The sequence below is a fragment of the Ruegeria sp. HKCCD6119 genome (genome assembly GCF_013110585.1).
Classification (GTDB): Bacteria; Pseudomonadota; Alphaproteobacteria; order Rhodobacterales; family Rhodobacteraceae; genus Ruegeria.
In genome coordinates, this window is record NZ_WVQV01000006.1 from 172,345 (window position 1) to 213,178 (window position 40,834).

General features: G+C 59.1%; 36 protein-coding genes (1 of these 36 cut by a window edge). 20 read left to right on the top strand and 16 right to left on the bottom strand.

The genetic code is table 11. The features are described 5' to 3' along the window. Window positions 1-675 carry the 3' portion of an MBL fold metallo-hydrolase gene (locus tag GS611_RS14805; RefSeq protein WP_171636890.1) on the top strand. It extends 144 nt beyond the left edge of the window, so the window shows 675 of its 819 coding nt (coding positions 145-819); its start codon lies off the left edge, out of view; the stop codon is at window positions 673-675. 38 nt (window positions 676-713) lie between these two features. Next, window positions 714-2,129: an FAD-binding oxidoreductase gene (locus tag GS611_RS14810; protein ID WP_171636892.1), complete on the top strand. Its 1,416-nt coding sequence runs from the start codon at window positions 714-716 to the stop codon at window positions 2,127-2,129. A 36-nt stretch (window positions 2,130-2,165) separates the two neighbouring features. Here the strand turns inward: GS611_RS14810 and GS611_RS14815 are convergent, their stop codons facing one another. Together GS611_RS14815 and GS611_RS14820 are read right to left on the bottom strand one after the other, a co-directional pair. Further along, complete coding sequence (locus GS611_RS14815; protein WP_117869700.1) at window positions 2,166-2,648, bottom strand: fasciclin domain-containing protein; 483 nt, start codon at window positions 2,646-2,648, stop codon at window positions 2,166-2,168. 170 nt (window positions 2,649-2,818) lie between these two features. Beyond that, complete coding sequence (locus GS611_RS14820; RefSeq protein ID WP_171636894.1) at window positions 2,819-3,358, bottom strand: adenine phosphoribosyltransferase; 540 nt, start codon at window positions 3,356-3,358, stop codon at window positions 2,819-2,821. Window positions 3,359-3,796: 438 nt separating this feature from the next. Here GS611_RS14820 and GS611_RS14825 point away from each other — a divergent pair, with 438 nt between their 5' ends. Then, window positions 3,797-3,970, top strand: a complete 174-nt coding sequence (locus GS611_RS14825) for a hypothetical protein (RefSeq protein WP_171636896.1) — start codon at window positions 3,797-3,799, stop codon at window positions 3,968-3,970. Between the two features lie 7 nt (window positions 3,971-3,977). On the opposite strand, the gene GS611_RS14830 is transcribed toward GS611_RS14825, so the two are convergent. From GS611_RS14830 to GS611_RS14840, 3 genes are all read right to left on the bottom strand, one after another. Next, complete coding sequence (locus tag GS611_RS14830) at window positions 3,978-4,607, bottom strand: LysE family translocator (RefSeq protein WP_171636898.1); 630 nt, start codon at window positions 4,605-4,607, stop codon at window positions 3,978-3,980. Window positions 4,608-4,893: 286 nt separating this feature from the next. Then, the gene (locus tag GS611_RS14835; protein WP_171636900.1) at window positions 4,894-5,766 is read right to left on the bottom strand and encodes an S-methyl-5'-thioadenosine phosphorylase; all 873 of its coding nucleotides are present in this window, start codon (window positions 5,764-5,766) and stop codon (window positions 4,894-4,896) included. A gap of 66 nt (window positions 5,767-5,832) precedes the next feature. Continuing rightward, window positions 5,833-6,207, bottom strand: a complete 375-nt coding sequence (locus tag GS611_RS14840) for a hypothetical protein (RefSeq protein ID WP_253285066.1) — start codon at window positions 6,205-6,207, stop codon at window positions 5,833-5,835. Between the two features lie 350 nt (window positions 6,208-6,557). Here GS611_RS14840 and GS611_RS14845 point away from each other — a divergent pair, with 350 nt between their 5' ends. Continuing rightward, window positions 6,558-8,192, top strand: a complete 1,635-nt coding sequence (locus GS611_RS14845) for a SulP family inorganic anion transporter (protein WP_171636902.1) — start codon at window positions 6,558-6,560, stop codon at window positions 8,190-8,192. 31 nt (window positions 8,193-8,223) lie between these two features. Here the strand turns inward: GS611_RS14845 and GS611_RS14850 are convergent, their stop codons facing one another. Both GS611_RS14850 and GS611_RS14855 read right to left on the bottom strand, forming a co-directional pair. Further along, window positions 8,224-8,862 carry a CatB-related O-acetyltransferase gene (locus GS611_RS14850; RefSeq protein ID WP_171636904.1) on the bottom strand — a complete coding sequence of 213 codons (639 nt, stop codon included), beginning with the start codon at window positions 8,860-8,862 and terminating at the stop codon, window positions 8,224-8,226. Then, on the bottom strand, window positions 8,862-9,467 hold the full coding sequence (locus GS611_RS14855) for a flavin reductase family protein (protein ID WP_171636908.1): 606 nt from the start codon (window positions 9,465-9,467) through the stop codon (window positions 8,862-8,864). Before GS611_RS14855 ends, GS611_RS14850 begins: the two co-directional genes overlap by 1 nt. Window positions 9,468-9,538: 71 nt before the next feature. Between GS611_RS14855 and GS611_RS14860 the strand changes: the two genes are divergently transcribed. The 5 genes from GS611_RS14860 to GS611_RS14880 all read left to right on the top strand — a co-directional run bounded on the left by GS611_RS14860 (window position 9,539) and on the right by GS611_RS14880 (window position 12,592). Beyond that, entirely contained in the window at window positions 9,539-10,033 is a 495-nt protein-coding gene (locus tag GS611_RS14860) for a GNAT family N-acetyltransferase (RefSeq protein WP_171636909.1), read from the top strand. Window positions 10,034-10,085: 52 nt separating this feature from the next. Then, the gene (locus tag GS611_RS14865; protein WP_171636910.1) at window positions 10,086-10,829 is read left to right on the top strand and encodes an EcsC family protein; all 744 of its coding nucleotides are present in this window, start codon (window positions 10,086-10,088) and stop codon (window positions 10,827-10,829) included. A gap of 132 nt (window positions 10,830-10,961) precedes the next feature. Next, window positions 10,962-11,423 (top strand): NUDIX hydrolase, encoded by a 462-nt coding sequence (locus GS611_RS14870; protein WP_171636911.1) that lies wholly within the window; start codon window positions 10,962-10,964, stop codon window positions 11,421-11,423. Window positions 11,424-11,495: 72 nt separating this feature from the next. Beyond that, the gene (locus GS611_RS14875) at window positions 11,496-11,951 is read left to right on the top strand and encodes a DUF1178 family protein (RefSeq protein WP_171330180.1); all 456 of its coding nucleotides are present in this window, start codon (window positions 11,496-11,498) and stop codon (window positions 11,949-11,951) included. 2 nt (window positions 11,952-11,953) lie between these two features. Then, a complete protein-coding gene (locus GS611_RS14880; protein WP_171636912.1) occupies window positions 11,954-12,592 on the top strand; it encodes an SDR family oxidoreductase in 639 nt (212 codons plus the stop codon). Here GS611_RS14880 and GS611_RS14885 read toward each other — a convergent pair. Continuing rightward, window positions 12,586-12,942 (bottom strand): hypothetical protein, encoded by a 357-nt coding sequence (locus tag GS611_RS14885; protein ID WP_171636913.1) that lies wholly within the window; start codon window positions 12,940-12,942, stop codon window positions 12,586-12,588. The genes GS611_RS14880 and GS611_RS14885 overlap by 7 nt on opposite strands. 165 nt (window positions 12,943-13,107) lie before the next feature. On the opposite strand from GS611_RS14885, the gene GS611_RS14890 reads away from it, so the two are divergent. The 6 genes from GS611_RS14890 to GS611_RS14915 all read left to right on the top strand — a co-directional run bounded on the left by GS611_RS14890 (window position 13,108) and on the right by GS611_RS14915 (window position 21,918). Then, the gene (locus tag GS611_RS14890; protein ID WP_171636914.1) at window positions 13,108-14,346 is read left to right on the top strand and encodes an aspartate kinase; all 1,239 of its coding nucleotides are present in this window, start codon (window positions 13,108-13,110) and stop codon (window positions 14,344-14,346) included. Window positions 14,347-14,392: 46 nt separating this feature from the next. Next, window positions 14,393-16,636, top strand: a complete 2,244-nt coding sequence (gene ptsP / locus GS611_RS14895; RefSeq protein WP_171636916.1) for a phosphoenolpyruvate--protein phosphotransferase — start codon at window positions 14,393-14,395, stop codon at window positions 16,634-16,636. Window positions 16,637-16,785: 149 nt separating this feature from the next. Next, on the top strand, window positions 16,786-18,231 hold the full coding sequence (zwf, locus tag GS611_RS14900) for a glucose-6-phosphate dehydrogenase (RefSeq protein ID WP_171636918.1): 1,446 nt from the start codon (window positions 16,786-16,788) through the stop codon (window positions 18,229-18,231). A 2-nt stretch (window positions 18,232-18,233) separates the two neighbouring features. Then, entirely contained in the window at window positions 18,234-20,039 is a 1,806-nt protein-coding gene (gene edd, locus GS611_RS14905) for a phosphogluconate dehydratase (RefSeq protein WP_216598296.1), read from the top strand. Between the two features lie 4 nt (window positions 20,040-20,043). After that, entirely contained in the window at window positions 20,044-20,676 is a 633-nt protein-coding gene (locus tag GS611_RS14910) for a bifunctional 4-hydroxy-2-oxoglutarate aldolase/2-dehydro-3-deoxy-phosphogluconate aldolase (RefSeq protein ID WP_171636920.1), read from the top strand. 51 nt (window positions 20,677-20,727) lie between these two features. Then, entirely contained in the window at window positions 20,728-21,918 is a 1,191-nt protein-coding gene (locus GS611_RS14915; protein WP_171636922.1) for an alanine--glyoxylate aminotransferase family protein, read from the top strand. Window positions 21,919-22,043: 125 nt separating this feature from the next. Here GS611_RS14915 and GS611_RS14920 read toward each other — a convergent pair whose 3' ends face one another. Then, entirely contained in the window at window positions 22,044-23,159 is a 1,116-nt protein-coding gene (locus tag GS611_RS14920) for a pyridoxal phosphate-dependent aminotransferase (protein WP_171636924.1), read from the bottom strand. Window positions 23,160-23,247: 88 nt separating this feature from the next. Between GS611_RS14920 and GS611_RS14925 the strand changes: the two genes are divergently transcribed. Both GS611_RS14925 and GS611_RS14930 read left to right on the top strand, forming a co-directional pair. Next, a complete protein-coding gene (locus GS611_RS14925) occupies window positions 23,248-24,318 on the top strand; it encodes an SMP-30/gluconolactonase/LRE family protein (protein WP_171636926.1) in 1,071 nt (356 codons plus the stop codon). A gap of 66 nt (window positions 24,319-24,384) precedes the next feature. Next, a complete protein-coding gene (locus GS611_RS14930) occupies window positions 24,385-25,167 on the top strand; it encodes a crotonase/enoyl-CoA hydratase family protein (protein ID WP_171636928.1) in 783 nt (260 codons plus the stop codon). Here the strand turns inward: GS611_RS14930 and GS611_RS14935 are convergent, their stop codons facing one another. The 4 genes from GS611_RS14935 to GS611_RS14950 form a co-directional block, all read right to left on the bottom strand. Further along, on the bottom strand, window positions 25,168-25,500 hold the full coding sequence (locus GS611_RS14935) for a DUF1992 domain-containing protein (RefSeq protein WP_171636930.1): 333 nt from the start codon (window positions 25,498-25,500) through the stop codon (window positions 25,168-25,170). A gap of 40 nt (window positions 25,501-25,540) precedes the next feature. After that, window positions 25,541-26,704 (bottom strand): benzoate/H(+) symporter BenE family transporter, encoded by a 1,164-nt coding sequence (locus GS611_RS14940; protein WP_171636932.1) that lies wholly within the window; start codon window positions 26,702-26,704, stop codon window positions 25,541-25,543. Window positions 26,705-26,842: 138 nt separating this feature from the next. Next, window positions 26,843-30,004: a valine--tRNA ligase gene (locus tag GS611_RS14945; protein ID WP_171636935.1), complete on the bottom strand. Its 3,162-nt coding sequence runs from the start codon at window positions 30,002-30,004 to the stop codon at window positions 26,843-26,845. 79 nt (window positions 30,005-30,083) lie between these two features. Further along, complete coding sequence (locus GS611_RS14950) at window positions 30,084-30,812, bottom strand: dienelactone hydrolase family protein (RefSeq protein ID WP_171636936.1); 729 nt, start codon at window positions 30,810-30,812, stop codon at window positions 30,084-30,086. A gap of 113 nt (window positions 30,813-30,925) precedes the next feature. Between GS611_RS14950 and GS611_RS14955 the strand changes: the two genes are divergently transcribed. Together GS611_RS14955 and GS611_RS14960 are read left to right on the top strand one after the other, a co-directional pair. Then, complete coding sequence (locus GS611_RS14955; RefSeq protein ID WP_171636937.1) at window positions 30,926-33,217, top strand: xanthine dehydrogenase family protein molybdopterin-binding subunit; 2,292 nt, start codon at window positions 30,926-30,928, stop codon at window positions 33,215-33,217. After that, complete coding sequence (locus GS611_RS14960; protein WP_171636938.1) at window positions 33,195-34,271, top strand: DUF2235 domain-containing protein; 1,077 nt, start codon at window positions 33,195-33,197, stop codon at window positions 34,269-34,271. The genes GS611_RS14955 and GS611_RS14960 overlap by 23 nt, the downstream gene beginning before the upstream one ends. A 313-nt stretch (window positions 34,272-34,584) precedes the next feature. Here GS611_RS14960 and GS611_RS14965 read toward each other — a convergent pair whose 3' ends face one another. Next, a complete protein-coding gene (locus GS611_RS14965) occupies window positions 34,585-35,607 on the bottom strand; it encodes an alpha/beta hydrolase (RefSeq protein ID WP_171636939.1) in 1,023 nt (340 codons plus the stop codon). A 240-nt stretch (window positions 35,608-35,847) separates the two neighbouring features. Then, entirely contained in the window at window positions 35,848-36,672 is an 825-nt protein-coding gene (locus GS611_RS14970; RefSeq protein ID WP_171636940.1) for an alpha/beta hydrolase, read from the bottom strand. 494 nt (window positions 36,673-37,166) lie between these two features. Between GS611_RS14970 and GS611_RS14975 the strand changes: the two genes are divergently transcribed. Further along, on the top strand, window positions 37,167-37,799 hold the full coding sequence (locus GS611_RS14975) for a tyrosine-type recombinase/integrase (protein ID WP_171636941.1): 633 nt from the start codon (window positions 37,167-37,169) through the stop codon (window positions 37,797-37,799). A 1,511-nt stretch (window positions 37,800-39,310) separates the two neighbouring features. On the opposite strand, the gene GS611_RS14980 is transcribed toward GS611_RS14975, so the two are convergent. Further along, window positions 39,311-40,437 (bottom strand): IS3 family transposase gene (locus GS611_RS14980; RefSeq protein ID WP_171636943.1). Its coding sequence is split into 2 segments (ribosomal slippage): window positions 39,311-40,173 and window positions 40,173-40,437, totalling 1,128 coding nucleotides; the frame shifts between segments, so codons are not numbered across the junction. Window positions 40,438-40,834: the final 397 nt, after the last annotated feature.

Here is a 40,834-nt window from a genome sequence, read left to right on the forward strand (position 1 = left end):
AAATTCTCGGTGCGGATCAGCTATATCGCGCATGCCTCTTTCATGATCCAGACCCGCGGCGGGCTGAATGCGGTGACGGATTTTACCGGATTTATCGGCAGCGCAAACCTGATCCCCGACGTGGTGACGATGAACCATGCCCACGGCACGCATTGGACGGCGCATCCCGACCCGGCCATTCCGCATGTTCTCCCGGGGTGGGGAGAGTTCGGGAAAGGTATCGAGCATCATCTGGATCTGGGTGAGATGCTGGTGCGCAATGTCTCGACCGATATCCGGTCTGTATATGGTGGGGTCGAAGAACGCGGCAATTCGATTTTTGTGTTCGAGGTTGAGGGGTTGTGCATAGGTCATCTGGGGCATTTGCATCATGTCCCTTCGGATGAACAGTTTGCCGCGCTCGGGCGGCTGGATGTGGTCATGGCCGCCGTGGATGGCGGGACCACGATGCCTTTGCCCGATATGATTGCGGTTCTGAAACGGCTGAAAAGTTCTGTCATCATTCCGATGCACTGGTTCTCGCAGTTTTCGCTGGATCGCTTCCTGGTGGATATCAGGGATACATTTCCGGTTGAGCGCGACGGGGTGTCGGAGATCACCGTGTCGTTGCGGAACCTTCCGGACCGCCCCACGGTTGTGGTGCTTGAGCCGCGCTATCTGATTGATCTTGAATAAGGCTTGCGGCAACCGCATCGCTTGGGCATTGGAGGCGTATGAGTTTGAACCCCGCTGATGACCGTTTTGCCGCGCTGCTCCGTTCGAAACTGGGCGACGGTGTCCTGCGCCCCGTAGAGGAACGGTATTTGGAAGAACCGCGCGGGCGTTTTTCGGGACGGGTCGGTCTGCTGGCCTTGCCGCGAAACACCGATGAGGTGGCGCAGCTGGTAAAATTGGCTGCACAGGCACAGGTTCCGATTGTTCCATATGGCGGCGGCACTGGCCTGGTCGGCGGGCAGGTGATGTCGGCGGGGCCTGCGCCGTTGGTGATCTCGTTGGAACGGATGACCGTCATCCGGTCTGTCTTTCCAACCGAGAACGTTCTGGTCGCCGAAGCCGGGGCTATTCTTCAAGATGTTCAGGCCGCAGCCGAGGCGGTAAACCGGTTGTTTCCTTTGTCATTGGCGGCGCAGGGATCCTGCCGGATCGGGGGCAACCTGTCGACCAACGCAGGGGGCGTCAACGTTTTGCGGTATGGCAACGCGCGCGACCTGTGCCTGGGGCTTGAGGCGGTGCTGCCCAGTGGTGAGATCTGGCATGGCCTCAGCCGGCTGCGAAAGGACAACACCGGCTATGACTTGCGCAACCTGCTGATTGGGGCCGAGGGGACGCTGGGGATCATCACTGCCGCATCGCTGAAGCTGTTCCCGCGACCCACCGGTGTCGGGACCGCGGTGTTTCAGGTGGCTTCTCCCGAAGCGGCGATCGACCTGCTGGCTTTGGCGCGGGACAAGGTGGGTGAGGCCGTCAGCACGTTTGAACTGATCCACCGGCAAGGGCTTGATTTCCTGACCGAGGTTCTGCCGGATGTCCGTCAGCCGTTCGCCTCGCCCCCGGAGTGGAGCGTTTTGATCGAGCTGGGTCTGGCTGATGGGCAATCACCATTTGCCGCGTTGGAGGAACTCTTTGTTCGCGCTGAAGAACTCGGTCAGGTTCAGGACGGAGTAATCGCCCAAAGTGAAGCGCAGAGAGCCGATTTGTGGGCGGTGCGCGAACGCATTCCCGAAGCCAATCGTCTGATCGGGTCAGTGTCGAGCCATGATATCTCGATCCCGATTTCCAGAATCCCCGATTTCATTTGCGAAGGCAGAGAATTGATTGCACGCCTGGGGCCCTTCCGGATCAATTGCTTTGGTCATCTTGGTGACGGCAACCTGCATTACAACGTGTTCCCGCCCAAAGGGCGATACCGATCGGAATTTGATGATCAAAGAGGCGCGATCAAGCAGGCCGTCCATGATCTGGTCGATTCCTTCGACGGTTCGGTCAGTGCCGAACATGGGGTCGGGCGCCTCAAGACCAGCGATTTGGAACGCTACTGCGATCCAGCCAAGCTGGGCGCGATGCGGGCCATCAAGCGGGCATTGGACCCGCAGGGCATCATGAATCCCGGCGCGGTTCTGAAAGGGTGAACACGGCCCGAACGTCGGACCGTGCCCGGTTGTTTCCTACGATGCAGGCAGGATCACCTTGTCGATCACATGGATCACGCCGTTCTTGGTTTCGATGTCGGCCTGAACCACGTTGGCGTCATTCACCATCACACCTGAATCCAAATCGATCGTGATATCGCCGCCTTGTACGGTTGCAGCCGTCATGTCATCGCTCAGATCACCTGACATCACTTTGCCCGGCACGACATGGTAGGTCAGAATGGCAACCAGCTGATCCTTGTTTTCGGGCTTCAGCAAGTTTTCGACGGTGCCTTCTGGCAAAGCCGCGAACGCGTCATCGGTGGGGGCAAACACGGTGAACGGGCCTTCGCCTTTAAGTGTGTCCACCAGTTCGGCGGCCTGAACTGCCGCGACAAGTGTTTCAAAGCTGCCAGCTGCTACGGCTGTGTCGACAATGTCCTTGCCGTGACCATCGGCGAATGCAGCAGTGCTGAAGAGGATCGAGGCGACACCGGCGGCGGCGAATTTGCGGAACATGAGCTAAACTCCCTGGGTTGAAATGCTTCAAGCAGCATCACACAGGGTACGGGACAGCCTGACCACAAGATCACTTATATTGATCCGTTTTGCGGCTTGATCGGCGCGAAAACCAGCCTAAGCCTTTCCGGTTTTTAGTTTCCAGTCACGTTTTTGTGAAAAACTCCTGGTCAGAGTCCTTCGAATTCGCACAGGACATGCACGTCCATGCCCATCTCTTCCAACACTTTACTGCCGCCAAGCTCGGGCAGGTCAATGATGAAGGCGCACGAGACGATTTCGCCCCCAAGCCGCTCGATCAGCTTGATGCCCGCCGCTGCAGTTCCGCCCGTGGCGAGCAGATCGTCAACCACCAGAATTTTTTCGCCGGGTTGGATGGCATCGTCATGGATCTCGACGATCGCCTCTCCGTATTCCAACTTGTAGTCCTGGCTGATTGTCGTGCCGGGCAGTTTGCCTTTCTTGCGGATCGGGACAAAACCGACGCTCAACTGATGTGCAATCGCACCGCCCAGAATGAACCCGCGTGCTTCAAGCCCGACCACTTTGTCAATCTGCTCACCGGCATAGGGGTGCAGCATCTGGTCAATCGCCATCCGAAACCCACGGGGGTCGGCAAACAGAGTTGTCACATCCCGAAACATGATCCCTTCATGCGGGAAATCGACGATGGTTCGGATATAATCTTTGACAGATTTGTTTCTGGACATGGACCAACCTTTTAGCGTCAAACACAGGTATTGTGTTTGGCCCAACAGGGTTGGCCATGCAAGGAACAATTCCACGGCTGGATCAGCACGGGAGTGAGGTTGCAGCGTTGAGCAGGCCAAAAACCGAGGCAACTTGTGCGCCGGCCAAGATAAGTCTCCGACCCATTTTCTTGCTTGCTGCCACCTGTTCCAAACAGTTCCACGCTCGAATTTCCGGTAGCGCAATGAGCAATCTGTTTGGTTTGCAATTCGACATGTCCGTGTCTCAGGCGCGGTCGGCTTCAATTGCGAGGAGCTGGCTCAAGAACGGTCCGAAGGTGGCAAGGTTCATTGTCAATGTCCTGTCCTTGCCGTTAAGTGCCCGATAACGACAAAAACTATGCTATGGATATGCACAGCATCGCCAGATAGAGCTTAACTTCGTTGGGAAAAATACACGTGGCCAGGAATGAAGGCAAAGGATCGACCAAGAAAAACAGTCAGTTGGTCTTACGCCTCGACAGGGATGAACGTGACTCGTTTGTCGAGCTTTGCAAAGAGCTGGACACGTCGGCTGCGCGCGAAATCCGCAAATTTATCCGTGGATTCATGAAAGAGCACGCCGAAGACTGATGCGGTGTCAGGCCGGTCGGCGTAGGACCGCCGTGGCCATACCCATGCCGATCAAGGTCAACCCGCCAAACCGTGTCATCGCAGTGATTACGCTGGCGCGGCCGATCAAACGCCGCAACCTGTCTGCCAACAGGGCGTAGGCCAACGCGTTCAACCAGGCCAGCCCGACGAATGTGGCAATCAGGATGACGAACTGAGGTCCAAGCGGTTCAGCGGGGCGTATGAACTGCGGCACAAAGGCAATGAAGAAGGCAATGGATTTCGGGTTCAGGGCTGTGACGGCGGCTGCGTGGCCAAATACGCTGCGCGCTGTGACATCCCGCCCGGTGTCGACCATGTTCAATCCACCGGCTGGCGCACTGCGCAACAGCTTGATCCCAAGCCAGACCAGATAGGCCGCGCCCACCCATTTGAGAACGGAAAACAACGTGGCCGAAGCCAGAACAAGCGCGCCAAGCCCCAGCAAAGATGCGGTCATGGCCAAAAGATCGCCCACCGCCACCCCCGTGGCCGATGCGACGGCGACACTGCGCCCCTTGGACAGGGCATAGCTGAGAACCAGCAACACCGTTGGGCCGGGGAGCAGCAGCAAAGCCGTAGATGCAGCCACAAAGGCCAGCCAGACTTCAAAAGGCATGATGCGGTTCCTTTACTCAACTCAATTCATACAGATTTTCTGTCATACTACGAATTGGATTCAAGTCGACAATGTCGGATTCAATTTCCCTGTTCGAGGCGCTAAAACAGGCCAAATACGCAAAACGCATTACGCTCGAAACCCAAGAAGTCGCAGGAAACACTTAAAGAAAAATGCCAGGGAACGTTCCGTTCTGACAAACCGGCAGGACAACAAACCTTACCAGTACCCTGTGCCAGGCCGGGTTTCGGCGCGATTTCCAGCCATCAGTAGCAAAACCGGGCGTTTACATCACACGCCCGGCCACCGCATCCAACTTGGCCATAAGCGCCGGGTCGCGCTTTTCCGGTGCGGTCAGGATCGCGTATTCCAGCGCCCGGTCGCAACCGTGCGGGCAGGGTGTTCGTTCGGCCCCCAGAAGGGACGGCAGGCCCTTGACCAGTGCGCGGCCTTTTTCGGCATTGCCGGTCAGGGTGGCGATGATTGTGGTCACGTCCACCTCGCCATGGTCCGGGTGCCAGCTGTCATAATCGGTGACCATCGCGATCGACGCGTAACACAGCTCGGCCTCGCGGGCGAGTTTCGCCTCGGGCATGTTGGTCATGCCGATCACGTCACAGCCCCATTGCTCGCGATACATCCTGGATTCCGCAAGGCTTGAAAACTGGGGGCCCTCCATCGCCAGATAGGTGCCGCCCCGGTGGATTGTGATGCCGGCGGCCTTACCTGCCGTCTCGCATGCGTCCGACAGGCGTGGGCAGGTGGGGTGAGCAACGCTGACATGGGCAACGCAGCCCGTTTCGAAAAAGCTTTTGTCCCGTGCAAAAGTGCGATCGATGAACTGATCGACAATCACGAAGTCACCCGGTGCCATATGTTCGCGGAACGATCCGCAGGCCGACACCGAGATTACGTCCGTCACGCCCAACCGTTTCAGCGCATCGATATTGGCGCGATAAGGTACATCGGTGGGCGAATGCACATGACCGCGCCCATGACGTGGCAGAAAGGCCATTTCGATACCGTCAAGCGACCCTGTCAGGATCTGGTCTGACGGCGTACCCCAAGGGGTCTCAACCTCTACCCATTCCGGGTTTTCCAGCCCATCGATGTCATAGATGCCCGATCCGCCGATGACGGCTATCCTGGTTTGGGTCACTGTCCTGCTCCGCCTGAATAACTGATGTTGAATTTGTGCGGGTTCAGCCCGGATTTGACAAGAGGCCTATTCCCGCATCGTCAACAGGTTGCGCTGCTGTGATTGCACAGTGAAATCGGCCCAGGCTGCGCCGAACGTACCCAGAGACCCGGTCAGATCCTGTGATTGCCCGTGCCGGTCTCGGAAGACAAAGCGGAACGCATCGCCGGTCAGCATGGCGTCCAAAAGCGCCTCGGCACGTTGGTCTTCGAAGGTACAGCCAAGCCCGGTCAGGCATCCGGGGCGCCGCGTGCGCCATATGGCTTCTTCGCCGTTGTCGATGCGAAATCCGGATGGGTTGAAGAAAGTGCCCGGCTCGATCCCGAATTCAACTTTGAAACCTTCAGGTTCGGGCGTAATGAAAACGAACTGTGCCGCAAATTTTGGCCGAAAGGAAAACACCTCGGCCCGTCGGATGTAACACCGCTGCGCAGGGTGTTGTCTTCTTCGCGCTCGTCACAGATCGAATTCCAGATGCCGAAAATCTCGTGATGCGTTACCCGCCAGTTGCCGGCCGTGTCATTGCCATCCAAATCCTGTGCAAGGACGGGAAGGGCCGGGAACAGTAAGAAGAGGATCCAACGCATGGCCTCACATGTTGTGGCTTCATCATGTTCTGCAAATCAACTTGCCGCGAGCGTCACGTATGCGTCACACGCATGGCTGCATCCCGTTTTATGCAGTAGCTCAATGCCGGCGCGCCAGCTACAACGACGCCTTCGCGCGAACATATAATCCTATAGGACTGTCTGATGCCCCGAGCCTTGCTGGCAAGCTTTGCCAATCGCCTCGCCATTCCCGATCTGCGCTGGGTTCCAGATGAAGGGCTGACCGTCTCACGCCTGCGGATCGAGCTGCTGTCCGGCCTGACTGTTGCTCTTGCACTGGTGCCCGAGGCGGTGGCCTTTGCCTTTGTGGCGGGTGTGCACCCGCTGGTCGGTCTTTATGCGGCGTTTTTGGTCGGTTTGATCACCGCACTGATCGGTGGACGGCCGGGCATGATCTCGGGCGCGACCGGCGCGCTTGCGGTTGTCATGGTGGCACTGGTGGCCGAACATGGGGTTGAATACCTGTTCGCGACCGTTGTTCTTATGGGACTCCTTCAGGTCATCGCCGGGGCGATGCATTGGGGGCGCTTCATCCGTTTGGTGCCGCATCCTGTCATGCTGGGCTTTGTGAACGGTCTGGCCATCGTGATCTTTCTTGCCCAGATGGGGCAGTTCAAAGTGCCCGGAACCATGGAAAATACCGGTCATGGCATGGGCGGCGGCGAATGGTTGTCCGGGATGCAGCTTTACACCATGTTGGGTCTTGTCGGGCTGACAATGGCAGTGATCTGGGTCATGCCCCGGATTACACGCATCATTCCTGCGCCGCTGGCCGGTATTCTGGTTGTCGCGGCAATCGTGATCGGTTTTGGCCTTGATGTGCCGCGCGTCGGCGATCTGGCATCGATCGAAGGCGGCCTGCCTTCCTTCCATATTCCAATGGTTCCTCTGAACTGGGAAACCTTTGAGATCATCCTGCCATATGCAGTCATTCTGGCCGCCATCGGCCTGATCGAATCCTTGCTGACCCTGAACCTTGTGGGTGAGATCACAGGCAAGCGTGGTGGGGCGTCTCAGGAATGCATCGCGCAGGGCGCATCGAATATCGTGACCGGATTTTTCGGCGGCATGGGCGGTTGCGCGATGATCGGGCAGTCGATGATCAACGTGAAATCCGGCGGGCGTACTCGTATTGCCGGAATTGCAGCAGCGCTTTTCCTGCTGGTCTTCATCCTGTTCGCATCACCCCTGATCGAACAAATCCCGCTGGCCGCGCTGGTTGGCGTGATGTTCATGGTTGTGATCGGCACCTTTGCGTGGAACTCGTTCAAAATTCTGCGCAAAGTACCAATGACCGATGCGTTCGTCATCGTTCTGGTCACTGTCGTAACGGTGATGGAGGACTTGGCCGTTGCCGTTGTGGTCGGCGTCATCGTCTCGGCGCTGGCCTATGCCTGGAACAATGCCAAGCGCATTCATGCGGTCACGCGTGACTCCGAGACCGAGAAAGGCGCGAAAGTCTATGAAATTCAGGGGCCGTTGTTCTTTGGGTCCTCTGACGGCTTTATCGAACTGTTCGACGTCCCGAACGATCCCGAAACCGTCATCATCGATTTCGCCGAAAGCCGCGTGGTGGATCAGTCCGCGCTGCAAGCCATCGAGAATATCGCAGGAAAATACGAGGCAGCAGGCAAACGAGTCATGCTGCGCCACCTGAGCCGGGATTGTCACAAATTGCTGAACAAAGCCGGACACCTCATGGTCGACAGTGATGATGACCCGGACTACGAACTGGCGGTAGATTACTCTGTCCGCACCGGTATTCTGGGCGGGCACTGACTTCGAAAGGCGGCCAATCAGGCCGCCTTTTTCAAGGGTCCAAGCGCTCCAGCTTATCGATATCTCCCGTCAGCAGAGCGCTTTCGGCTTCGGCGATCAGTTCGGCTGCCCAATCCCACCACTTTAAAGCAAGCAACCGCTCGATTGTGTCGGCGTCAAACCGGTATCGCCGTACTTCGGCAGGATTGCCCGAGACGATCGCATACGGCGGGATGGTTCCACGCACGACTGAACCCGCGCCGATTATCGCTCCGTCACCGATACTGGCTCCTGGCATGATCAGCGCGCCATAGCCGATCCAGACATCATTGCCGATCACGGTGTCACGGACGTCCGGCTGGAATTCCAGCATCTGTTCCGGATCGAAAACCGGAAAGGGAAAGCAGGTTATCCCATCCATCGCATGACTTGCCGAGGCTGTCACAAAGCGGACGCCATGGGCAATTTGGCAAAACTTTCCCAAAACCAGCTTTTCGCGCGAGAACTCGAACAGGTAAGGGGCCAACCGATTGGCCCAATCCTCGGGTTCGTCAAAATCTGATGCGTAGGTGTAATCTCCCACCTGAATTCTGGGGTGGTTGATAACTCGTGACAGAAAGGCCGTTCCTTTATGTTCCGTGCCGTCAGGCAGAGTGACAGGATATCGGCGCGCAGCGTCAGGCAGGGGCATCAGTCATCCGGTCTCGAAAGGCTGAACAACTCGGAAACGACAGAGTAATCGCGATACCCGAGCCGTGCCAAAGGTTGGAACGAGGTCACGTCAAACTTGCCATCCCGAATATGATCGTCGTGCAGGTGTACACCTGTCACTTCGCCAAACACCACCCGATTGGCTTCACCGGGCAGCGTGACGATCTGGGTCAGCTTGCATTCCAGCGCAGCTGGAACCCCTTCGATCCGTGCGCAGGGTATGGTTTCGCATTCTATGGGTGAAAGCCCGGCATGCGAAAACTCATCAACTTCTTTCGGCAACCCGGCCGAACTTGCATTCATTGCGTCCCGATGCGCTTGGGCCACGACATTTACGCAAAACACGCCCGTGGCCTCGATATTGGCGATGCTGTCCTTGCCGGCGTTCTGATCCTGTTTGGTGCCGGTTGAGGCAAACATGACCTGTGGTGGCGTATAGGCGACGCCGTTAAAGAAGGAATAGGGTGCCAGATTGTTGACCCCATCCGCGTCCCGAGTCGAAATCCAGCCAATCGGGCGCGGCGTGATGATGGCGTTGAACGGGTTGTGCGGCAATCCGTGGCCGTCTTCGGGGCGGTAGAACATCTGATCTCCAAGCGTTTGCCCAAGGCGTAGCGAAGTGCTAGGGCGATTGCCAGCAAGTAAATGAGGGCAGGGTGCAGCAATTCGGGATCAGGCCGGAAGAACCGGACGACTGGTGGGAGGTCGAAGCCCTGTATGACCTGTGTTTTGCGCCGGGTCGCGAGGCTTTGTCGTCCTACCGCTTGCGTGATGATGTACCGCCGGTTGCGGGCTTGTCTTTGGTCGTGCGCGACGGTCAGGGGATTCTGGCCGGTGCGATCCGGTTCTGGCCTGTTCATGTTGGTGATCATGATGCTCTGCTGCTGGGGCCGGTTGCTGTGCACCCCACCCACCAAGGTGAAGGCCTGGGTGGATATCTGATACATGCAGGAGTCGAAGCGGGGCGCACCCGCGGTTGGCAGAGGGTCATGCTGGTCGGGGATCAGCCCTATTACAGCCGGTTCGGTTTCACGCGATTGCACGCGGTCGAAATGCCTCCGCCCACCAACCCTGACCGGGTTTTGGGGCTGGAACTGGTGCCCGGCGCCTGGTCCGGGGTTCAGGGCGCGGTGACACGTTGGAGCCGCTGACCTATTGAAACCATGCTGCGCAACGCCGATGTTGAAAGGCAGGAGGGCGTGAATGCAGAACGTTGTTCTTGTTGAAAACGTGGATACCGAGGCCGAACTGGATCGTTTGGCGGATCACTACCGGTCCGCCGGAGGGGGCGGCGTGAAACTTCTCAACAAACTTGGGGGGTCAGCCGAGTCTTTGCTGGAGCAATTGCCAGAACCCGTTCGGAATTGCCTGACAGGCGCAACCGAGCAGGCATTGTGGCTGGCGATGCATGCGGCCGAGGGCTCGCGGCGCGCGGTTCCTGATCAACAGCCCTGGGTCAATACCGCGCTGACGACTGCCATGGGTGCGGCCGGGGGGCTGGGCGGCGTTTCGACAGCCTTGATGGAGCTGCCCGCGACAACCGCGATGCTGCTGCGTGCCATTCAAGGGGCCGCCGCGCGCGAGGGGTTTGATCCCTCTGCCGAAAACGTAAAGTTCGATTGCGTTCGCGTCTTGTCGGCAGCTGGACCATTGTCGCATGATGATGGGGCAGACCTGGGGTTTTTCTCGGTCCGGCTGACCCTGACCGGACCGGCCATGCAACGCCTGATTGCCGCCGTTGCGCCGCGTTTTTCGATAGTACTGGGGCAAAAGCTTGCAGCCCAGTCCGTTCCTGTGCTGGGGGCATTGGCCGGCGGTGGCACGAATTATGTCTACACGCGCTACTACCAACAGATAGCGCGCGTGCATTTCGGTTTGCGCCGGTTGGCAATTGACGCTGACATCCCCCATGAGGATCTGGCACGGCGGCTTTCTGCCCGAATGTAGGCGATATCCTGGGCGACGTGAGTGACTTGGCGTGTGATACATCATGTGGTATGATTGCAGGTGGCAGCCGCTAGATTGGGTGAGCGTACCAATTTGGATGGCTGACGTTCGACCGAAAGGGAGCGTCGCTTGATGAAAGCACGATTGTTGCTTCATGACCTTCCAAAAGCTGCAAGGCAGCCAGTTTTGCGGCAATCCTCGGCTTTGTGTTTCCGGATCAAGCGCGGCCGTCCCAAGATTCTGTTGGTCACGACACGCAAGGCACGGCGATGGATCATTCCCAAAGGATGGCTCATCCCCGGTCTGAGCCCGCAGGAAACCGCATTGCAAGAGGCTTGGGAAGAGGCGGGCGTATCTGGTCGGATCAGCGGGGTGCGACTGGGGCAGTTCCTGCACCACAAACATCATTCGAACCGGCCTCCATCCTTATGTCTGGTGGATGTTTTTCCAGTGCATGTAAGCGCTGTGTCGCAGGAATACCCGGAAAAGACCGAGCGTCGGCGCAAATGGTTTTCGCCAAAAAAAGCGGCGCTAAAGGTCGATTCTCATGAGCTCGCTGAATTGTTGCGCGACTTTAAGCCGTACTCACATTGAAGTAGCATCTGATAGGCTTGATATTGTCACCTTGATCGGTATCTATTCGCCAATCGTTTTTTTGGACTGAACATGATTCAATACGCGTTGAAATGCAGCGAAGGCCACAGTTTCGACAGTTGGTTCCAATCCGCAGAAGCCTATGACAAGTTGGCCTCTGTGGGTATGGTCACCTGCGCGGTTTGCGGGTGCACGCAGGTCGAGAAAGCGGTCATGACGCCTCGCGTCCGCCCGGCGCGGAATGCCCGGAAGAAAAGTGAAATCCGTTCCACTCCGGAAGAAAAGATCGACGTTGCAACGCCATCGCCCGAAATCGAGAAGGTTTTGGCCGAAATGCGCCGCCATGTCGAAGAAAACTCGGATTATGTCGGGAAAGATTTCGCCAGCGAGGCGCGCAAGATTCATCTGGGCGAGGCTCCGGAGCGTGCCATCTACGGAGAAGCCAAGCTGGATGAGGCGAAATCCCTGATCGAAGATGGCGTGCCGGTGGCTCCGCTGCCGTTTGTCCCCAGCAGAAAGACCAATTGATCATGCACATCATGATCACCGGCGCCAATCGCGGCATCGGGCAAGCCCTGGCAAAGCATTACGTGAACCAGGGTGACAAGGTCACTGGGACGGCGCGTGACGGCAGCATGCAGGTGCGTCTGGATGTGTCCGATCCCGTGCAGCAATCAGCCATGGCAGAACAGATGAAAGACCAGCCTGTCGACCTGCTGGTCTGCAATGCCGGCGTGTATCTGGACAAGGGGCATTCGATCGATGGCTACCCGGCCGACATGTGGGCGCAAAGCTTTGCGGTAAATGTCACGGGGGTCTTTCTGACCATACAGACCCTGTTGCCCAACCTGCGCGCCGCGGGCGGTAAAGTTGCGATCCTTTCGTCGAAAATGGCGTCGCACACACTTGCGCCGGGTGGCAGTTATATCTACCGCGCATCCAAGGCGGCGGCTCTGAACCTTGGGCGGAATCTGGCGATGGATCTCAAAGATGACGGGATTGCCGTCGGCATCTATCATCCGGGCTGGGTTCAGACGGATATGGGCGGTGCAGCGGCGGATATCGATGTGGATCAGGCCGTGTCCGGCCTGATTGAACGATTTGATGCCTTGTCGCTAAGCACAACGGGCTGTTTTGAAACCTATGACGGACAACCGCACGCCTACTGAGAGGCCAATGCGGCTTTGGGGATTTCGAAGACCTCACCAGGTTCAATGTAGACCACCATCATATCGCCTCGCGTTTCATGTGAGATTTTCGAGGTCGAATTGCTGGATTCCGGCACACCATCCTTGAAATAGATATTGCGCACTTGTCCGCCTCCCAGGGCCACTGCGACCGTTATGTTTCCGTCATCATGGCGGCGCAGTTCCGCGTGGCAGCTTTGTACGGGATCACCGGCATTTGCAGCGCAGGGAATTGTGCCCAACGCGTTCTTGCCGTCCGTCCCGGCGACACTCGCGACCTGGGCCAGTGCAGGCGATGACAATAGGGCAAAGGCGAGGGCTAGGCGAAACATGAGGAACCTCTTGATCTGGTTGTTATCCTTAGGCTGACATCGCGCCGGTGCAATGTAAAGCGGCCCTGCGCCGCAGGCAGAACTCCTTTGCGCCCTTGCCCTTGCGGTGCCCCTCGCTTATGAGGCACGGAACGTCAAATCCAAGGCGCGGAGACTTTTGCCCCCATGCCCGTACTCGTAATGAAATTCGGCGGCACATCGGTCGCCAATCTGGACCGCATCCGCCGCGCCGCCAAACGTATCGGCGTTGAAGTTGCCAAGGGCTATGACGTGATCGTCATCGTCTCGGCCATGTCGGGCAAGACCAACGAGCTTGTGGGCTGGGTGAACGAAACGTCGCCTCTGTTCGACGCCAGGGAATACGACGCGGTCGTGTCCTCGGGCGAGAATGTTACCGCTGGACTGATGGCGCTGACCTTGCAGGAAATGGACATCCCCGCGCGCAGCTGGCAGGGCTGGCAGGTGCCGCTGCTGACCACCAGCGCGCACAGTCAGGCGCGGATCGAGGAAATCCCGACCGAGAACCTGAATCAGAAATTCGGCGAAGGAATGCGCGTTGCCGTGGTTGCAGGCTTCCAAGGGATCAGCCCCGAAGGCCGCATCACCACGCTGGGTCGGGGTGGGTCGGATACCACGGCGGTTGCCTTTGCGGCAGCCTTCGACGCCGAACGCTGCGACATCTATACGGACGTTGATGGCGTCTATACCACCGATCCGCGCATCTGCGAAAAGGCACGCAAGCTGGACCGCATCTCGTTCGAAGAAATGCTGGAACTGGCGTCGCTTGGTGCCAAGGTGCTGCAAACCCGCTCGGTCGAACTTGCGATGCGATACAAAGTCAAACTGCGCGTTCTCTCAAGTTTTGAAGAACAATCCGATGAGGCCGGCACGCTGGTCTGCGACGAGGAGGATATCATGGAATCCAATGTTGTGGCCGGTGTGGCCTATTCCCGCGACGAGGCGAAAATGACCGTTGTTTCCGTGGCGGACCGCCCCGGCATCGCCACGACAATCTTCTCGGCGCTCAGCGAAGAGGGTGTGAACGTCGACATGATCGTCCAGAACATCTCGGACGAGGGACGCACGGACATGACCTTTTCCTGTCCCACCGATCAGGTGGCACGCGCCGAAAAAGCGCTGCTGGAGATCAAGGAAAAGGGCGAGCTGAACTATGCCGAACTGGTTGCAGACACTGATGTCTGCAAGGTCTCGGTTGTGGGTATCGGGATGCGCTCGCAATCGGGCGTGGCGGCCAAGATGTTCAAGGTGCTCTCGGATGAGGGGATCAACATCAAGGTCATTACAACCTCCGAGATCAAAATTTCCGTCCTTGTCGACAGGAAATACATGGAACTTGCTGTTCAGGCACTGCATGATGCCTTTGAACTGGACAAGGCGGCCTGAGCTTATCGGCCAAAGGTATCGCCTGACACACTAAATCGGTTGGGCCATGGCGGACGGCACGGAAACAGAATCCCGCAAGCTGCTGCGGCGGTTGCGCGAAGAAATGGCGAGCGAAGCCGCCGGTCAGGAACGTCTTGACCGGATCACGCACCTGATTGCCGACAGCATCAGGGCCGAGGTGTGTTCCATCTATCTGTTTCGCGATGAGGACACGCTGGAACTTTGCGCGACCGAGGGGCTGTCTCCGGAAGCGGTTCATAAAACCCGGATGCGCATGGGCGAAGGTCTTGTGGGGCGGGTCGCCAAGTTCGGCAAGGTCGTCAACACCGCCGACGCGCCGTCGGCCAAGGGCTTCCGTTACATGCCGGAAACCGGCGAGGAGCGGTACTCCTCGTTCCTGGGTGTGCCGGTTCAACGCCTTGGGGAAAAGCTGGGCGTTCTGGTCGTCCAGTCCCGCGAGGCGCGCGAGTTTTCCGCAGATGAGGTCTATGCACTGGAAGTGGTCGCCATGGTGCTGGCCGAAATGGCCGAGCTTGGCGCCTTTGTCGGTGAAGGCGCGGCCCTGTCACCCCTGCACCAGCAATCGGTTCTGCTGCGCGGCGGCCCGGCGCAGGAAGGGTCTGCCGAAGGGCATGTCTGGCTGCACGAACCCCGCGTGGTGGTTACCAACCCCATTGCCGAAGACCCTCACCGGGAACGCGAACGTTTGGTCGATGCGGTAGAAGAACTGCGCGTCGGTGTCGACAAGATGCTCGAAATTTCGCAGGGCGGCGACAAGGAACAGCTGAAGGTCCTGGAAGCTTACCGCATGTTTGCCAATTCCAAAGGCTGGATGCGGCGGATGGAGGAAGACATAGCCCTGGGTCTCAGCGCCGAAGCCGCAGTGGAGAAAGAACAATCCCAGGCCCGTGCGCGCATGGGACAGGTCACCGATCCGTACTTGCGTGAACGTCTTGCGGATCTGGACGATCTCAGCAATCGCCTGCTGCGCATCCTGACTGGGCAAGGCAAGACGGACAGTGCTGATCTGCCACCCGATCCGATCCTGATCGCGCGCAATATCGGCCCCGGCGACTTGCTGGAATACGGACGGGCGCTGAAGGGGATCGTGCTTGAAGAAGGCTCTGTCGGCAGTCATGCCACGATTGTTGCGCGGGCGCTTGCGATTCCTTTGGTCGTGCATGTGGGCCGGATCACCACCGAGGCCCTGAACGGAGATCACATTCTGGTGGATGGTGATCAAGGTGTTGTGCATCTGCGCCCGGAAGACAGCGTGGTCAGTGCCTTCCGCGACAAGATCGCGATGCAGGCAAAGGCGCAGGAACGTTATGCGTCGATCCGCGAAACACCCTGCGTGACGCGCGATGGCTCGCGGATTAACCTTGTGATGAATGCAGGTCTGATGGCCGACCTGCCATCGCTTGGCACCTCGGGCGCCGAGGGCGTTGGCCTGTTCCGCACTGAACTGCAATTCCTGATCCGCAACCAGATGCCGAAACGGTCAGAACTGGTCAGCCAGTATCAGCGCGTTCTGGACGCGGCAGGTGGCAAAAGGGTGGTATTCCGCACACTCGATATCGGGTCGGACAAGGTTCTGCCCTATATGAAGCACGTGGCGGAACCAAACCCGGCGCTGGGCTGGCGCGCCATTCGGGTCGGTCTGGACAAGCGCGGCGTCATGAGGATGCAGTTGCAGGCCCTGCTGCGCGCCGCCAATGGTCGACCGCTGACCATCATGTTCCCTTTTGTCGCGCAGGCCGAGGAATATCGCGAAGCCCGTTGGGAAGTGAACAAAACCATCGAGCGGGAAAAACGGTTGGGTCATGTGCTGCCCGAGATGCTTGAAGTTGGCGCGATGCTGGAAACGCCGTCGCTGGCCTTCGCGCCGCAGAAATTCTTTGACGAAGTGGACTTCATTTCGATTGGCGGGAACGATCTAAAGCAGTTCTTCTTTGCTGCTGACCGTGAAAACGAACTGGTCCGGCGTCGCTATGACACGCTGAATGTCAGCTTCCTGAGCCTGATGGAACGCATCGTCGAACGCTGCGATATCTCGGACACGCCACTCAGCTTCTGTGGCGAAGATGCTGGCCGCCCGGTCGAGGCCTTGTGCCTTGCGGCGATGGGGATTCGGACGCTGTCGATGCGGCCTGCCTCGATCGGCCCGGTCAAAAGCCTGCTGTTGCGGTCCAATCTGACGGAGGTTCGCAAAATCATCGCTGACGCGCGCCACCGCGGAGAGCAATCGGTGCGTCCTGCGGTCATGGACTGGCTGCGCCATCAGACCTGATGCGCTAAACGGCACGGTTTCTTCAAACTGTGCTTGATTTTTCATGGGCGGCTTTCTAATAGACAGGCATTGTTAGCGATAACATGTCAGGTTTTGCGGGGTATCACGCCGTGCTAAGCTGATATCGGCAAATTCAGAAGGAGCCTGTGATGGTTTCACGCGTAATTCCGGTAGAGCCATTTGATCTGGTACTCTTCGGTGCGACCGGCGATCTGGCGCAGCGTAAAATCCTGCCGGGCCTGTACCATCGCTTCGAGGTCGGCCAAATGCCCGACGGCGCGCGGATCATCGGTACGGCACGCTCTGATATCGACAATGACGGGTTTCGCGATCAGGTCCGAAAATCGATGGAACAGTTCGCGCCCGGTTTTTCCCGGGAAACAATGGATCGGTTCCTTGCCCATGTCGAATATGTGCCCGTGGATGCGCTGGGCGAGGCCGGGTGGTCCGACCTGAAAGAACGGATGCGCGAAGACGTCGTGCGGGCCTTTTATTTGTCCGTTGGTCCAAGCCTTTTTTCGGGTATCGCGCAGCGGCTGCATGACACCGGTCTTGCGACACCGGACAGCCGCATTGTCGTCGAAAAACCATTTGGGCACGACCTTGCCTCGGCGAAGGCGCTGAACGAAGGCTTGCGTGCCTGTTTCGAAGAACATCAGATTTACCGGATCGACCATTATCTGGGCAAAGAGACCGTGCAGAATCTGATGGCGCTGCGCTTTGCCAACTCGCTGTTCGAACCGCTCTGGAATTCGACCCATATCGACCACGTGCAGATCACGGTGGCCGAGACCGTAAGCGTCGAAGGGCGCGGGGCCTATTACGATCAGTCCGGCGCAATGCGGGACATGGTCCAGAACCATCTGGTGCAGTTGCTGTGTCTGACCGCAATGGAACCGCCTTCGAAATTCTCGCCCAACGCGGTGCGCGATGAAAAGGTCAAGGTGATCGAAGCGCTCGAGCCCGTGGCCCAGTCTGACATCGCGCGCGGTCAGTATCGGGCCGATAAGGGCGTGGGCGGTTATGTCGATCATGTCGGCAACCCCGCCAGCCGAAGCGAAAGCTTCATCGCCCTCAAGGTTCATATCGGCAACTGGCGTTGGGCAGGTGTGCCGTTCTATCTGCGTACTGGCAAGCGTCTGCGCGCGCGGGAATCCGAAATTGCGGTGTTCTTCCGCGATCCGCCGCACACGATTTTTCCCAATGTCGGCCCTCTGCACGGAAACGTTCTGGTGATCCGGTTGCAACCTGACGAAGGCATCACCCTGCGCACCACGATCAAGGATCCGGGACCGGGGGGCTTCCGGCTGTCGGATGTTGCGCTGGACATGAGCTTTGCCGATGCGCTTGGGGCCGAAGCGCAAGCCCCCGACGCTTATGAGCGGCTGATCATGGATGTCATCCGTGGCGATCAGACACTGTTCATGCGTGGGGACGAGGCCGAGGCCGCCTGGGCCTGGGTCGATCCCATCATTCAGGGCTGGGAGCAGCGCGGAGACCGCCCGTCCCGGTACGATCAGGGCAGTTCAGGCCCCGAAGAAGCATTGATGCTGATGCATCGCGATGGGCGCCGCTGGCGTCAGATCGGAGGGTAATCATGGTTCACTCAGTCATTTCCGATGTCACCAAACGGATCATCGACCGCAGCGCCGATCTGCGCGGCCCACATCTTGAACGGATGGAGCAAGCCAGATCCAAGGGTCCTGCCCGTGCGCATCTGTCCTGTAGCGGTCAGGCCCATGCCTATGCGGGCGCGGGCGAGGATCAGCAATCGATGGCCACCGGCACTGCGGGCAATCTGGGTATTGTCACCGCCTATAATGACATGCTTTCGGCTCATCAGCCGTTTGAACGCTATCCCGCCCTGATCCGCGATGCGATCCGTGCCGCCGGCGGAACGGCACAGGTGGCAGGCGGTGTGCCAGCCATGTGCGACGGTGTCACCCAGGGCGAAGCGGGGATGGAGCTGTCGCTGTTCTCACGCGACGTCATCGCGTTGGCAACCGGTGTGGCGCTTAGCCACAACACCTATGACGCGGCTGTTTTTCTTGGGGTGTGCGACAAGATTGTGCCCGGCTTGATCATCGGCGCGCAGGCCTTTGGCCATCTGCCTGCCGTATTCCTGCCCGCAGGCCCGATGACCAGCGGCTTGCCGAACGACGAAAAAGCCAAGGTCCGACAGAAATTCGCCGCCGGGGAAGTGGGCCGCGAAGAGCTGATGAAGGCTGAAATGGCGGCCTATCACGGCCCCGGTACCTGTACCTTTTATGGCACCGCCAATACCAACCAGATGCTGATGGAGTTTATGGGGCTGCACCTGCCGGGCTCCAGCTTCGTCAATCCGAATACCCCGTTGCGTGACGCCCTGACCGAGGAAGGCGCGCGCCGTGCCCTGTCGCTCAGCGCGTTGGGCAACAGCTACACTCCGGTCTGTCAGGTTCTGGACGAGCGCGCTTTCGTCAATGGCATCGTCGGTCTGATGGCAACCGGTGGTTCAACCAATCTGCTGATCCACCTGATCGCCATGGCGCGCGCTGGTGGTATCGTGCTGGACTGGCAGGATTTTTCCGATATTTCCGCTGTGGTGCCGCTGGTCGCGCGGGTCTATCCCAACGGCCTGGCGGATGTGAACCATTACCACGCGGCCGGCGGCCTTGGGTACACGATCGGTACTCTGCTTGAACAAGGCTTGCTGCACCCGGACACGCTGACCGTCGCAGGTCAGGGGCTGCACAACTATACCAAGGAACCCAAACTGATCGATGGCGAGTTGATCTGGCAGGATGGTTCGGGACACAGCCTGAACGAAAAGATCCTGCGCCCAGCCAATGACCCGTTCCAACCCACCGGGGGCCTGTCGCGCCTGACCGGCAATCTGGGCACTGGGGTTATGAAAGTATCAGCCGTAGCGCCGGAACATCAGGTCGTCGAAGCACCCGTGCGGGTGTTCCACGATCAGGATGAGGTGAAAGCCGCCTTCAAAGCCGGAGAGTTCACAGATGACGTTATCGTCGTGGTCCGGTTTCAGGGCCCCAAGGCCAACGGGATGCCGGAACTGCACTCGCTGACGCCCATGCTGTCGATCCTGCAGGGCCGGGGCCAGAAAGTGGCTCTGGTCACCGATGGCCGCATGTCTGGCGCTTCCGGCAAAGTACCCGCCGCCATCCATGTTGTCCCCGAGGCGCTCGACCGCGGCCCCATTGCATACCTTCAGGACGGTGACGTCCTGCGCGTCGACGCGGTCAGGGGTGATCTGGAAATCCTCACCGCAGGCGTTCTGGACCGGTCCCCCGCGACCGCCGACCTGTCCGCCAATCAACACGGCGCTGGGCGCGATCTTTTTGGTGCGTTCCGCCAGAATGTCGGCTCGGCCGACACCGGTGCCAGCGTTTTCGGAGTTTAACCTCATGTCCAAATCCCAACGCACCCGCGAAATCTGCGCTATGGCGCCCATTGTTCCGGTTCTGGTTGTCGATGATGTCGCGCAGGCCCGCCCGCTGGCCGAGGCATTGGTCGCCGGCGGCTTGCCCGCGCTTGAGGTCACCTTGCGCACGCCCGCCGCGCTCGACGCGATCCGCGCGATGGCCAAGGTGCCGGGCGGCGTGGTCGGCGCAGGTACGCTGGTCACACCCGAAGACGTCTGCGCCGCCAAAAAGGCGGGCGCGCAGTTCGGCGTTTCCCCCGGTGCCACGGATGCCCTGATCGCGGCCTGCGAAGCCGAAGACCTGCCGCTGTTGCCCGGCGCCGCGACGGCAAGCGAGGCTATGGCGTTGCTGGAAAAAGGCTATGACATGTTGAAATTCTTCCCGGCCGAGGCCTCGGGCGGCGCGCCCGCGCTCAAGGCAATCGGCGCGCCGCTCCCCCAGATCAGCTTTTGCCCGACCGGGGGCGTGTCCCCCGCCAACGCCCGCGACTACCTGTCATTGCCCAACGTGATCTGCGCTGGCGGAAGCTGGGTCGCACCAAAGCAACTGGTCGAAAACGGCGACTGGGCCGGGATCGAGACACTTGCGCGCGAGGCGTCGAAGCTGGCGGATTGACGCCGCGCGGCCTCTCGGTAATGTGGGCGTCAATTTATACAGGTTGACCCCATGACACAGACGGTATCCCTTTCCCAGGGGCGGACATATTTGGCCATTCCGGGCCCTTCGGTCATGCCGGATGCGGTTTTGCAAGCCATGCACCGTCCGTCGCCCAACATCTATGATGGCGCGCTCATCGACATGATGCCCGACCTGACCCGCGATCTGTGCCGTGTTGCCCGCACAAATCACAACGTTGCCATCTATATCGCCAATGGTCACGGCACCTGGGAGGCCGCTCTGTCCAACGTGATCGCCCCCGGCGAAACCGTTCTAGCTCCTGCCTCGGGCCGGTTCACCCATGGCTGGGCCGAGATGGCCGAAGGCATCGGGGCAAAGGTTCAACTGATCGATTTCGGCACCTCGTCAACCTGGGATTTTGACCGGATCGCAGACGCATTGCGCGCGGATCGAAACCACCAGATCAAGGCGGTTCTGGCGGTCCACGTGGATACATCCAGTTCGATCCGGAACGACATCCCGGCGCTGCGCAGGCTTCTGGACGACCTGCAACACCCGGCGCTGCTGATGGCAGACTGCATTGCCTCACTTGGCTGTGACAGGTTCGAGATGGATGGCTGGGGCGTCGATGTCACAGTTGCCGCTTGCCAAAAAGGCCTGATGACCCCGGCGGGCATCGGCTTTGTTTTCTTCAACGAAAAAGCACAAGCCAAACGGGCCACCATGCCGCGCGTTTCGCAATATTGGGATTGGCAGCCGCGCGCCGATCCAGACCTGTTCTATCAGTATTTCAACGGCACCGCGCCCACGCATCACCTCTATGGCCTGCGCGCCGCGCTTGATCTGATCCATGCAGAGGGGATCGAACAGGTCTGGGCCCGCCATGAACGTCTGGCCACTGCCATCTGGGCGGCCTGCGAAACATGGGCCGAAGGCGGCGCGCTGCATCTGAACGTTGCCGATCGCGCCCACCGCAGTCACGCCGTCACGGCCTTGCGATTGACAGAAGGTCGCGGCACGGCCCTGCGCGCGTTCACTGAACATCAGCTGGGCCTGACGCTGGGCATTGGCCTTGGGATGGAGGACTACGACAGCTGTTTTCGCCTCGGGCATATGGGCCATGTCAACGGGCAGATGGTGATGGCGATGCTGGGGGGTATGGAAACGGCCATGGCCGCGCTTGATATCCCCCGTGGCAAAGGCGCGCTCGAGGCCGCAGCCGCCGTTCTGGCCGCCTGACACGCCTCAGACCAACAGCACCGATCCGCCCCTTCATCTGGCCAAAAATATCCTCGGGGGGATCGCGCTTTGCGCGATGGGGGGCAGACAGCCCCCCTTTGACCCGATGGCAAGACAGACCAGCGCTAGCCTGTCTTTGCCCGCACTTCCGCTAGCGCCTTGGGCAATGCGACCGCAAAAGCATCCAGATCTGCTGTTTCACCACAGCTTACCCGGATGCACCTGTTCTGGGGTGCTGCAAACGGCATCCGGACAAACAAGCCCCGCGCAACCAAAGCGTCCAGTACGGCCTTGGCGAAATCGCCATCCCGCCCGCAGTCAATCGCCACGAAATTGGTGGCGGAGGGCAGGGGCTCCAACCCGTTCTCGCAGGCAATCGTTGCTAACCGCTCACGCGCCTCGGCGATTTGCGCCTTAATGTGCTCCAGCCAGGTGACATCCTGCAACGCGGCCAGCGCCCCGGCCTGCGCCGCTCGGTTCATGCCGAAATGGTTGCGCACCTTGTTGAAGGCTGCGATCAGGTCGGGCGCTCCTAGGGCATAGCCAACCCGCGCGCCCGCCATGCCATAGACCTTAGAAAATGTCCGCATCCGGATTACGCGCGGATCATCTATACTGACAGGTGCAGCCGTCCCTTCGGGCGCACATTCCACATAGGCTTCATCCAGAACCAGAAGGCACCCATCAGGCAAGGCATCCATGGTAGCCACGATGTCCGCGCCGGAATGCCAACTGCCCATCGGATTGTCCGGATTGGCCAGATAGACCAGTTTGGCACCAACCTCAGCCGCCTTGGCAAAAAGCGCCGATGGGTCCTCGTGATCACCTGAATACGGCACTTTGTGAAGAATGCCGCCGAACCCGGCCACATGATAGTTGAAGGTCGGATAGGCCCCGTCCGAGGTGACAACCGCATCCCCGGGCCCGACGATCAGCCGCACCAGATAGCCCAGCAGCCCGTCAATACCTTCGCCCACGACGATATACTCCGGCGATACGCCGTGATGGTCGGCCAAAGCATGGCGCAGGTCATGGTTTTCGGGGTCGCCGTACATCCAGATCTCGGACGCGGCTTGCGCCATGGCCTCGATCGCGCGGGGCGAGGGGCCGAAAATGCTCTCATTGGCGCCTAGTCGGGCCACAAATGACGCGCCGCGCTGGCGCTCTTGCGTTTCCGGGCCGACAAAGGGCACGGTGGCGGGCAGGGATTGGGCAAGCGGGGTGTATCGAGGTCCGGTCATGTCCGCAGATAACCCCAAGCCCGATCAATGAGCAAGCGCGCACAGGCGTTGGGCGCGCTGGAAAAGAAGTAAGAATAAAGGAGCGCAGATGCGCATTCTCTCGATCGTTGTTCTCCTGGGCCTCGCCTATCTTCTGGTCTGGCCCGTCCCGGTAAAACCTGTCGCCGTCGAAATGCCGGTAGATGCCGGTTTCACAGGTGATTTCGCAGAGAACAACGCGCTGGGCGTCGCGCAGCTGATTCGCCTGCCGGGTGCAGAGATTGGCCCTGAAGACATCGCTGTCATGCCAGATGGCACGATCTACACAACCAGCCTGTCAGGTACCCTTTACCGCATCGACGGGGCGGAACCGGTCGAGGTTGACCAACTTGGCGGGCGTCCGCTGGGCCTCAAGGACGGACCGGATGGCGCGCTTTACATCGCTGACAGCTATCGGGGGGTGATGCGTTGGACCGGTCCGGGCACATTGGACACGCTGGTGGGCGACATCAACGGCGCGCCGGTGATCTACGCCAACCAGTTGGATGTGGCGCGGGATGGCACGATCTACTTCTCGAATTCATCTGACCGCTTCGATCCTGAAACCATGGGCGGGACCAAACCGACCTCTGTCCTCACCATCTGGGAACAGTCCGATACGGGTTACGTCGCGCGTCGCACACCCGACGGCCGCACCGAGAAAATCGCCGAGGGCTTTGTCTATACCAACGGTGTCGCGCTTTCACCTGACGAGGATTTTCTGCTGATCGCGGAAACAGGTCGCGCGCGCGTGCACAAGCTGTGGCTGACCGGACCAAATGCAGGGCGGCAAGAGATCCTGCTGGAAAACCTGCCCGGCTATCCCGACAACCTCGAGGCTCAGGGCGACGGCACCTATTGGATGGCCTTCGCCAGCCCGCGTGTCCCGTCCGAGGCGCTGATGCCGTACCCGTTCCTGCGCAAGGTGATCTGGCGATTGGGTCCGGCAGTGCGCCCCGCGCCGATCCATCGCGGCACGATGGTGCAGTTTGATGGCGATGGTACGATCCTGCGCACGCTACAGGACCCGCAAGGCCGCTTGGGCATCACGACCGGCGGTAAGATTGCGGGGGATCAGTTCTATGTCATGACGCTCGATTCCCCTTGGTTCGGGCGAATGCCTGTCAGCGACATGCCCTGACGTCGCAGTGGTATTCCGCAGTCTGTCCGGGCATGTTTGTCACGATTGAATTTCCGGAGGTCCTCCATGTCACGCGTATCCGTTGCCTATCAAGACCACGTTGCCCATGTCACTCTGACCCGAGGCGACAAGATGAATGCGCTGGATGATGCAATGATCAAGGCACTTTTGTCCGCCGGGCAAGAGGTCGCCGCCTCGGATGCCCGTGCCGTGGTCCTGTCCGGCGAAGGCAAAAGCTTTTGCGCCGGGCTCGACATGGCAAGCTTTGCCAAGATGGCCCATATGGACCCCACGGAATGGCTGATGACCCGCAGCCATGAAGACGCCAACGAGATGCAGGAGCTGGCGCTGATCTGGCGTCGCGTTCCGGTTCCGGTGATCTGCGCAATTCAGGGCGTGGCTTATGGCGGTGGCCTGCAAATCGCGCTGGGCGCGGATATCCGTATCGCGCATCCCGAAGCGAAACTGGCCGTGATGGAGATGAAATGGGGCATCATTCCCGATATGGGCGGCATGGTTCTGTTGCCTCGGCTGGTCCGGTCGGACGTGCTGCGGCTGCTGACCTATACGGCCCGCCCGATCGGTGCGCCGCAGGCGGCGGAGTGGGGCCTTGTGACGCAATTGTCCGACGATCCGTTGACCGAGGCGTTGGCCCTAGCCGAAAACATCGCGGGCCAAAGCCCTTCGGCCATCCGTGCTGCCAAGCGTCTGATCGAGGTTGCCGAAACTCAGCCCCGCGCAGACGTTCTGATGGCGGAATCCGCTGAGCAGGTGGAACTGATTGGCAAACCCGACCAGATGGAAGTTGTCATGGCTCAGATGCAGGGCCGCAAGCCCGAGTTCAAATGATCACCGCATGAAGGCCCGCCGCGCGTCGCGGGCCATGTTGTAGCGCATTTCCAGATCGGCGATACGGGCCATTGCGGCTTTGCGCTCGGCGGGGGCCGTCAGGGTCGCATAATCCTGCCGCGCTGTGTCGAGCTGTTTTTTGATGTCGAATTCTTCCGGCAACACGCCTGCCTGCGCCATGATCCGATGGCCGGCGGCGGTGGCCGGATCGCTCAATGCCTCGGATGACCGGTCAGGCAGCGGTTGGCCTTCGCCCTCAAGGCCCTGCAACTGACCCTCGGCTTGGGCTTTCTTGATCTGGCGCTCGACCAGTTTTCCCAACGCTCCAAACATGGCCTCTTCATACTTGCTTTGAAGTGCGGTTTGAACCCGTTTACCGAAAGCGTTGTTTCACAAGATAGGCCATCCCGCCTGCCAGCAAGCCCCAGACGGCCGCACCAAGTCCAAACGCGGTAATGCCGGATGCAGTGATGGCAAAGGTCAGGATGGCCGCCTCGCGCTCGGCCGGAACTTCCAGCGCGGCGGATGTGGCATTGGCCATCACCCCGATCAGCGCAACACCGGTCAGCGTGCCCATCAACAGTGGATCGGCATGAATGGCGAACCCGGTAATCGCCACGGCGAACACCCCGAACAGGCAATAGAACAACCCACCCATCACGGCAGACCAATAGCGTTGCGCGGGGTCGGGGTGGCTGTCCTCGTTCGCGCACATCGCAGCGGTGATCGCCGCAAGGCAGGTGGCGGGGGCACCGAACGGAGAAGACAAGATGCTGGAAATACCCACGGACGAGAACAGCTTGCCGGTCTGCGGCGCATAGCCAAAGCTGCGGATCACCGCGATGCCGGGGATGTTCTGGGTCGCCATCGTGACGATGAACAGCGGCACGGCAATCCCGATGACCGAAGCCGCAGAGAAGCTGGGCGTGGTCCAGACCGGAGCCGCGATCCATTGCGTCGGCGTCAGCGACGCGTCCCCGGCGTTCAGAACGACGACGGCTGCCGCTGCTACGACCGCAGCCGGAACGGCAAACAGGCGGTTGATCCGGCCGGCGATGAACCATGTCAGAATTACCGGCAAGGCTTGCCATGGCAGGTCAACCGCTGCCTGAAAGGGCAATATGCAAAGCGGCAGCAACACGCCCCCCAACATGGCCTGCGCCAGGGTCGTCGGTATCGCCGCAGCCATTCGCCCCAATGGTCGCCACAGCCCGGCCAACACGGTCAAAGCCCCTGCACAAAGGAACGCGCCTGTCGCTTCGGCAAACCCCAGTGCAGGTGTGGCGGAAACCGCCAGCAGGGCCGCACCCGGCGTGGACCAGGCCACGCTGATCGGCTGCCGATACCACAGGCTCAGCACGATGGCGGTCAGGCCCATGGCAATGGCCGCCATCATCAATCCGGACGCCGCCTGCGTCGGGGACGCGCCCATCGCCGCCAACCCTTGCAATACAATCGGGAAAGAGCTGAAAAAGCCGACGATTGCCACAACCAGCCCGGTCGAGACTGTCTGGAACGGTGGGGCTTTGAGCGTCATGACGGCCTCGGGGAAATGTGTTCGCTGATTGCTAACAAGCAGAGGCAGGGTCGGGCAAGGTCTGAACGTGCAAAAGAAAACCCCGCCGTTGTGGTCGCGGCGGGGTTCCGGATTTGAGTATTTGGGAAAAGATGAAGATCAGGCGATTTCGGTCAGTCGGGCCAGCGCCTCGTTCAGTTTAGCTTCTTCCTCTTCGCGGGCGGCGAGGTTGGCTTTGGCCTCTTCCACGACCTCTGCAGGGGCCGAGGCCACGAATTTCGGGTTGTTCAGACGCCCGCGCAGACCACCAAGTTCCTTGGCCAGCTTGCCCTTGGCCTTTTCCAGCCGTTCCTTTTCCGCTCCGATGTCGATGATATCCGCCAGCGGCAGGCCAAAGGACGCTCCGGGCGCCGCGATCGAGATCGTGCCCTTGGGCAGCGTGTCGGCTTTGGTCAGGCTGTCGATCCGGGCCAGCCGCTTGATCAGCGCCTCGTTCCGGTCCCAGGCGGCCTGGCCGTGGGTGTCGATCTCGGTCACCAGCATCGGCACGTACAAACCGGCCGGAACGCGCATCTGGGCGCGGGCCGAACGGGTGTTCTCGATCACCGAAATCACCCAGTTCATTTCGCGATCCGCGGCGGCATCAACCAGATCGACGGCGGCATAGGTCGGCCAGTCGGCATGCACCAGCATCTTGGCGCGGGTGCCGGTCAGGCCCCACAGTTCCTCGGTGATGAATGGCATGATCGGGTGCAGCAGGACCAGGCACTGATCCAGAACCCAGCGCATGGTGGCGCGGGTTTCAGCCTGGGCCTCGGCGTCATCGCCTTGCAGCAGAGGTTTGGACAGTTCCACATACCAGTCACAGACCTTGCCCCAGACAAAGGCATAAAGCCCGTTCGCCGCGTCGTTGAAGCGGTAGCTGTCCAGCGCCGCGTCGACCTCTTCGCGCACGCGGGCAGTTTCGCCGATGATCCAGCGGTTCACGGCGGCTTTGGGCTTCAGATCAGCCGCATCCAATTGCGGCACGGCGTCGGTGAAAACCTCGTTCATCTCGGCAAAGCGGACGGCGTTCCACAGCTTGGTGCCAAAGTTGCGATAACCGGTGATGCGTTCGCGGGACAGTTTCAGCACCCCGCCAATCGCCGCCATCGACGCGTTGGTAAAGCGCAGCGCGTCGGCACCGAACTCGTCCACAATCTCCAGCGGGTCGATGACGTTGCCGGTGGTCTTGGACATCTTCTTGCCCTTCTCGTCGCGGACGAGCTGGTGCAGATATACGGTGTGGAACGGGATCTGATCGACCACGGCCAGCTGCATCATCATCATCCGGGCGACCCAGAAGAACAGGATGTCGAAACCGGTGATCAGAACATCGGTCGGGAAGTAGCGCTGCAACTCTTCGGTCTGTTCGGGCCAGCCCAGCGTGCCGATGGGCCACAGGCCAGAGGAGAACCACGTGTCCAGCACGTCAGGGTCGCGCCACACCGGGTAAACCAGCTTGGTCGGATCCTGTTCAACGGCGTACTGCGCCAGGCTTTCGGCGAACCGATGGATCGCCTCCTGCTTGTCGGCGACTTCGATCACGGTCGCGTGGCTCAGAGGGCTGGGAATGTCCGCATTGTCGTCCAGGAACTTTTCGGTAACGGCCTCGAAACTCGCGGCACATTCCATGACATTGCCACGATGCAGCATGCCGCCTTCGTTCAGCAAACGACCCAATTCAACCAGATCAAGGTCGCCATCATTCTCGTCGTCAATGAAGTCTTCTGCGGACAGGTCTAGACCATACCAAACCGGAATCTGATGCCCCCACCACAGTTGGCGGCTGATGCACCAGGGTTCGATATTTTCCAGCCAGTGGTAATAGGTCTTCTCGCCCGACTCGGGGATGATCTTGACCGTGCCGTCCTTGACCGCGTCCAGCGCAGGGCCGACGACCTTGGCGGCATCGACGAACCACTGATCGGTGAACATCGGCTCGATCACCACCTTCGACCGGTCGCCGAAGGGCTGCATGATCGGTTTGCTTTCGACCAGCGGCACCAGTGTGTCGGCGCCTTCCTGATCCGGCTTCAATGCGGTCGATCCCAGGCGCGGATCATCCGCGCGGGTCATCACGGCCAGACCATCAGCCGTGATCTCTTCAACCACCTTGGCCCGCGCTTCGAACCGGTCGAGGCCACGCAGATGATCCGGCACCAGATTGATCGCGTCGATTTCGTTCTCAGTAAACGCGCGCCCACGCGCATAGTCCTGCGCCTTGTCTGCCTCTTCGGCATAAGGGGCCCCATCGGCCCGCATCGCGCCCTTGGTGTCCATCAGGCGGTACATCGGAATGCCGCCGCGCTTGGCGACCATGTTGTCATTGAAGTCATGTGCGCCGGTGATCTTCACCGCGCCCGAGCCGAAATCGGGGTCGGGGTAGTCGTCGGTGATGATCGGGATCTGGCGGCGATGCTCTTTCGGTCCAACCGGGATTTCGCACAGCTTGCCGACGATCGGCGCATAGCGTTCGTCCGAGGGGTGCACCGCAACCGCGCCGTCGCCCAGCATGGTTTCGGGGCGGGTCGTGGCGATGGAAATGTAATCCCGCTCTTCCTCAAGGATGACGTTCCCGTCCTCGTCTTTTTCAACGTAAGTGTACGTCTCACCCCCGGCCAGCGGGTACTTGAAGTGCCACATGTGGCCGGCGACCTCGATATTCTCGACCTCGAGGTCCGAGATCGCGGTTTCGAAATGCGGATCCCAGTTGACCAGCCGCTTGCCGCGGTAGATCAGGCCCTTGTCGTACATGTCGACAAAAACCTTGATGACCGCGTCGTGGAAGTTGGAGCTGTTTTCATGGCCCGTGCGCGGGTCGCCCGCTGCACCGGCCATGGTAAAGGCGTTGCGCGACCAGTCGCAGGAGGAGCCGAGGCGTTTCAGCTGCTCGATGATGGTGCCGCCGTATTCACCCTTCCATTCCCAGACTTTTTCCAGAAACTTTTCGCGGCCCAATTCGTTGCGGCTGGGTTGTTGGGTGGCGGCCAGCATCTTTTCGACCTGCATCTGGGTTGCGATGCCGGCGTGGTCCTGGCCGGGCTGCCACAACGTGTCAAAGCCACGCATGCGGTGCCAACGGATCAGGATGTCCTGTAGGGTGTTGTTGAACGCATGGCCCACATGCAGAGCACCGGTCACGTTGGGCGGCGGGATCATGATGGTAAAGCTTTCCTCGCGCGAACGGTTCGCGCCTGCCTTGAAGGCTCCGGCCTGTTCCCAGGCCTTGTAGATCCGGGCCTCGGCCTCGGCCGCGTTGAATGTCTTTTCCATCGCCATGGGATGCGTCCTGCGTCAACAAATTCGGGTCCGCGCCTGCAATAGCGAATGCGCGCGGCAAGGGGAAGGCCTAGTGCGCCTAAGCCACGCCAAAGCGTGCTTTGAAATAGGCGTCAACGCGTTGATAGGCGGGTTCATGGAAATCCAGCGTCAGCAGCGAATGATCCTTGCCGGGATATTCGACGGTTTCCAGCAGATTGCCGAATGCCTGTTCAAGCGCCTGCATCAGTTTCTTTGGTGCAAGCTTGTCTTCGGAGTACCGCATCGCCAGACCGGGGCCTTTCGCGGTCATACCCGCAGAGGCCGCGCCGATGTCTTCAGCGCTCATGTGCAGATGGCGACCCCCGAGGATCGGCAGCGCAGGTTGGCTGGCTACGCCGCCCAGAACGGCGTCTTCGGCCATGAGGGTCAGGGCGAAACTGCCGGTCAGGCACATGCCGATGACGCCCACACCGGCGCTGTTTTCGCGTTGCTTGATCTCACGGGTCAGGGCGCGCATCCATCCTGCAATGGGGCTCTGCTTGCCACGGGCGAAAATGTTGAACTCGCGCCGCACGCAGAACAACCGGGCCATGTTTTTGGCCATTTCAACCTTGCCATATGTTCCAAACAAATGAGGCAGGTAGACGCGAAAGCCGGATGCGTTGAGCTTGGCGGACAACGCCAGCGTTTCGGGCCCGATCCCGGGCAGTTCCTGAAGGATCAGGATCGGTGGGCCTTCGCCGCCGACATAAACGTCATGTGTGGTCGACTGCCCGCTGGTCATCGGGGCAGAGAAGGGAAAAACGGTATCATGCGTCCAGCTCATGGCCCAAGGCTAGCCGAACATCCTTTGCGCGCAAACGAATTTCAGTGAACTCCGCTGGACATCGCCTGGTCGCGGGCTAGGCTCGCCCCTGAGACCGCGCAGGAGGGCCACCCATGGAAAAGTTCGGCAGAAGCCAGCCGGTGAAACGGACCGAGGATCAACGGTTCCTGACCGGGCAGGGGCGTTACATGGATGATGCGGTGCCCGGGAACGCTTTGTTTGCCGCATTCTTCCGCAGCCCGGTGGCGCATGGTGACATCACGTCTCTGGATGTCGAGGCCGCACGGGCTGCCGACGGCGTTCGGCTGGTCATGACGCTGGACGATCTGGCAGCTTCGGGCATCGACACGGTGCTAAACGCTGCCGTTTTACAAAACCGCGATGGATCGAAGGCCGCTGCGCCCGATCGGCACATGCTGGCCAGGGATCGCGTGCGTTTCGTGGGCGAGCCGGTGGCGGTTGTTATCGCGGATACGCTGGCACAAGCGCAGGACGCGGTCGAGTTGATCTGGATGGATACGCAAGAGCGCCCTGCCAAGCTGGACGTGAAGGCAGGCGGTGAGATCCTGCACGCGGAAGCGCCCGAGAACCGTGCTTTCGATTGGGGGCTGGGCGACGAAACCGCGACCCAGGCTGCCTTTCAGGCGGCCGCGCATACGGTGTCGCTGAACGTCGCCGACAACAGGGTCATCATTAGTTCGCTGGAGCCGCGCGGATGTCAGGCGAACTGGTCCGAGGGGCGCCTGCATTTCTCTTACGGAGGTCAGGGCGTTTGGGCGATGAAGGCCCAACTGGCGCAAAAACTGAAACTGGATGCGGACAACATACGCGTCACGACCCCGGATGTGGGTGGTGGTTTCGGTATGAAAGTGATGCCATACCCCGAATATTTCTGCGTTTCCGTGTCGGCGATGAAGCTGGGTCAGCCGGTGCACTGGATGTCCGACCGGTCCGAGGCGATGCTTTCCGATCACCAGGGCCGCGACCTGACCTCGCTGGCCGAGCTGGCCTTTGACGCCGATCACAAGATCACCGCCTATCGCGTCCACAGCAAGGTGAACCTTGGCGCCTATAACAGCCACTTCGGTCAGGCGATCCAGACCAGCCTGTTCAGCAAAGTGCTGATGGGTGTCTATGACGTCCAGACCACCTATTTGCGGGTCGAAGGCTTTTATACGAACACGACGCAGGTGGATGCGTATCGCGGTGCGGGCCGCCCCGAGGCGATTTACGTGCTTGAACGCGCGATGGACCGCGCCGCGCGCGAACTGGGCATTGACCCGTGGGAACTGCGGCGCAGGAATTTCATCCGCTCCGCCGATTTCCCCTACACCACTTCCACCGGCGAAACTTATGATGTCGGCGATTTCGACATGGTCCTCACCCGTGCGGCCGACCAGACCACCGGGTTCGAGGCCCGAAAAGCTGCGGATGCCGAACGCGGTCTGACCCGGGGGCAGGGTCTCTGTTACTATATCGAAAGCATTTTGGGGGACCCTTCCGAAAACGCGAAGGTCGCGTTTTGCGAGGATGGAACGGTGAATCTTTACGTCGGCACACAATCGAACGGGCAGGGGCATGAGACGGTCTACGCCCAGTTCCTGTCAGATCAGACGGGTATCCCCATGGACAAGATCACCGTCATTCAGGGCGATACCGACCGGCTTGCCCATGGCGGCGGCACTGGCGGGTCCCGCTCGGTCACGGTGCAAAGCACGGCCACCCTGGCCACGATTGACAAGATGATCGCCGCATTCACGCCTTATCTAGCCGATAAGATGGGGGTCGAGGACAGTGATGTGCATTTTGACCACGAGACATTCCGAGCGCCGGGCTCCAACCTGACGCCGACCCTGACCGAAGCTGCCGAGATGGCGCGTGCCGATGGTCGAACGGATCTGCTGCAACATGAGGCCCGCGCAAACCTGGATGCGCGCAGCTATCCGAACGGCGCGCATGTTGCCGAAGTCGTGATCGATTCTTGCTCCGGCGAAACCTGGGTGGACCGGTACACCGTGGTTGACGATTTTGGTAATCTTATCAATCCGATGCTGGCAGAAGGGCAGGTGCATGGCGGGGTGGTGCAGGGTATCGGCCAGGCGCTGACGGAACATGTCGTGCACGATGCACATGGGCAACTGCTCACGGCTTCGTTTATGGATTACGCCTTGCCCCGTGCAACCGACATACCCATGATTAAGTTTACCTCGGCGCCGGTTCCGTCAACCTCGAACCCGATGGGGATGAAAGGGTGTGGCGAGGCTGGCACCGTGGGCGCGCTGGCCGCTGTGGCAAACGCGGTTCAGGATGCGCTCTGGGATCATGGGGTGCGGCAGGCGGACATGCCTTTCACACCTCACAAAGTATGGGAATTGCTGACGCATGAATCTGTCGCGGCTGAGTAGAAAGGTTCTGGGATGGCTCGGGCGCCCTTTGCGGTCCGAGCATTCCGCCGAGACGCGGCACCGCGAACCGATCAGCCATGTCATCATCCTTGATGGCACCATGTCCACTCTGGAACCGGGGTTTGAAACCCACGCCGGTCAGACATTTCGCCTGTGCTGCGAGATGGGCAGCAAGGTTTCGGTGTTCTACGAGGCAGGCGTGCAGTGGGAAAGCTGGAAGTCCTCGCTGGACGTGATGATGGGCAGGGGCATCAACCGCCAGATCCGTCGCGCCTATGGGTATTTGGCGTCCCGCTACAAGCCGGGCGACAAGATCTTTTTCATCGGTTATTCGCGCGGTGCCTATGGCGTGCGCAGTCTGGCCGGCGTGATCGACATGATCGGCCTGCTCAGGGCGGAACACGCCACTGAACGAAACATACTGCAAGCGTATCGCCACTATGAATGCAATCCAGAGGGCATCGCCGCCAGCGAATTCCGCCGACGTTTCTGCCACGAAGGGGTCGAGATCGAGATGGTCGGCGTCTGGGACACGGTCAAGGCGCTGGGTTTGCGTTTGCCGCTGCTGTGGCGTAGGGCCGAAGAGAAGCACGCCTTTCACAACCATCAGCTGGGCCCGGTCACCCGCCACGGGTATCACGCTTTGGCGCTGGATGAGACGCGCGAAGTGTTCGAACCAGTTCTGTGGACCTGCACGCCCGAGTTCAAGGGCCATGTGGAGCAGGTCTGGTTCCGCGGAACCCATGGCGACATAGGTGGCCAATTGAACGGCTACGAAGAGGCGCGGCCGCTGAGCAACATTTCCCTGATCTGGATGCTGGACAAGGCGGAATTGCACGGTCTGCCTTTGCCCGACGGCTGGCGCGATCGGTTTCCCATTGATCCCCATGCTCCGTCGGTTGGCACATGGCGCGGCTGGGGTAAGATTTTCCTGCTGCGAAAGCATCGCAAGGTCGGGCAGGACCCGTCAGAACGCCTGCATGTTTCAGTTTCGCCGGACGAACTGCCCGGATGGGTCGCGATGCCGAACCTGCCGACACATCCCGCGCAGTGAAAGGCTACAATGTGCCGGTGACTCCAAGATCACCGGTACTTCACTGTCAGGTTCGAGCCCAACTTGTAAATTCGAATTTCTTGGTACGTGCGCACGCAGCACCAGAAATGCTGCATGCGCGTGGATTTCGGTGCCGCCGCGCAGCGGAAGGACCAGTCATTCATGTTGACCGCAGCGAGGAACAGACGCCGAATTCACCAGGAGCGGGACTTTGCTGCCGTTCTCGTCATTCACTCGTTTGCGGAAATCCGAAATTGCTGAAGTTCGTCGGAACTCGTGAATGCTTTCGGTTTTTGTAGATGCCGGAGGACCCTTACTTTGAACCCAAGTGCACATCGAGGAATGATATGATCCGGTCTCCCAAAGACATTCGAGTGCCATCGTCACCCAGCGAAACAGCATTGTGCGGATAAAAATGGGCAAATCCCGGAACCCATGACAGCGAGTATTCCACACCGGCTTCTCTCAAAAGCGACACAACTCCCGGCAGGTCACTTAACTGCGTGTGTTCGTCGAATTGAGAGTACGCCAGTAGTGTGGGTGGCAAATCAGGGTGGTCCATCACTGCTTCATGCTCGAAGAGAATGTTCGGCCCGGACAGCGGAAAAATCGCGGCAAGTGGGGCGTCCATACCAATTCCGACGTTGAGTGTAATTCCGCCACCGGCCGAATGCCCGCCCATTGCAATGCGCTCAGGATCGATATTGAAGCGCTCCGCGTTCTCAATGACAAATTCGAGGGCGAGGTTGGCATCTTCCGCACCAGCCAGCCCGGCTTTCCACAGATAAAGCCTGTCTTCGGGGCTGTTCTCTAGCCGTGGCAATCCCATTGCATTCCGAGCCCGAACTGTCGCCTCAAACACCTGCGGCGTGATGTAGGCGTCAACATCGGCAATCAGGTTCCCTTCCCCCGGCGCTAAAGCAGGCTCAGGGTATTCGGTGGCAAGCCGATACTCGATAACAAAAACAACGTAGCCAAGCGGCGCAAGCAACCGCGCATAATCTTCCGGGCGCGAGTGCACAGCGGCCTCTAGCCGAAAGGGTTCTATACGTCTTCCACCGCGGTGATGCGCGCCACCATGCACGTATATTACCGCCGGATGCGGGCCGTCTGAAACTGACGCAGCCTTGGTGTAGTCCGCGTTGGCAGCAGAGGGTGAATAGACGTCCATCCGCAGTTCCCGCTCTGTCTGAATACCATCAGGCGCGATTTTTCCTGTCCCGTAAACAACGTCGAGCTCAGTTTCGTATCCAAACACCTGATCAGCGTTGCCAGATTTGGCGGCTGAAAAAAGCAGCAAAGCGGCTACAGACAGCCAGACGCTTTTACGGATCATTGAATCCTCCAATCGAAAGTAAAGTGTGCTGGTTCGCAACGCTGTCGGCACTTCTGAATGAAGTGGTCGTCGGTACTTTGCCTCTGATTTGTCAAAGCGTCGAAATAGTTATGAAGATTGAAGCAAATAACCGTCGCAAAGTGCTCTACTGCCTGAAGAGCGTTGCAAAGTTCTCTTTGGTATGCGCTGTAAATACAGTCACTAGCAGAAACTGCCGAAGGCGAATGTGCAAGCCGCACTTCAGCGATCATCGGCAAAGGAGCGGTCAAGGAAGGCTGCAATCCGACCTTCTATCGACACACTCACCGCATCGCCGCCCAGACTGGCAGCACCAGCAGGGTAAAAATGGCCAAACCCGGGAACCCATGCGAACTCATAGTCAACGCCGACTTTTTCATAATGCTGGATGAGTTCAGGCACAGAGGATAGCGCGCCAGGAAGATCATATTGCCCCATAAACATCAAAGTCGGTGGCGTTACTGAGGTCGATGTCACGGTCTTTTTCACGTCAAAGCCCGCATCGGTTCCGGAAAGTAAAAAGACACCTGCAACGGGGACGCCCATGCCATAAGCGACGTTCCAGGACGTCACCGCGCCTGCTGAAAAACCTCCCAGAACGATACGGTTTGGATCGATCTGGTATGTCCCGGCTGCCTTGCGAATGTGTAAAACGGCTGTGCGCAGGTCTTCAGCGGCGGCGACTACGCCATCAACCATTGTCTTTTTTTGATCCGGAATCGCGAAATCTATCGGCGGCAGGTTCATCGTCCCCCGAATGTAATTGGCTTGAGGTAAAAGCGGTAACAGACTTTCAGGATCTATCCAGTCTTCTTGGTAGCCCTCGCCGGACAGCACCGGGCGTTCCGTTGTAAGCCGATAATCAATCGCAAAGCAGGTATAACCTCTCGCAGCAAATCGGCGGCAATAGTTGCCCATCGAGGTGTCCTGCGCACCTCCGGATTGAAATGTCAGACGTGGACTGCCGCGATGGAAAGCCCCGCCGAAAGTAAGGATCACAGCTGGCCGTGGCTCGGTAGCATTTTCGGCGGGATAGTAGACGTCCATCCACAGATCTCGCGATACTTGCGTCCCGTCCTTCGTCACGAGGCCCGCGCCGTAGATCACATCAGCCTCCAGAGTGTATGTCTCCGCTGGTGCCTCCTGCGCGAGCAGAGGAGCACCTCCCGGAGCAGGAAAAAGGAGTGTAGCGACCAAAGCCATCAAATTGAAGTTTCGCAATTTGCTCACTTGGCGCCTCGATCGAATGATAAATTGAATTGCCCGAAGCTTTTCACGCAGGTGCGTAAATTCGGACGGCGATCGCAAACACGCTAAATGAGGAGACCCGATCGCACAACTGGCAGGCAGAATAATTCGCTGGCTGCGAATGCAAAGTGTATAGATTAAGCAATTCTGCTTTGGGCTCTCTACTGCCCAATGCGTCTGCGGCGTTCGCCAATGAAACAGCAAGCTTATAACGGCCATTCAAACCACCAGCAAACTGAGGCGCCAGCGCTGTGCATATGTCAGGGTTTGGCGGGAGGAATGGAGGGCGCACAATGCCAAGAGTCCAACTTCCCGCTGTCACCCCGAAACGAAGAGCCTGGCACAAGGGCCGGATCATCGGCCAGAAACGGCCGCTTTGGCCGAAACAGGTCTGGGCGATCCGCGCGCGGCTCGAGCTGGCGGGCAACCTGCGCGATCTTGCGCTGTTCAGTGCGGCCATTGATAGCAAGCTTCGCGGATGCGATTTGGTGAAACTGGCCGTCGCCGACCTGGTAAAGGATGATCGCGTTCGCGAACGCGTGTCCGTGATCCGGAGCAAAACCAAGCGGCCTTTTCAGTTTGAACTTTCTGAAAACACGCGGGATACCATTGCCGCATGGATCAAGTCACCGGAGATGCTCGGCTGCCATTTCATATTTCCCAGCAGGTTTCATGACCGCCCGCATATCTCAACACGCCAATATGGCCGGCTTGTGAGGGATTGGGTGGCCGCGATTGGGCTGGAGCCCAGCGGATACGGCACCCATTCGCTGCGCCGGACCAAAGCAGCGGAAATCTACCGCAAAACCGGAAATCTCAGGGCAGTTCAACTCCTGCTTGGGCACACAAAGGTTGACAGCACTGTCAGATATCTTGGTGTCGAACTTGAAGATGCGTTGAGCATCGCCGAGCAAGTCGACATTTGAACCAGGTTGGCGGGCGGCACTTGCCGTTCGCCAACTCAGACCAGACCTACGGTCGCACCGCGGCAGTGGTTCGGTTCGAGCCCACTTTGACCGATGCTGATCGATGCCCCCATGACAGCAATGCGCAGAAATCTGACTTTGCAAAGATGCCGTTCATGCTTTTGCTCGCCTAACCAGACCGGCCCAGATAGCCGGAGGCCCATCTTGGAAGTGCGGCACTATAGATTGTTGGCCTATTTGAAAAAACTTAGGTACTGAGCAGTGTTGTGCTACGTCAGCCAACGTTAGTGCTAGGGGAATAAGGGCAGTACAAGCTCCAACAAATCAGACGATTTTGGACGAACTATTGGTCGATTAACATCATTGTCCGAGCGATAGCTGCCAGACAAGCTTCAGCGCTGTTTTCGTTTAACCGAAATAATGCACCCAGAGTGTTTTGGATGCCGTGCTGGTACATCCCGCGCCATAGCGTCCACGTTTCCGAGGTGCCGCAACGCTCCGTTGTTCAGCAACACACCACGCCCTGCATCGTAACGGCGCTGTCCAAATCCGCTGGCAACGCATTCCCAGTTTTCCTTTGCCGCTGCGTTGCGGAACCTGGGTAAGTCGTGCGGGTCATGCCGTCCAGGTGTTGCTGCGACATGATCGAGTTTCTTTGAATTGCTTTGGTGGGTCAAATGGTGGGTAACTTGTGTTGTGCCAGTTGGCTGGACAGTACCGGTTGTCGGCCTTGGCTTTGGGCGTATAACTGTCACTACGCCTTGTGGTTTCGGATGTCCTGGGACGGCCATATGAGTTGCGGTAGGTTTTGGAGTCAACTGTGGAACCTGACCAGGAACCGCTGTGGGAACCTGATTGGGAGTCGCGGTTGGGACGAGCGGTGGCACAGCAGTTTGACCGTTAGGTTGAGGCGGAACCTGACCAGGAACAGCGACTGGTATTTGGTTGGGTGTTGCTGTTGGCACCAGGGGCGGCACATTGGGTTGAGGCGGAACCTGGCCTGGGACAGCTATCGGAACTTGATTGGGAGTTGCAGTCGGAACTTGCGGCGGCACAGCAGTCGGTCCGGTAGCCAACGGCGGAACCTGATTGGGAACGGCTGTCGGAACCCGGTTTGGTGTCGGGTTTGGCACTAATGGCGGAGCTAGTGTCGGCGCTACGATCGGCGTTGGCACCTGACCGGGTACCGCTACTGGTGTCGCGATAGGAACCTGACCGGGAATTGCGTTCGGGACCGCGCCCGGTGCAAGGACCGGCACTGTGACGGACGTGGGCGTTTGCGGCGTTCCTCGAGGTGGCAACTGATTTGCCACCGGCTGCGTTGGGCCGGTAATTTGATTGCCTGCCCCTAGCCCACCGGCCTGCCCGCATCCTTGGCTCGACTGGTGTGGGTTCCCTACGCCTCGGCACCATCCGTAGTGATTTCCGCGGGCAAAGACCTGAGTAGCGGCCAGTTCCGCAAACAAACAAGCTCAGGTGATCAGCCCCACTTGTGTGGTCCAAGTTGATTGTTAGTGCATGACCGGCCATTGGTCCAATTGAACGATGGTTTCCGGGGCTGGCGGTTTATATCCCAGAGCACTGTGCGGGCGTTTTGTGTTGTAGTGTTTCCTCCATTCTTCGATCAAAATCTGCGCTTCTCTTAGACAGTAGAAGACTTCTCCATTCAGGAACTCATCTCTGAACCGCGCATTGAAACTTTCACAGTAACCGTTCTCCCATGGGCTGCCTGGCTCGATGTATGCGGTCTTTGCTCCAACTGCATTGATCCAGTCTTGCACCGCCACGGCAATGAACTCAGGGCCATTGTCGGAGCGAATGTAGCTTGGCACACCGCGCATGATGAACAGGTCACTCAGCACGTCGATGACATCGCTGGAGTTCAGCTTGCGGTCCACACGGATCGCCAAGCACTCCCGGCTGTACTCATCGATGACGTTGAGCGTGCGGAATGCCTTTCCCTCATCCGTTCGACAATGCACGAAGTCATAGCTCCAGACATGGTTTCGATGCTCCGGCCGCAGCCGAACACACGATCCATCATTTAACCAGAGCCGTCCCTTCTTCGGTTGTTTCATTGGCACTTTCAGCCCCTCCCGACGCCAAAGCCTTTCGACACGCTTGTCATTCACCTGCCAGCCCGCATCTCTCAGCAAAGCCGCGATCCGGCGATAACCGTAGCGGCCATACTGGCGGGTCAATTCTATCATGTCCGCCACCAGGCGCTTCTCGTCAGCTCGACCTTTCGGCAGCTTTCGCTGTGTGGATCGGTGCTGTTTCAGGACGCGACACGCCCGGCGTTCTGAGACACGCAGTTTGTGGCGCACATGGTTGATGCAGGCACGGCGACGGGCGGGGCTCAGTAGTTTCCCGTGGCCGCCTCCGTCAGGATCAGTTTGTCCAGGGTAAGATCCGAGACGGCCCTTCGAAGACGCTCATTCTCTTTTTGAAGGCGCTTGAGTTCCTTCAATTGATCCGTACCCATTCTGCCGTACTTTTTCTTCCAGCGATAATAGGTCTGTTCAACAACACCAATCTGCCGGATCGCATCCAGACGGGACATGCCTTGCCCCATCAATATCTCAACCCGCCGCAACTTCGAGACAATCTCTTCCGGCTTCGGTCGCTTGTTCACCATGTGGTTCCTCCATTTTCTTAACCATAACGGCGGACCACTTCAGAGGGGGAGGATCAGCTCTTTTAAGGTTTTGCCAGCTGTACGGATCAAAACTCAACAATTTATTGGGTTTAACCCGATCTTCTTCAGCCGTCAGGGCGATCACTGGCGGACGGTCTCTTGTATGGTGCCGATGAAATTTACATTAAATTTAGGAACTTACGCCGCCGGCGACTCTCAGAAAAGTGTGTAACCGTATGTTTTGTTGGAAGAAATGGCCATTTTTACATTTATCCACCATACATAACAAATGTGGTTGACGCTGGGGGTGGGTGCTTTGATGTGGCGTTTCACGTGACATGACCTAGGGTCAGGACTCATAACCAATAAATGACGGTTGCGGCGAGGGCGATGGCGG

What these genes read in the sequence shown, in the direction of transcription:
- GS611_RS14945 (WP_171636935.1), bottom strand. Translation starts at nt 30,004, where the DNA reads ATGGCGATGGAAAAGACATTCAACGCGGCCGAGGCCGAGGCCCGGATC.
- GS611_RS14915 (WP_171636922.1), top strand. Translation starts at nt 20,728, where the DNA reads ATGACACAGACGGTATCCCTTTCCCAGGGGCGGACATATTTGGCCATT.
- GS611_RS14850 (WP_171636904.1), bottom strand. Translation starts at nt 8,862, where the DNA reads ATGCCCCTGCCTGACGCTGCGCGCCGATATCCTGTCACTCTGCCTGAC.
- edd (WP_216598296.1), top strand. Translation starts at nt 18,234, where the DNA reads ATGGTTCACTCAGTCATTTCCGATGTCACCAAACGGATCATCGACCGC.
- GS611_RS14955 (WP_171636937.1), top strand. Translation starts at nt 30,926, where the DNA reads ATGGAAAAGTTCGGCAGAAGCCAGCCGGTGAAACGGACCGAGGATCAA.
- GS611_RS14865 (WP_171636910.1), top strand. Translation starts at nt 10,086, where the DNA reads ATGCAGAACGTTGTTCTTGTTGAAAACGTGGATACCGAGGCCGAACTG.
- GS611_RS14930 (WP_171636928.1), top strand. Translation starts at nt 24,385, where the DNA reads ATGTCACGCGTATCCGTTGCCTATCAAGACCACGTTGCCCATGTCACT.
- GS611_RS14975 (WP_171636941.1), top strand. Translation starts at nt 37,167, where the DNA reads ATGCCAAGAGTCCAACTTCCCGCTGTCACCCCGAAACGAAGAGCCTGG.
- GS611_RS14890 (WP_171636914.1), top strand. Translation starts at nt 13,108, where the DNA reads ATGCCCGTACTCGTAATGAAATTCGGCGGCACATCGGTCGCCAATCTG.
- ptsP (WP_171636916.1), top strand. Translation starts at nt 14,393, where the DNA reads ATGGCGGACGGCACGGAAACAGAATCCCGCAAGCTGCTGCGGCGGTTG.
- GS611_RS14815 (WP_117869700.1), bottom strand. Translation starts at nt 2,648, where the DNA reads ATGTTCCGCAAATTCGCCGCCGCCGGTGTCGCCTCGATCCTCTTCAGC.
- GS611_RS14965 (WP_171636939.1), bottom strand. Translation starts at nt 35,607, where the DNA reads ATGATCCGTAAAAGCGTCTGGCTGTCTGTAGCCGCTTTGCTGCTTTTT.
- GS611_RS14870 (WP_171636911.1), top strand. Translation starts at nt 10,962, where the DNA reads ATGAAAGCACGATTGTTGCTTCATGACCTTCCAAAAGCTGCAAGGCAG.
- GS611_RS14880 (WP_171636912.1), top strand. Translation starts at nt 11,954, where the DNA reads ATGCACATCATGATCACCGGCGCCAATCGCGGCATCGGGCAAGCCCTG.
- GS611_RS14855 (WP_171636908.1), bottom strand. Translation starts at nt 9,467, where the DNA reads ATGTTCTACCGCCCCGAAGACGGCCACGGATTGCCGCACAACCCGTTC.
- GS611_RS14950 (WP_171636936.1), bottom strand. Translation starts at nt 30,812, where the DNA reads ATGAGCTGGACGCATGATACCGTTTTTCCCTTCTCTGCCCCGATGACC.
- GS611_RS14970 (WP_171636940.1), bottom strand. Translation starts at nt 36,672, where the DNA reads ATGGACGTCTACTATCCCGCCGAAAATGCTACCGAGCCACGGCCAGCT.
- GS611_RS14935 (WP_171636930.1), bottom strand. Translation starts at nt 25,500, where the DNA reads ATGTTTGGAGCGTTGGGAAAACTGGTCGAGCGCCAGATCAAGAAAGCC.
- GS611_RS14940 (WP_171636932.1), bottom strand. Translation starts at nt 26,704, where the DNA reads ATGACGCTCAAAGCCCCACCGTTCCAGACAGTCTCGACCGGGCTGGTT.
- GS611_RS14875 (WP_171330180.1), top strand. Translation starts at nt 11,496, where the DNA reads ATGATTCAATACGCGTTGAAATGCAGCGAAGGCCACAGTTTCGACAGT.
- GS611_RS14810 (WP_171636892.1), top strand. Translation starts at nt 714, where the DNA reads ATGAGTTTGAACCCCGCTGATGACCGTTTTGCCGCGCTGCTCCGTTCG.
- GS611_RS14920 (WP_171636924.1), bottom strand. Translation starts at nt 23,159, where the DNA reads ATGACCGGACCTCGATACACCCCGCTTGCCCAATCCCTGCCCGCCACC.
- GS611_RS14885 (WP_171636913.1), bottom strand. Translation starts at nt 12,942, where the DNA reads ATGTTTCGCCTAGCCCTCGCCTTTGCCCTATTGTCATCGCCTGCACTG.
- GS611_RS14925 (WP_171636926.1), top strand. Translation starts at nt 23,248, where the DNA reads ATGCGCATTCTCTCGATCGTTGTTCTCCTGGGCCTCGCCTATCTTCTG.
- GS611_RS14910 (WP_171636920.1), top strand. Translation starts at nt 20,044, where the DNA reads ATGTCCAAATCCCAACGCACCCGCGAAATCTGCGCTATGGCGCCCATT.
- GS611_RS14830 (WP_171636898.1), bottom strand. Translation starts at nt 4,607, where the DNA reads ATGCCTTTTGAAGTCTGGCTGGCCTTTGTGGCTGCATCTACGGCTTTG.
- GS611_RS14845 (WP_171636902.1), top strand. Translation starts at nt 6,558, where the DNA reads ATGCCCCGAGCCTTGCTGGCAAGCTTTGCCAATCGCCTCGCCATTCCC.
- GS611_RS14960 (WP_171636938.1), top strand. Translation starts at nt 33,195, where the DNA reads ATGAATCTGTCGCGGCTGAGTAGAAAGGTTCTGGGATGGCTCGGGCGC.
- zwf (WP_171636918.1), top strand. Translation starts at nt 16,786, where the DNA reads ATGGTTTCACGCGTAATTCCGGTAGAGCCATTTGATCTGGTACTCTTC.
- GS611_RS14820 (WP_171636894.1), bottom strand. Translation starts at nt 3,358, where the DNA reads ATGTCCAGAAACAAATCTGTCAAAGATTATATCCGAACCATCGTCGAT.